Consider the following 57,671-nt stretch of genomic DNA (forward strand, 5'->3'; position numbering starts at 1 on the left):
ATTCTGTCTGCTGCGCGGAGAAAGGAACCATGGCCCTCGAGCTCGCAGAAGTCCAGTCGTTCGTCTCAGACCTCAACGCCGCCCGAGAGTTTTATGGTGACCTCCTGGGATTGCCCCTCAAACAATCGTCGGACCAGTGGCTGATTTTCGAGGTTTCGGGAATCGACCTGATTCTGATGGGCGGTGCAGCCCGGCACCCGGAACGCGGCGAGTACGGTCAGGAAGCGGCAACCGTGTTGGTGCTCAAAAGTGACGATATCGAGGCTGACTATGCCCGCCTATCGGCTCGCGGAGTGCGCTTCTTCTCGGAGGTCAAGACCGTACCGCAGGGCAAGTACGTCGGTCTCCAGGATCCCGACGGTAATCTGCTGGAGCTGATCCAGACCTGACGCCTGCTTCTTTCACCGCGAGATCGCCATGAGCACTCCCCTCCACCTCACAACGGAACGCCTCGAGATCCGCGACTTTCTGGAGTCCGACTTCGGCGCCACCCACGCTTGGGCATCCGATCCCGAGGTCACCAACTTTCTGAGCTGGGGCCCCAACAGCGAGAGCGAAACGCGCGCCTACCTGGACGCCGCTCGTGCCGATCGCCAGATTGACCCGCGCCGCGATTACCGGCTCGCCCTGGTCGACCGAGAGAGTCGAATCCCGCTCGGTCTCGGCGTGCTCCTGGCGCGCGAGCCGGAGCAGTGGGAGCTCGGCTACTGCCTGGCCCGCGAGGCCTGGGGCCGGGGCCTGGCAACGGAGGCCTCGCGAGCGCTTCTCGTCTTCGCCTTCGAAACTCTGCAAGCCCACCGCATCATCGGACGCGTCGATCCTCGCAACCCCGCCTCCGCCAAGGTTCTGACCAATCTCGGTTTCCGCCGCGAAGGACACTTCGTTCAAGACGTCAAGAAATATGGCGAGTGGCGCGACACGGTCATGTTCGGCCTGCTCGCCGAGGAATTTCAGCCAGGAGTCCATCCATGACCTCTCGCTTCTTCTCGCTCTTCATCACCCTGCTCGTCGCTTCGCTGACCGCCCAGCCAGGAATGGCGCAGAGCTCGTGGCTGACTCCCAACCAGCAGAGCCTGCTCTTCGAAGACCTCAACCGACGCATCTCGGAGCTCGATCTCGGTCCCGAGCACGAACCCGAGGCGATCCACCGCAAGTCTCGGCAGGCGGTCGAAGCGCTCGCCGATCGCCTCGACCGGTGGGGGCCCGAGGTCGTGGTCCAGCGAGCCCCGGCGATCGAGGTTCCACCGGTGATCGATCCTTTCCTCAGCGCCATGGCGCGCTATGGAGCCTGCACTTTCTATCTCGAGGTCTGGGCCCAGGAGCTCGATCGGCCCACCGGCGGCGAGGACGGGCGCCTCGCCACCACCTTCGCCTCCTTTGCGATGGCCATGACCAGCGGCTACCTGCGCCACCACTATCTCGAGAACGGTGGCGAAGAGGAGCTCCTGGAGGCCTATCTGGGGAGCGAGATCATGGGTCGCCTCGGCGGCGAGATCTCCCGCGGCGAGCTGCACCAGGCCGACACGGCACGACGCTGCCGGCCGGCCATCGAGGGATTGCTCGCGGATAGCTGATGGCTATCAGAGCGGATTGATCTCTTCGACGGTGCGCTCGTTTCGCACGTTGCCGGTGTTGAGCGTCGACGCCGGCTCGAACAGCAGGACATGGACCTCTTCTTCCGCCACCGGAAGGTGCTCGACACCGCGTGGAACGATGAACATCTCGCCCTCTTCGAGCCAAACGTCGCGATCCCGCAGCCGCATCAGCAACCTGCCCTCGAGCACCAGAAAGAGCTCGTCCTCGTCTTCGTGATGGTGCCAGACGAACTCGCCCTGGAGCTTGGCGAGTCGCACATGCTGTCCGTTGAGCTCGCCCACCAAACGCGGCTGCCAGTGTTGGTCGATCTGAGTAAGTTTTTGACGCAGGTTGATCTTGTCCATTTCCGCCTCCCGGTTGAGTTCTCCTGACATAACGCTCACGATGGGGAGAAATTCTCTCTCTCGTCGCAGCGATCGCCGTGACGCAAAAATCCCAGAGATTACGCTTTAGCCTTTAGGCGCTCGACGAGCGTTCCAAAGGTGAGACCGAGAAGGAGACGCGACCCTTTGAGGGTCAAAATCGGCAATGCCGCAGTGCGGAAGAGACGCGAAGAGCCCAGAAGAGTAGAATAGAGTGACCTTCGAGGTCCGCTTTGTCGTGTGCTCGGATGTGGACCATTCCTTCGCAGCCCGGCACCGGCTACGAAATCGCCATGAGTCACAGTCACCTGACCGTATTCTCCCTTCTCGAGAGTGAAGGAGGAACCGCCTCCCGCGAGGCGGCGGAGATCCGTGATCTGCGGCGCGACTGCGTCGAGTGTGATCGCGCCTACCGCCGCTTCGTGATGTTCGGAGACCGCCGTCGCTCCGGCGCGGCCGGTCGTCCCCGGTCGAAAGATCTGGCGATTCTCGAGAAGTGGGACCACCAAGCCGCACCGGCACTGGCGGAGAGCTTCCTGGCCGCACCGCCCCAGCAACGGCGCGAGCTGATCGATCGCGAAGCGGAGACCTATGCCACGCCGGCCGTCATCGTCGGCCTGCTGGCGCGGGCGCGGGAGCTCATGCGCCATGCCCCCCGCGAAGCTCTCGAGCTCCACAGCGAAGTCTGCCGCCTGGCTCATCGCGTGCCGGAAGCCCTCTACGGCCGCCTGCGGCCGAGCGAGTTGCAGAGCTTGGCCGAAGGCCATCGAGCCAACGCATTGCGGGTCACCGACGATCTGCAAGGTGCCGACGGCCTGTGGGAAAACCTGCGGGCCCACCTGCGGCACCTACCGGTCGAAGATGGCGGCATTCGCGGCGAGCTCGACAGTCTCGAGGCTTCGCTGCGCCAGGATCAGCGCCGTTTCGGCGAGGCGGCGGAGCTGCTGGCTTCGGCCGAGAGTCACTATCGCCGGCTCGACGACCGCCGCGGCCTCACCAAGGTGCTGATCAAGTGGGGCATCGTCAGTCAGTTGATGAAGGACCAAGAGCAGGCGCTACGGCACTTCAGCGAAGCGGCCCGCCTGCTGCACGACGCCGAAGACCCCCGGCTGCCGCTGATGGTGGTTCACAATCAGGCCCTGAGCCTGTGCGAGCTGCGGCGCTTTGCAGAAGCCCGCACTCTTGTCGAGCAAGCAACGGAGCTCTACGCCGCCTGCGACGACGAGGCCATCACCACGCCGCGCCTCTGGCTCGAGGCCACCGTCGCCCTCGGGTTGGGAGAAGACCATCGTGGGGAGAAGCTCCTGCTGACGGCCCGCGATGCCTTCCTCGAGCTCGGACAGACCTACTCGGCCGCTCTGGTGGGTCTCGATCTCGCCGAGATCTACCTCGCCCAGGGCCGCCACTTCTCGACCAAGCGACTCGCCGTGTCGCTGGCGCGCATCTTCGGCGACCAAGGGGTGCCGGCAGAGCTCGCGAAGGCCTTGCAGACGTTCCGTCGAGCCGCCTTCGACGAGACTCTCTCGCGGCAGCTGATCGCAGCCATGCGTCAGAGCATGCAGCTAGCGCGAGGAAACTCGCCGCTGCACTCGCCCAGCTCGGGCCACCCAGAGCCGTAGCGCAGTTTTCGGCGTATATACACCAAAATTCACGTCAACGCCGTCTCAAACGGCCGGGAGCCTGCTAAGCTGGGCGCCCTTGTTGACTGCTTATTTGGAGCCCACGGAGGATCCAGCCGCTGAGCGGCTCGGAGCCTTCCCGTGGTCGCTCTGGGAGGAACCGTGATGCGTCGACGGTTGATTGTCTTGTTCGTCGCTCTTTCGATCAGCGGGAGCCTCGCTCCCGTTGCCCTCGCCGCGCCCGATGGCGAGCCTTCCGACAACTGGTGGAGCTACTTTCTCGACTTCCGCATTCTGAGCTGGTTCGGCGCTGCCGAGGAGCCCGAAGAGCCGATGGCGACCGGCGACAAGGGAGACGAAGAAGGCGACGCCCACCGGCCTGGCGACGGCGACCGCGGGCCCGATCACGGCGACCGCGGACCGGCTCTCGACCCGGACGGCTAGGAGCTCCGCTCCTCCAGCGCCATCAGCTCGTCGAGGGTCGAGTCGATGGTTGGTAGCTGTCCCGCGAGGGCGGCGCGAAAGCCGGGGCGCGCGAACAGCAGCTCGTCCCCCGGGTAGGTCGGCACCACGTACACCGGGAAGCGCTCCAAGAGGCTGCGGTCGCTGACCTTGCGCCGCCTCTGAACCGCCCGGCGTTTGGCGTGACTGCGGTCGAGGTGCCCCAGAATCCAGGTTTGAGCCCGCAGCTGGGCGACGCTGCGCTCGTCCGTCAAGACCGGCCGACCGCCGGCGCGCAGGCGATGGCGCAGGGTGCGCAGGAGGGTTCGCGGCCGCAGCCACAAGGGTCTCGTCGGCGGACTCGGCCCAGCTTCCCCGGTATTGGCGATCAGCCCGGCATAGGGATCCTGAGTCAAGACCTCGCCCCCAGGATTGTTCTGCACCAGCAGGGTCTGGGTGCGCGACGTCAAGGTCAGCCAGACCGCCGACATCACCTGCTCCCACAGGCCGTCTTCGTAGTTTTTATAGGCGGTGAGGAAGGCGTTGCGCTCGAACAAGAAGCCGCGGTTGTAGAGCCCGAGCAGGTCGCTGGTGGCGCTCGAACGGTGGTGAACCACCGCATCGGCGACGTAGCGCACGCGCTCCCCGCCGGACCAAAGGCGCCAGCCGAGGTCGACATCCTCGAGGTAGGCGAAGTAGTCCTCGTCGAAGCCACCGGCGGCGAGAAAGGACTGCCGCCGAATCAACATGTTGCCGCCACAGGCGAAGAAGAGCTCCTCCCCGTCGGGTGGGTCCTCCTGCGGTCGCAGCCGGTCGAGGGGACGCCGAAAGCCCATCTGAAAGGCGTGACCATCGAAGGTCATGACGCCGCGGGCGAAGTCGAGCCGCTCCCCTGCCCAGTCGAGAATCCGTCCGGAGACGGCGGCGACGTCGGGCGGGCAGCGGCGCAAACCATCAACCAGCGCCGCCAGCCAGGACTCCTGCGGCCGGGTGTCGTTGTTGAGGAAGGCGATGGCATCGCCTTCGGCCTCTTCCACCAGGCGATTGTTGCCGGCACAGAAGCCCAGATTGAGGCGGCTCTCGACACAGCGCACCGCAGGATGGTTCTGCCGCAGCCACTCCACCGTGCCATCGGTCGAGCCGTTATCGAGCACCAAGACCTCCCACGGCAGCCCGGGGTCCCGCTGCCGGCTGAGGGCTTCGAGGCAGGGTCCGAGGTGATGGCGTCCGTTCCAGCTCAGGATGGCGACCGAGATCTTCTTCAGGCTCATCGCCGACTCCGGAGCCAGCGACGCAAGCGGAAGGAGAAGGGGTCCGGTGGCGCCACCGTCGCCGGCCGGAAAGCGAAGTCCGCCTTCGACTCGTCACGCCGCGGCCGCTGGCAGAAGGCCAACAGCGGCGCCAGGGCGACGGAGCTGCGATATCGCGACGTCAGCTCGCGAGCGCCGGCACGGTGGCGCTCTGCGTCGACGCCGCGCAGGGTTTCGTCGATGGCGACAGCCAGAGCCTTCGAGTCTTCCGCCGGAACCACCCGACCGGCGTCGTACTGAAGCAGCAGGCGGCCGACGGTGCCGCCATCGGTGGCGATCACCGGGCAGCCAGCCGCCAGCGCCTCGAGGTAGCGAGTGCGCAGCGACAAGCGAGTCTCGAGGCTGGGGCGATGGGGCGCCACCAGCAGATCGACATCGCGCAACAGGTCCCAGCGGCGGTCCGCCGACACCCAATCGAGCGGTCGCACCCGTCGCTGCCACCAATCGCGGCGGCGGCAGAAGGACTCGACCTCGGACCATAGCCGTTGGGGCGTCGACTCGGCATTGGGGTTGCGGATGAAATAGAGCGTCCAGTCGCCTTCGACCTGCTCGAGCGCCTGGAGCAGGGTCCACGGGTCATACCAGTCGTAGAGCCCACCGAAGAGGAGTCGCGCCCCCGACGCCTCGTCGTCGAGCACTGGCCGATGAGGCGGCAGCGATTCCGGCAGAGCAAAAGGCACCGGCGCGATCAGGGAGGTGAGATCCGGATCGCCTTCGAGACGGCGCGGATGGACCCGTCCCAGGGTGGTCAGGAAACCGAGGTAGAAGGTCTTCTGCTCCTCCGAGGAGCAGAGGAAGAAATCTCCCTGCGACATCTGCAACACCCAGGTCGCGTGGTCGTTGCGGTAGGGGTCGAGGCCGAGACTATCGACATAGTGGAGGTTCTCCACCAACCAGGGGTCGTAGAGGTCGATCGCCACCGGCAGCGCGGGACATTCGAGCAGCACGTCATTGGCGAGCTGACCCTGCGCCACGGCTCCTTGGCAGTCGGCCAACAGGCTCTGGAGAGCTCCGCGACGAAAGGTGCGATGCGGAACCTCGCCTCCGGCCGCCGCCTCCTCCCCTCCCTGCGCCGGCGACACCAGCACCGTCTCGACGGTGCCAGCGCTGAGGGCGCGAAGCTGCCGCGCCATCTCGCGGTAGCGAATGCCGATCCCCGCCATCCGGGGGCGGATCGGCTCGCTGCTGACCAGAGCGATTCGCGTCATCGCCCGGTCCAGCGCCTCCAGCGCAGGTGCCAGCGCCACGCCCGCGTGGCCTCCATTTCCTCGATGACGCCCTCGAGGCGCGCGATCTCGTCGTAGGTGCGACCGAGATGCTGGTTCTGATCTTCGACCACCGCCCGCAAGGCCGCCTCCTCTTCGTAGAGGCGCTGCAGGTCCGCCTGTAAACGCTGATGATCCTGCCGCAAGGGGCCGATCTCGCCGTTGAGGCGATGGTAGCGCTCCGCCGTGGCGGCGTGACGCCGGCGTTCTTCGACCGCATGTTGGCGGCTGGCGGAGGCTTCTTCGACCGCTTCGACGGTCTCACGCCGCAACCCCTCGACCACCGCCGCCAAGCGCTCCGCCGTCAGGTCGGCCTGGTGGGTCGCCAGGACCCGAGCCTTGACCGCCAGGAAATCGGACCGCTGACGCGGGCTTTCGCCCAGAGCATGGTGGTCGGCGCCACGGAAGTGCCGGTACTCGCAGGTCACCTGAGCGAGATGCCGGAAGGGGGTGTGGCGAGCCAGTCGAATCAGGAAGTCCCAGTCTTCGAAGATCGGCAGAGCGGCGTCGAAGAGGCCGACCTCGTCGAACAATCGGCGCTCGATGAGGAGGGTGTGGAACGGGATGTAGTTGTCGACCAGGAGGCGATCGGGATCGAAATCACGGCTGTAGGGCAAGCGCCGCTCGCGGCAGCTCCAACCGTCACCATCGAGCTCGTAGATGCCGACGGCGGCATCGCTGTAGGCCACGCGAACACCCGAGCCACCGACCATGCCGACGAGGGTGGCGAGATGCTCCGGAGCCAGCAGGTCATCGTCGTCGAGAAAGGCCACGTAATCGCCGGTGGCGGCGGTGATCCCGGCATTGGCCGCCTCCGCCCGGCCACGGTTCTCGGCCAGATCGACCCGCCGGATCGGAAAGGGAAACTCGGCGGCCGGCCGAGGCGTCTCGCCGCCATCGTTCACCAGCACCAGCTCGACCCGCCGATAGGAGCTGTCGGCAAGGCTGGCCAAGGCCTCCGCCAGCAGCTCGGGCCGGTCCTTGGTGCGCACGATCACCGACACCAGCGGGCCGTCGCGCACCGTCGACACGGCCGGCGCTCCGCCCAGGAATGAGACCAGCTGGGCGGGGCTGCGCGTGACGAAATCCTCGACCACCAGGCGGCGGTAGCCCTCCGCCGCCGCGACCGCCGACGGCAGGGTCAAGGTGCGGTACTGGCGCAGCCCGAGGGAGGCGCGCCAGTAGTCGCGGCGCTCCTGCTGGCTGGCGTAGAGCTCCATCAACTCGGCGAGCCGCGGCACCTCGGCGCTGACATCGATCAGGAGATCCGGGAAGGCCGGCCGGTTGATCTCGTAAACCAGGATCTGCAGGCTGCGGGTGCGCTCGAGCAAGAGCTCGTCGTCTTCGGACGACGAGCGCAGCGGCGCCAGCAGGCGATGGAGGGCGGCGAACACGGCCCGATGGTCGGCGCTCGCCTCGAGAGGGGAGGGCACCAGAAGGGCTTCGAAGGGCTGCTCCTCGAGGGCCTGCCGGATGCCTCGGGCGAGGTCGTCGAGGTGATCCTCGAGGCCGCCGTCGGGCAGGTCGAGGTGAACCAGCGGCTCGAGCGCGAGCTCGGCGGCCACCGCTTCCGCTTCCCGGCGCCGGCGCTCGCGATAGGCCTGCCGATCGGCGATCGCTTCCTCACCTCCGCCGCCGTCGCTCAGAAACAGCACTTGGACGCGGGCGCCGGCGGCGAGGCGCTGCAGCAACAGGCCGCCGCAGCCGAGCACTTCGTCATCGTAGTGAGGCGCCAGCACCAGCAAGCTGCCAGCGACCACCGAGCCGGCAGCGGAGGGCGGAGGCAAGGGCTGGCCCATCAGAGGTACCCCAGAGCACGTAGGCGCTGACGGGTTTCGTCGAGCTCCTCGGCATCGCCGTGAGCGCTCTCTTCGGACACCCACAGGGCCAGGGCGGCGCGTTCCGACCGCGGCCAACCTTTGGCCCGAAGGTCCTGCGCCGTCAGCCTGCCGCCTTCGTAGACCCGTCCATCACCGACCAGAATCTCGCCCTCCTCCAAGGTCACCTCGAGGGACTCGATGACCACCTCCTGAGCCTCCGGCAGGCGGACTCCCCGACTGCCGATCGGGCCCTCGGCGAGCTGCAACACAAGGCGACGACCGATCACCTGGAAGCGATCCTCGGGCCCCAGGAAGTAGCCTTCCCAGCCCGCCGTGGGCTCGCCGAGCTCGACCTCCAGGCGCAGTCGGCGGCCCTCCATTCTGGGCCCCGTCACCAACCACAAGCCGCCTTCGCCGGTCGCCAAGCGGCGATCCACCAAGGGCAGCAGAGGAGCCGCTCGCGGCGCCTCGGAGGGCAGCAGGTTGTGCGCTTCGGCGGGATCCGCCGTCAGGTCGTAGAGCTCGGTACGCTGCAGACGCTCGACGTCTGCTCGCCACAGGATATCCCGCAGCTCCTCGCCCGCGACAAACGGCCGATGGCGATCGAAGCGGACCAGCTTCTTGCCGTCGAGCACCACCGCCGCACGCCGCGGTCCGCTCGACAGATTCTCCGCAAAGGCTTCTCGCCGCGGCAGCGGCTCGCCGGCGACCACCACCGGCAACAGATCTTCGCCGGCCAATGCCGGGTCCGGCGTTCCGCCGGCGGCGGCGATCAGGGTCGGCGCCAAGTCCACCAGGCATACCGTCCCGGGGAGACGCCGGCCGGCCGCGATGCGGCCGTCCCAACGCAGGATCAGAGGCACCCGGATCTGCTCCTGATAAAGGGTCTGACCATGCTTCCAGCCACCGTGATCGTAGAGCTCTTCGCCGTGGTCGGAGGTCAGGACGATCAGCGTATTGCTCAACACCTCGGGATCGATCGAGGCCAGCAGCCGCCCGACGGCGCGGTCGACATAGGCGATCTCGCTGTCGTAGAGGGCGGTCAGGTGGGCGATGTCTTTCTCCGGATCGGTGAGGGGAATCTTGCCCGTATAGACCCCATGCACCCATTTTCCGGAGATGGTGCCGTCGTAGTCCGGATACCAGGGCGAACGCCCGTCCACCAGATCCGGGTTGTCATAAGGATCATGCGGATCCAGGTAGTGAACATAGAGGAAGAAGGGATGGCGCCGCTGATGGGCCTTCAGCCAGGGCAGCACCCGGCCCTCGACATCGTCGGCGTGGCGCAACATCGACTCGTTGGCCGGCGGCGCCGTGTAGAAGGTCTGGAAACCGCGCGCGAAGCCGTTGCCGCGATGCATCGTCGGGTTGGCGACGAAGCCGGCGGTCCGGTACCCGAGGTCGGCGAGCCGTTCGGGCACCGACAGGACATCCGACGGGATCCCGAAGCTGCTCATGCTGGATCCCAGGATGTCTCCCGGATAGCGACCGGTGAGGTACGAAGCCGCCGATGGCAGGGTCCAGGGCGCCTGCGAATAGGCGGTCTCGATCAGCGTGCCCTGGCTCGCCAGCAGGCGCTCGATATGGGGTGCCGTATCGCGCTCGTAGCCGTAGCTGGTGAGATGGTCGGCGCGCAGCGTGTCGATGACGATCCACAGGATGTTGGGCCGCTCGTCGGTCGCCGCCACGGCGCTGCCTTCGAGCACCAGCGGCGCCCAAGCCACCTCGGTCTCGCCGGCCGCAGCGATCACCTTGGCCACCGCCTCGATCTCGACTTCTTCGCCGGAGTAGCGGTCGAGATCGACGCTCAGGTCGAGCCAAGATGGCCCGTCCCGCTGACCGAGGTCGAGAATCTCGAGCTCTTCCCCCCGGCGCAAGGAGAGGCGCAGCTCGAAGCGCTCGAAGTCTTCCGCTGCCGTCTGCGCCCCCACCGACAGGCGACCGCCGGCCGGCACCCTACCGCGCCAGCGCCAACCACTGCCTCGCGACAGGATGGCTGGTCGGGCCTCGTTGTCGCGCGCCAAGAAGGCGAATCGCGGCGGCGAGGAGAACTCGAATCCGGTCGCTGTACAGTCCGGTGGGCAGGGGCCTTCCTCCAGAGGAAGCCGGAACCCCTCCGGCTCTCCCGAGCCGCACGCCATCCACAGCAGGGCCGCCAAGACCAGGCCGAGGCCGCGCCGCCAGCGCTCAAACGGCATCGTGGTCCCCCATTGAGAAATACAGACCGAAGTCGGAGAGAGCCCGGTCCACCGGACCCTGCCAGCACACCAAAGTCTCTTCCTTCGGCACCTTTCGCAAGCTCAAACGCTCCAAGACCCGCTGCTGCACCGCATCCGCCGACGGCCAGAATCGCCAGCGCTCGATCCCTGCCCGCCGCAGATCCCCGGCCACGGCCAGCAGCGCATCGTACCAATCGCCACCGGCCGGCAGCCACAGCTCGGCGGCCCAAGCTTCGGGGCCGACAAAGGCGAAGACCGCCAGGCCCATCAAGCTGCCGCTGCTGAGCCGGTAGAAGCGGTAGTAGCGACTCGGCCGGGCGTAGTAGCGCCAGTTGAGGAAAGTGCCCGATCGCACCACTCCGCCGAGGTCACAGGCGGTCCAGATCGCCTCCGCCTCGGGCGGGCACGTGTCCTGCGGCTCGGCCCCAGCCTGGCGCGGTGGCGCCGTCGGCAGCTCCCCCCACAGCGGCACCTTGGTGGCCACGGCGACATAGTCGAAGGCGCGTCGCCCGAGCTGGTAATGGCGGCGGTTGGGGAACCCGGTCACCCAGGGGAAGTCTCCGCTGTGGGGAAGCTCATCCAGGATGCCGCCGAGCAGGTCCAGCATGGGAGGGCGGAGGCCTTGCCCCTTACCGGTGCGGCCAGCGATGTCGACAACGCTCCACAGGAGCCCGGAGCCTCCCCGCCAATGGGCTGGAAAGGCCAACGCCCCGGCGTGGGCCAAGACTTCGCCGGCCTCGTCGACGGCCACCCGGCTGATCGCCGAGCCGGGGGTGCGGCGATACTTCCAGTCCCAAGACTCGGCGTCGAAGGGATGGCCGAAGCGATCACGAAACAGGGCATCGAGCCCGGCGAGCTCGGCCTCCCCGGTGTCCCGGAAGGAGATCATCGGGAACGCCTCCAGAGCACGGCGAGAGCTCCCAGTGCCAGCGCGCTGACGATCACTCCGGGCCACCAACCGGGCGGTCGATACTCGAGCTCGAGGCGACCGCTGCCAGCACCGACCTCGATCTGCAGCAAATAGTCGTCGCTGGCCGCCAGTTGCGCCGCCGTCGAACCGTGCGAGCGCAGCCGCCAACCGGGAGCCGCCGTTTCGGCGACCTCCAGCACCCGAGGCCGGGATGATTGCCAGGTGATCTCCCAATAGCCGGGAACCCGCTTCAAAACCTCGAGCGATTCCGCCGCGCCGCCATCGGCCCAGCGCACTATCGGTCGCGCCATCGGACGCTCGAAGACGCGAGCATCCGGACCGCCATAGGCCAGCACCCCCGCCGACGGCGGAGCGCGCTCCTCGGGCCCGGTCATCACCCAGCGCACCGCCAGGCGATCGAGAGCCGCCGCGGGCCAGCGGCGCACCGGCTCGAAGAAGGTCGGGCTGGCGGTGCCGAAAAGCTCCCGGTGGACCTCCTGAGCAGGCGCCAGCTTGAGGGTGTCGTCACCCCGCACGTCGTCGAGTCCATAGACCGTCGCGGCATTGGGACGCAGCACCGAGCCGGTGGCCACCAGCCGCCCTTCGCGCTCGCTGAGAAACTCGATGGCGCCGGTTCGCGGGTAGAAGCTGGCCTGCGACACCGCAGGTACCAAAGAGCGATGGGCGACGAGCAGATCGACCAGCACCAAGGCGGGGAGGATCAGCCACAGGAGTCGCCAGCGAGGGGATGGCCGCGCCGCCAGAGCGAGCAGCGCCAAGGCGGCCACCAGCGCCGCCGTGGCCCAGGCCTGGCCCACCAACAGCCCTTCCTGGCGCCAGCTCTCGGCGTGTAGAACCCAGGCGACGACGACCATGACGAGGGCTCCGAGGCTCCCCCAAAGCAGGCCCCGACGACCGAACCGGCCGGACTTCAGGCTTTCCCAGCCGGCCGCCAGCAGCAAGACCAACGCGAGATCGACGGCGAACAGCAGGCGGTGATGGAGGGCCTTGCCGATCAGCGGCACGATCGTCAGCAGGTGCCGCACACCGGGCAGGTGATAGGCCGCCAGCAGAGCGAAGACCAGGATCGCGGACACCGCCAGCCAACAGCGCTCGCGACGCCGGCCTTCGAAGCCGGCCGCCGCCAGCGGCAAGGCCAAGGCCCCGGCGTAAACGCCGGTCGCCAGGACGTTGTAGGGCCCCCACCAGGTGCCCGCTGCCGGGTCGCCGTAGAGGCCCGGCAGCACCAGCCGAAGAGGCTGCTGGAGGAGCCGACCGAGGGGCTCGGCAAAGCTCCCTCCGGCGGCCTGCCAGCGACTGCTCTCGAGCACCAAGGCGGCCAGCGGAACGAGCTGAATCGCCGCCAAGGCGCCGCCCAGGGACCAGCCGGCGAGCCAGTATCCCCAGAGTCGCCAAGTAGCCCCTCGCACCAACAGGTAGAGGGCGGAGATCAAGGCCGTGTGCAGAACCGTTTCGGGATGGCCGGCAAGACCCTGAAGGCCGGCGAGAAGAGCGAGCGGCAGCAGCCTCTTGCGCTCGCGGGACAAACCCTCGACGGCCCACAGGACCCAAGGCACCAGGGCGATGGCATTGCCCATCGGATACTGCCAGAACCCAATCGCCATGCCGGTGAGCGGAAAGGCGGCTCCCGCCAGCAGGGCCGCTCCGGGTCCCAGCCCGAGCCGGCGACCGAGGGCACGAGCCCCCAGGCCGGCGATCACCATGCGTAGCCAAGGCAGCAGCAGCCAGCCGAAGGACAGGGGCAGGGCCGCGAAAAGGAGATGGAGCGGGAACAAGGGAGCGCTCTGGCCATTGCTCCAGAACGGCGCGCCGGCATACTGGTGGGGATTCCAGAAGGGCAGACGCCCCTGGCGCAGCTCTTGGCGCGCGAAGACCATCCAGGGCTGAATCTGGTAGACGACGTCGCTCTGCACCGGGTGGCCGCCGACGGTGCTGACGACGCCCCGCCAGGGCGCCTCCTGGCCGGTGATGGCTGCCGGCGAGGGAATGCCGTCCGGGATCTCGAGAGCCGGCCAGAGGGCCGCCGTCGCGACCAAAGCGACCACCGCCCAGGCGCGCCACAGGGGCCGATTCCACCCCCACAGGAGCGGCACCAGTGCCAGCCCCACCAACACCGGCAGCATGGGATTGAAGCTCATGGCGCGCGGTGCCGAGATCTCCCCCGGTGGCGCCACCGCATGCGCAGGATGTCGCGCAGCATGCGGCTCGAATCGAGGATCGGGTGAACTCGGGAGTCGGCCGAGTTGGACCAGCGAACTCCCACTTCCACCACCTCGTGACCGGCCCTCAGGGCGAGCCAGACCAGCTCGACGTCGAAGGCGAAGCCATCGGTTTTGAGCTGCTCGAAGAGCTGCCGGGCGACGGCACCGTCGAGCAGCTTGAAGCCGCACTGGGTGTCGCGAAAACCGCGCACGCCAAAGAGGCGAATCAGACCGTTGAAGGTCTTTCCCATCAGCTCCCGATAGAGCGGCTGACGCTGTTCGATACGGGAGCCGGACACGGCCCGGCTGCCCATCGCCAGGGCGGCCCCGGCATCGACCGCCGGGATCAGTCGGGCGAGATCTTCGATCGGGGTCGACAGGTCGGCATCGCACAGCAGCACGCGATCGCCACGGCTCTCACCGACCCCGCGGCGCAAGGCGGCTCCCTTGCCGCGGTTCTCCGGCTGGCGCAGCACCCTCACGCCGTCTCCGGCGGCCTCGGCGACCGCCACGGTGGCGTCGCGACTGCCGTCATCGACCACCAGAATCTCCCAGGATCCGGAGCCCTCCTCGAGGTAGGAGGCAATGCGCTCGAGGGTGGGCCCCAAGCGCTCGGCTTCGTTGAAAGCCGGAATGACGACCGACAAGCTCAGCGACATCGCGGCATTCTATTGCGCTCCCGAGGGGGGATCGGAACGCCAGACGCCGGCGACCGCAGAACCCTCGTCCGGGACCGCCGAGACGACCAAGGACAGGGCCTCGGGACAGGCCTCGTGGAGCGCTCGAAGGCTTTCCAGAGGCACACCGTGAGAGCGCAGTCCTGCGGCCGGCATGCCGAGGGACGTGGGAGACGCCAGCCACCAGGCAGGCCCGAGATCTCGACGGCGCTCGCCGGGCAGCTCACCGGCCGCGAACGGTAGATCCTCCCCCCATTTGGGGGTTCGCAAGGCCAACCGACCGAGCCAGCCACGGGAACGAAAGTAGCGCCGGCGCGAGCGCGCGTAGCGCTCCGCCTGGCCGGAGGGTCGGGCGGCATGGCCCCAGGAGTGAACCACCCGAGCCCGCGGCTCGAGGGCCACTGTCAGCCCGAGACGGTGGGCTCGGTCGATCCAGTCGGTCTCCTCGAAGTAGAGGAAGTAGCTCTCGTCCCAGGGGCCGAGGCGTTCGGCGACCTCGCGACGGCAGGCGACCAGAGCTCCCGAAAGCTGCCGCACCGCGATCAGGCTCGACGCCTCCCAGACCCGGCGGCAGCGGTCGGTTTCCCGACGCATGGTGCGAAACCAAGCGCCCGGGCTGCGGCCGGCACGCTGTCGGCGGCGCTCCTCCCGCACCGTCCGCGGCTCCGCCGGTGGAAAGAGGAAACCGGCGAGCTCGAACTGCGGCCCAACGAGATCGGCCTCCCCGGTGGCCTTCACCAAGGCGGCGACGGATCCGGCTTCGAAGTGCAGATCCGGGTTGCCGAACAGGAGAATCTCGCCGGTGGCGTGAGATCGCCCGGCATTGAGACCGGCGGCATAGCCGGCGTTCGGTCGCACCTCGAGGTGCTCGGGCTCGAGGGCCTCGAGAGCGGCGGTCTCGGCGGCATCGTCCGAGTGATCGATGACGACCACCTCGGCGACATGACCGGCGGCTCGCGCCTCTTTGCGAAACGACTCGATCGCTGGGCCGATTACGGGCGAGGAATGAAATGCCACCACGATCCAGCTCAGCTTCACGACTCTCTCCCGGACCGCACCGCTTCGCGCTTCCAAGCCCCCGAGGCGACCCATCGCAGTGCCGATTCGGCATCGGCCGCGGCTTTCTCCTCGGCGAAGGCGTCGGCCACCGCCAAGCCGGCTCGACGCCCCTCGCGCCAGCGTTCAGGATCGTCGAGGAGCGCACCGGCGGCGGCGGCGAAGGCGAGGCCATCGCGCGGCGGCACGAGCGCCGCGGCACCGGCGGCGAAGCCACGAAAGCAAGCGATGTCGGAGGCCACGACGGGCACCCCCGAGGCCATCGCCTCGAGCACCGGAAGACCGAACCCCTCGGCTTCCCAAGAGGGGGCGAGCAAGAGATCACAGCTCCGTACCAAGTCGGGCACCTGCCGGGGCGGAATACCGATATGGGCTTCGTCAGCCGGCAGGAGCGCGGTTTCTTCCGCCGGCAGCGGCCATTGCGACAGCCGGACCAGGCGGCAAGGAACTCCCCTTTGGCGCAAATGCCGCACCGCATCGAGGGCGGTCGCGACTCCCTTCCAGTCGATCTCGAAGGGCGAGGCCACCAGGATCCGCGGCGGATCCGAGGGCTGCCCGGCTGGGCGTGGCGACCACTCCGGTTCGAGCGGTTGAAGCACCCGCCGGGCCGGCCGACGGAACTGTCGGCGCACCAACTCGGCCAGGTGCTCGGAGACCGTGATCGCCGGCACCGGGGTCTGGTAGGCAAGGCGAATGGCGTCGTGTTCGCTGCCGTTGTGGCTGTAGGAGGCCTCGTAGCCCTGACAGTAATGGACCACCTCGCCCTGGCTCTGGCAGGCCGGGGCGAGGGTCGTCCAATAGGTCGCGACGGTGACATCGGCAGGCGGCCGGGCCGCCGGATCGAGATCCGGCAGAGTCAGGAACTCGGCCTCCGGGGAATACCAATCGGGAGCCTTTCCGCGGCTGATCACGGTCACCCGATGGCCGCGTCGGACCAGCAGATCGGCCTGGCGCAAAACCACCTTGACGCCCCCGAAGAGGGGTGCGTCGTCAAGGAGATATTGGATCCTGAGGGGGGATGGGCTCAGCACGCCGAGGGAAGGGGCTCACGACCAAGACGGGAGAGCACCCAGCGTCGGATTCGCAACCTCATCGCTGCGCTTCCATCAGTCGCGGCACCGCTTGGCCGTCCAGGGACTCCCAGCCATGGTCGACCTCGATCAACCCGAAACGATACTCGCCGCCGACGACCCGAAATCCGGGTTTGAGGGTGCACTGATCGTAGATGTGGAGCCCCGCTTCATCGAGCAGGAAGACGTTGAGGACGAACTCGCCCTTGACCACCGGCATGCGGGGTAGCTGAAGCGCGACGCGATAGCGTTCGCGGCCACTGAATGGCGTCAGGCCGTCGTGATGGGTTCCGAAGACGCAGACTTCGACTCCGTCGGCACGATCGAGGCCGATCCCAAGGTGGAACTGGCGCTGTGTATCGTCCGTCTCCCAGGAGATCTCGACCGCCGCAGGGTCGCAATAACCGAGCGTCGGGACGCCGTCCTCGGAATCCTCCGTGACCACGCTCACCTCGGTCAGCCGCGCCGGCCCTGGCAAGGCAGCCTCCGGCACCTGGACCTGGGATCGGGCGGCCGATTTTGCCAGCAGGTAGTTCTCATACTCCCGGACGACATCGGCCACCGGCCCGAGGGCCGCCATCTCGCCATCGCGCAGCCAGAGGGCACGATTGCAGAAGGCGTTGACGTAGTACATGGCGTGGGAGCAGAAGAGCAGTGTGCCGCCGGATTCGACGAAGACCTGCAGGCGATCGATGCACTTCTTCTGGAAGTAGCCGTCGCCGACGGACAGGGCCTCGTCGATGATCAGGACCTCAGGATCGACCTGGGTCGCAATCGAGAAGCCCAGTCGCATGGCCATGCCCGTCGAGTAGGTCTTGACCGGCCGCTCGATGAAGTCACCGAGCTCGCTGAAGGCGATGATGTCGTCCATCTTGGCGTGCACCTCGGACTCCGAAAGGCCCAGGAGCGCGGCATTCAGGACGATGTTGTGGCGACCCGAAAAGTCGGGATGGAAGCCGGACCCGAGCTCGAGAATGGAGGCGCAACGACCGCGCACCGAAAAATCGCCAGCGGTCGGCTCGGTGATCCCGGAGAGAATCTTGAGGAGGGTGCTCTTGCCGGCACCGTTCTCGCCCACCAGGGCGAGGCCCTCGCCCCCGGCGAGCTCGAAGGTGACGTCCCGCAAAGCACGAAATTCTTCGTGCAGAGCGCGGCCCGTGAGGAGCTCCCGCAACCGCCGACCGGGGGACGCGAAGACCTTGTAGCTCTTGGTCAGTCCCTGGGCACGGACGGCGGGCTCTAGCATGGACGGTCGATCTCGCGACGATCGCCCTCGCGAAGAGGGCTGAGTGGCGACGGCTCGGTGAGAGCCGTCGCCATCAAGGGGCTCAGAAGGCCGAGGTATCGGCCTGACCGCAGAAGTTCCCCGGCTGGTTCTCGTAGACCTTCGTCTCCTGGGTCACGGTATCGGTGACCCGCACGAAGTAGTTGAGGTCCGAGAGGGCGCCGAAGAACACCCAGTACCCCTGGTCGATCGAGGTGGCGTCGATCATCTTCACGACCAGCTCGATGTTGTCGGCGTTGAAGAACCAGAAGTAACCGGTTTCGTCGGTTCCTACGACCGCGGTGCCTTCCCCTTCATCGCCTTCGACCCGCTGGTTGATCCAGTCGACCTCGACCGCGAAGCGGCCGTTGAGCAGGCAGAGGGTCTGGTCCGACTCGACGCAGGTACCGGAAGCGCCACCCGGAGCGGCGATCGAGCCGAGACCGCTATCGCTGAAGTCCGACAGGGCGCTCATCGGCTGCAGACGCAGACCCGAAGTGACGTTCCCGTCCGGCAGCGCCTCGGTGTCGGCCTGGCCGCAAATGGTCCCCGGCAGGTTGTGGTACTCCACCGACTCCTCGGTCTCCGTATCGGTCACCGTCAGCCAGTACTCGACATCGCTGAGGCCGCCATAGAAGACCCAGAAGGCGCCGGTCGAAGTGCGGCCATCGAGGATCTTGACGATCAGCTCGACGTTGCTCGGACCGAAGAACCAGAACATGCCGGTTTCATCGGACGGGAACGGGAACACCTTGCCGGTACCTTCGTTGTCGTCCCGCTGGTTCTTCCAGCGAACCTGGAGATCGAAACGACCGTCGAAGAGGCAGAGGGTCTCGTTGCCCGGCTGGCAGGCACCCGATGTTCCACCGACCGCCACCGTTTGGGTCACGACATCGGTGCAGAAGTTGAACGAGCAGGACGAATCGTCTCGCCCGACCTCGAGCTGCACCTGGTAGGCGCCGTTGTTCTGGAACGTGTGGGTCACCACCCGCCCATTGGCCGTGCTGCCGTCGCCGAAGTCCCAGAAATAGGAGTCCGGTCCACCGGTCGAAGAACCAGCGTTGAAAGTGACTTCCTGACCGGCGGCCGGTGCCGAGGGCGCGTAGCTGTAGCGCGCCACCAGGTCGCCGCCTCCGCCGGTGCTGGGCTCGCGGATCACCACCGTATGGGTGTCGCTCTCGTTGCCGCAGCCGGAGTTCTCGACCCGCACGGTCTTGGTTCCGGTGGTGGTCCACGAAATGGTGATGCGGTCGCTGGTACTGCTGCCACTGCCGCCACCGGTGTTCCAGCTGTAGCCGTTGGCGTTGGGCGTGCAGTCGACGGCGGAGGCCCGGAACTCGAGGCTGTCACCGGTTTCGCCAGTCGACGGCCCGGTGATGATCAGACGCGGGTTCTGCTGCTGGCCGGTGGTCACCTGGATATCCACCGCATGCTCGAAGGTGTCCGTCCGGCTACCGCGAGTCACCTGCAGCCGCGGCCGGTAGAAGCCGGTGGTGGTGTAGCGATGAGTGGTTACCGGCGTCGAGCTGGTCTGCTCGAAGGTGCCGTTGCCGTCCCAGTCGTAGCGGTACTGCTCGGGATCACCGTTGACGGTGGTCTGGAAGGTGATGTTGTCGGTGGTGAAGAAGAAACACTGACCGAAGGGACACACCGCCTTGAACTGAGTGATCTCCAGCGGACTGACGTCGGTGATCGGCACCGTCACCTCGGCGCTCTGCAGCGGCGTGGATTCGACGCAGTTGCGAATCTCGACGCTCACCGTGTAATTGCCTTCGGTGTCGTACTCGTGGGTCGGCCGAGGTCCGGTCACCGGATCGTCGTCCCAAACCGCCGGCGTGCCGTCGCCGAAGTTCCAGCGCCATTCGGCCGCCCCCTGGCTCAGGGCATTGAAGTCCACACTGCCGAAGTTGACATTGAAGCTCGGTGCACCTCCGGGCCCGGTGAAGGCCAACGGAGCCGGCTGCGTGATGGCGACGGGACCGCTGGTGGCGGTGTCGTCACCGGCCGAGTTGGTCACCAGCAGCTCGGCGCGATAGTTGCCGTTCGCAGGCTGGTCGGCGCCGGTGTCCCAAGTCGCCGTACGGCCGTCCGCGCTGATGGTCAGCGACGGATTGCTGATCGGCTCGTTGTTGGGATTCAGGATCGACCAGTCGAAGGTCAGCGGCGCGCGGCCGTCGACCCCATTGGCGGTGAAGGTCACCTGCTGGCAGACGGACGCGCTGCTGACGTTCGGCGTCACGCTGCCGATGACCGGTGCCGGGTCGAGAATGTTGACCGTGTCGGAGTTCTGATTCGCTCCGCCGCAGGACGAGTTCGACGCATTGACGGTCTTGACGCCGGTCGAGCCCCACTGCACCTGAATCGTGGAGCCGTTGCTCGAACCGATGATGTCGCCGCCGGTCGTCGTCCAGCTCCAGCCGGACGGCGAGGGAGTGCAGTTGGCCGCTGTCGCCGAGAAGCTGACGGTATCGCCGATGAAGCGATCTTCGGCGCCGCTTCGAACCACCGTAATGGTCGGCGAGACGTCCTGCAGGCGATGGATATCGAAGATCGACGAACCGGCGCGATAGAAGAACTCACCCGAGAACTTACCCATGCGCGGCTCGAAGTGGTTGGTCCCCTCCGGCGAGCAGGCGTAGTAGTAGCTCCAGTAGCCGAGAGTGGTTCCTTCCAGGGTCTGAGTCTGCTGGCCGGTATTGCCGTTGTTCGGGTTGCCGCCGAGGATCTCCCGCGGGTTGGAGGGCGACGAGACGTCGAACAGCCACTCGCTCTGCAGGTCGTCGATGACGTTGCCCTGCTTTCGGCCGAAGTAAACGTAAGGAGTGCCGTTGCTCTCCGAGTAGGTCACGGTCGCGACGGTCGAAGCGCTCAAACCCTCAAGGGGGAAGCTGAACAGCGGCGCACCGAGGGTGCAGGTACCGGTTCGGATGCAGCTCACGTCGTAGATCCGGCCGACGTCCGGGAAGCGGCTGGCGACGGCGAGGTAGAACTTCGAGCCGTCCTTCCAAAGAGCCACGCCGTGGGCTCGATCGTTGCCCAGGCCGTCCATCACGGGGCTCGGGTTCTGGGGGTTGGAGACGTTCCAGATCTCGAAGCCGCGGGCGGAGACCTCGATGCCGCCGCTGAAGACCACGAAGTGGCCCTGACTGTCGCTGCCGGCACCGTCGACGTGACGCTGCGGGTCGCTGCTCAGGGCGCGCTGGAAGACGCCGCTGCACAGCGGAGCCGGGAAGGCGGGATTGATCTTTTCGGAGCAGGCTTGAGTCGCGCCGACGGTCATTGCCTGGGTCAAGTCATAGCTGAACAGACCGCCTTCGAGAGACCAGGCCGCCATGAAGGCGTAGTCGCGGTTGTTGATGGTGGTGGCGTAGACCTCGGAGCCGCGCTTGGCATTGCCCCCGGTGGCGCCATCCTGGTAGGCAACCCGCACATTGGTCTTGTTGGTGGTGTCCCAGACCACGAAACCCATGCCTTCCCAGCCCACCATCGCGGCGACATCGTCGTTGCCCGGCGGGGCATCGACATCGTCGACGATGAAGTAGTTGTGGGGATTGCGGAAGAAAATCGGCAGGGTGCCGTTGCGGGTGACATCGACATTGGCCCGCTTGGTCGGCTGAGTGCGACTCGCAGTCGCGTCCCAAATCTGAAAACCGAGATTGAAGCCCGCAAAGATGTAGTTGTTCTCGACGTCGAGGGACTGCCAGATGGGCTTGGACGCCGAGTAGCCGCCATTGCGGTCGAAAAAGGTGGTGTCTCGCAGGTTGTTGCCAGCCGTCGGAGGACCGGTGGTGTCAGCCGGCCGCAGGCCACTCCACAGGCCGCTCGGGGGCAGCGTCGACGGCGAGTGATCGGGGTTCCAACCACAGCTCTGGGCTTGGGCCGTCGGCGCGAGAAGGGCGAGCAGCCCCCCCAGGGCGACCGCGAAGATGAGGGTGCGAAGGGTGCGGGAGTCCTTGGTCATTGGCAGCATCGAAATCACTCCTGTCGACTTCCTGGAGTAGCAGAGAAAGTAAGGACGCTCGATGGGGGAGCCGCAGGATGCGACGCCGAGAAGGCTGCGGAGGTGCAGGCGAGCGCGGGGAGCACGTGGGATCTCATCTCGGAGAACCCTCTCTGTTGCTGGCGGACGAAAGAAACCGCCAGGTGGCTCGGAGAATCCCTCCGGTCTGGCTCGGACACCGATTGCGACGGAACCAGGCCACAGGGATCGTCGAAAGCAAAACGCCTCGAGAAATAGAAAGGGTGGGCCCGGGAAACCCGAGCCCACCGTCCTTCAAACTACTGAACTCCGACTAGCTGTCACCACCGATGGGCAGCAGAATGTCGAGGTCCGAGCAAGCGCTCACGAGGGAGATGGCGTCGAAGCCGACGCTGTAACGACCCTCAGCGCTCATGATGGTGGTCACCCAAGCCTGAGCGATGCCACCGGTCGGGTCACCGGCCGCCAGCGTGTGGTTCAGGTTCAGGAAAAGCCAACCGTTGTTCGGCGTGGTGAAGTCCACGGCGCGACGCTGCGCGCAGTAGGGGCACACCAGAATCTCGTCCTCTTCCTCTCCCGGGGAGATCCGGGACTCAGGAACGATCTCCGGATTCTCCTCTTCGTCAAAGATGACAACCTGGGACTGACCCAGCGGAATCGGGCTCGGCAGGCTACCGCAAGCGAACGGCGAGCCGCTCACCTTGGGGTCACGCCAGCAGATGAGGTCGGTGCCACCGTCGAAGCCGCCACCGGTCAGGTAACGGGTGCCGAAGTGGGTCGACAGGGGCTCACGAGCGTCAGCCGCGGTGAACGCGACGTAACGGCCGTAGTAGGTGTAGTCGCCAGGGGCGAAGGCCTGCTGGTTGGCCTCGATGTGCACCAGGGTCTCACCCTGAGCGAAGTCGTTCGACGGGTCGACGTAGAAGTAGTCGCCCCACAGAACGTTGTCGAAGCCAGCGACGGTGTCGAAGTAACCCGGGGTGTTCGGGAAGTCGGTCGAGCACTCGCGAACGATGTCCACGGTGATGTAACCGCGGGCAATGTTGTCGCCCTGGTCGGTACCGGCGCAGAGACCGCCGAAGCGGGTCACGGACTGACCGGTGTGGGCCTCCTCCAGAAGCTGAATCAGCGACGGGGGAACGTTACCGATCGGGAAACCGCCGGCGCAGCTCGCGGGAACCGCGTGCGGGTCCGAGAAGTCGCCCCGGTTGCTCAGGGAGTCGGTCGGACCGGTCTGCGGCAGCGTGCCGTTGAAGATGTCACGGACGTTGAACGACTGGACATCGTACCCGGTGAGGTAGAGGTCGAAGTCGATCGTGGCGACCGACAGGTCGGTCCAGAGCGTGACGTGAGCGACGACCGGAGCGGCCGAAGCGTTGTTGACCGAGAACAGGGTGGTGATACCCGAGTCGCTGTCCAGATCGACCTCGAAGTAGGGCAGCAGCAGGGTCGCGCCCGGCACGTCATCGATCGTGCAGAGCTCGGCGACCGCCGAACCACCCAGAGCCAGGAGGCTGATCAGGGCAAGACTGAGAACAGTCTTTTTCATGAGAGACAATCTCCTCAAATCTACGTTACAGTTTGAAAAACCAACAAGTTACAGCTTTTGTCCCCCCAGGCGGAACCGGTCTTGCCGACGCTCGGCGAAGTTCCACCGGAGGCCTGGGTTCGTGTCTTGTTCTTGCGCCGAGAGAGCGACATCACCTCCTGTTAAAAGAGTGTATTCCTGCGTAACTCGTATACCACTGAGTTGCGTCCTGTTTTAAGCCGCGCCACCCCTGCCGAAGTCGGTCAAACCATAGAAATACAAACGCAGGGGCGATACGCCCAATGCACTATAGGGGGGCAACCCCTGGCTGTCAAGGCGTTTATCGCGGGCGAGGAAGTGCCCTGGAGAGGCACCGGGGCGACCGCCATCGCCCCGAAATGCCCTGTGGCCGCAGGGGCCAGATCAGTCGCTAGAGGGAGGGATCCCAGTCCCAGGCCCGCATCAGGCCGCGCGAGGGGCAGCGGTCAGGATCGGAGAATCCCGACGGCTCGCCGGCGAAGGCCTCGACGAACTCGTCCCGACCGTCGCCATCGAGGTCACGCAGCATGACCCGGTAGCCACGGCACTTGCCGGGTGCGTCGGCGATCTCGGGCGAGAGCTCTTCGACCATCTCCCCTCCCCCGGCACCGAGAAACACGCGGGTCTCGCCGTCGCGGGTGAGGGCCACCAGGTCGCGCTCGCCGTCACCGTCGAGGTCGCCGGCACCGAGGGCGAAGTAGGAGTTCTTGCTCTCGTCCGCCGTGATCGTGCGCCGCTGCCAACCGTCGCCCCCACGATTGAAGATCAGGTCGATACCGGTCCACCAACCGGAATCGACCTTGGTGAGATAGGAAAGGGCCAGATCCCGGCGGCCATCGCCATCGAAGTCATCGGTGGTGATCGAGCGGACATAGGAGCCGGGGCGAATCGAATCGACCTTCACCGCCTCCCAGGAGGCACCGGCAGCGCCTCCGAGGTTGACCACCTCGCGCACGCCATAGGTACTCGACGAGGTCACGAAGTCGGGCCGGCCATCGTCATCGAGATGCGCCACTTCGATGGCGTCGCCAAAGATCTGGTCCGACTCGAGCCCCTGATCGAGCCGCTGCCAGGTGCCGTCGCCACCATTGATGAAGATGGCGGTGCCGTAGGAGGCCGACTCCGCCAAGCCCATCTGACGGCCACGGTTGTCGCTCAGCGGACGCGGCCCTTCGCCGAAGGCCAGAATGTCCGGTAGCTGGTCGCCATTCCAATCGGTCGTGGTGACCGCCCGCGACGAGAAGCCGCTGGCGTCGTCTCCCCGGCCGGGGAACTGAATGTCGATGCCACGACTCCAGGGCACGAAGCCGCCCTTGCCATCACCGACCGTCGCCAGCACCCCCTGGATGTGGAGGCCGAAGACGACGTCCTGGATGCCGTCGCGATTGAAGTCGTCCACCGCCACATCGCCATAGGAATAAAGTCCCTGGGGAAACTTGGCCTCGCGCCAGGGCCGCCAGTTGCCGGCGCCATCACCCAGAAAGATGATCGGCCCCAGTCCACCCATTTTGCGCGGCGGTCCGTGGACCACGTCGAGGAAGCCATCGCCATCCATATCGGCGATATCGAAACCGTTGCGCCACTGGCCCTGGTCCGGGAGACCGGAACCGAAGCTCTTGAACCGCAGCCGGTCGTCGGACACCAGCTCGTGCTGGAAGGTCTCCCGCAGAGCCGCGAACCTCGCCTCGTCCTTGAGCTTGATGTTGAGGGGCGCCACCGGCTTGAAGACTCGCACGACGAGCTCCTGCTCGCGTTCTTCTTCGAGCTCGTAGAAGTCGTAGCCGTAGCGCACCTTGGTCTTGGCATCGTCGGCGTAGTACCAACGCTCGGCATCCTTGGGCAGAGACTTGAGGTAATACTCCCGCCCCGCCTCATCCTTCAGCCAGTTCTCATCGGGAGGCTGATTGACCTCACGCTCCATCGCCTTGCGTCGTTCGGTGCCGCCCTCGACACCGACGCCGAAGCGGCGAATCAACTCCTCTTCCTCGGTGGGCACCGTGGTCTCAGCGGAGGCGGACTCAGTGGCCGGCTCCGCAGCGGTCGGCTCGTCGCCCGCAGCTTCCGCCACGGTCTTCGGCGCTGGCGCCTGAGAGCAAGCGGACAGAAGGGCCAGAATGGCGCCCGTCAACAACAGTCGCCAGGGCGCTCGGGGGTTGTCAGGTCGCAGCATCATGGGCCCAAATCTCCTCTCGGGGCAGTCATTCTCAAAATATCAGCTCGACCCGACCCGACTTCTACGGAAGCCATCGAACATCGAACCCGAAACCCTTGAAGCAAGGGCCGCGCCAGCTTCCCCCGAAGGCACCGATCACGGGTCAGATCTCATCGACGAAGGCGCCCCTGAGACGGCGGAACACCCAACCGCCCAAGCCCAGGAGAAGCACGGCGAAGACGGTCAGACCGATCAACGGCGGCCACGGCGGCCAGCCCGGCGGCCCGAGCAAGGCATGCCGGTAGAGGCCCACCAAAGGGGTCAGGGGATTCAGGTGAAGGAACCCAACGAAGGAGTCCGGCACCAAATCCAGCGGGTAGACGATCGGCGTCAGATAGAACCAAGCATTGAACACCATGCCCAGAATCTGCTGGATATCCCGAAAGAACACGTGCAGAGCCGCCAACAGCAGCCCCAGGCCAAGGGCGATGGCGGTCTGCAGCGCCATCGCCGGAATCAGCAGCGGCAGGGTCACCCAGCTCAGGGCACCGGTGGCCGCCAAGATCACCAGAAAGACGCCGAGAGCGATCAGTTGGTGAAGCAGAGCCGCCACCACCACCGCCAGCACCAGGATCTGCGAGGGAAAACGTAGCTTCTTGACCAGGTCGGCGCTGTCGGTGATCGCCGTCGCCGAGCGCAGAACTCCCTCGTGGACCGCCAGCCACGGCAGCAGGCCGGCGAAGAGAAAGACGGCGAAGCTCTCGGTGCGCTCGCCCACCAGCGAGATCTTCATCACCGTGCTGAACACGAAGGTGAAGAGGATCAGGGTCCAGAGGGGCTGCAGCAGCGACCAGAGAAAGCCCAAGACGGAGCCCGCATAGCGCCCTTGAAAATCGCGCTTGACGAGCTCCTTGAGCAAGAACAGATCGCGGGCCATGATCGCTCCGGTGATCTCCCCGGAGAAGGCCGGAGAGGGGCGCGATTTTCTACCACGAAAGGCCAGTCCGGAGCGAGATTCTTCGAGTTGACAGGCCAAGCCGGTGCACCATAAACTGGCGCGTGTCACCAAAAAACCTATGCCGATTTGACATAGACCGAAATATCCAAAACTAGAGTCGATTCCAGAGCTTTCAGAGCCTATGCCTCCACTTCCCAAAACGCGCCAGGTCCAACTGGTGGGCCAGAAGATTCGACAGCTGCGCAAGGAGCGTCGGCTGACGCAGACCGAGCTGTCGTCGCGGATCGGCATTCAGCAGTCCGATCTGTCGCGCATGGAGAAGGGCGAGTACCGGGTCAGCCTGGACACCCTGTTTCGCATCCTCGCCGAGTTCAAGATGGGCATCGGCGAGTTCTTCGAAGACCTCAATCACGAGACCATCACACCTCGCGATGTCCAGTTGATCCGCCAGTTCCGGCAGCTCGACGACGACGCCCAGCGAGAGGTCGAAGAGTTCATCGCATTCAAGCGCGGCCAGCGAGACGATGCCGGCTACGCCCTGGAGGTCGATCCGTGACCGCCCTCGAGTCCGCCTACGAAGCCCTCCGCGAGCGTGGCCTGAAGGCCATCACGGCGGGAGATCACGAAGCCGCCCACGGCCACTTCGAGGCCGCCCTCGAGATGGCGCGGCAGATCGCCCGGCCGACACTGGTCGATCGCGCTTCCTGCAACCTCGCCGCGGTCGAGATCGAGCTGCGCCGCGGGGACGGCAAAGTTCCCCAGCTGCGCCAGATCCTGATGCGCAACGGCAATCCGCGCGGCGGCGATCCCGCCAACTGCTTCCTGGCGGCCTACAACATCGCCCGCCACTACGAGCTCAGCAAGGACTACCGCAAGGGCCTGTTCTATGCCCAGGTGGCCCGCGACCGCGCGCAAGCCATCGGCAATACCGAATGGCGCGCCTCGAGCTTCAACCAGATCGGCGACCTGCTGCTGGCGCGCAGCTACTCGCGGCGCGCCACGGCGGCCTACTCGAGCGCCCTCGAGCTGCTCGCTCCGGGCCCGAGCCTGCGCCGCGGCCAGATTCTCGACAATCTCGGCTACTGCCTGATCCTCGAGGGCGACACCCGCACCGGATTCCGTCATCTCTACGAGAGTGTTCGCCTGCTGCGCCGCCTGGGGGCGCGCACGGCTCTGGTGTCGGTCCACCTCGACCTCTGCTTCGCGCTGCTCGAGAACGATCGGCCGCGGCTGGCCCGGGGGCATGGCCAGCGGGCTCTCGCCTTGGCCGAGGATCTCGGCCTCGACGAGTCGATCAAGAACGCCCTCTACCTACTCGGCGAGGCCCACACCATGAATGGAGATCGCGGCGCCGGCCGGGACTGCTTCGAGCGCCTCGAGCAGTTCTATCCCGACGCTCAGTTCTGCGACCTCCTGGCGGCCGTCGATGTTCGCCGCATCATCAATCTGAAGGCCTAGAACGATGAAGCTGCGCACCCTCACCGCCCTCGCTCTGCTGCTCGCCAGCCCACTCCTGGCAAGCCCCAAGGACGCCGTCGTCGGCATCGACGGCGAAGTCTACGTCGCCCGCTCCGGCAACGCCTCGAACCTATTCCCGGGTCTCGCCGGCACCTCCGACGGCGAGTTCAACGCCCTGGCCGTCGACATCTCCTTCGCCGACGGCACCAGCCGCCGCATGGGCGTGCCCCACTCCGTGGGTCCCGAGTTCGAGCAGAATCCACAACTCTTCTTCGAAGACGCCAGCGGCACGGTGTTCTTGATCTGGGAGAGCTGGAAGAACTACATCCATCCCAGCCTCAAGCTGGTCGGCTTGAAGGATGGCGCATGGTCACCGGTGGTGACCATCCAGGGCAATCGCTTCAGCCCCAAGGGCGCTCCCAAGCTCCAGATCACCCGCGACGAGTACATGGTGCCGGCCGAGGACGGCGGCACTCGCCTGCAGCACCGCACCATCCTCCACCTCACCTGGTGGGAGGAGACCGGTGACGGCGACAAAGTGCTCTACGCTCCGGTCACTCTGATCGATGGCAGCTTCCCGTCGGACAGCCCCCCGACCATCGAGCTCAACGACTTCGACCCGGCGGCGGACGGCGAGGGGGCCGGACTGGCGGCGCGCTTGGCGCGCTACCCGAACCTGCAGCCGGGCCGCGACGAAGCCAGCCTGACGGCGATCTTCGCCAATCCGCGCAGCGACCGCGTGGTCAGCTTCGAGCTCGACGTCGTGCCCGGTGAGATCGTCGGCATCGGAGACGCCGCCCGCTCCCACATCATCGAGATCGGAGCTCACGGCGGCGGCGGAATCCAATCGATCAGCAGCGCCGCCCGCTCCCACATCATCGAGATCGGAGCCCGCCTCGACGTCGAGCCGCGCTTCGCCCGCTTCCTCGCCGACCAGACGCGCGACGAGATCCTCGCCCTCGGCGACGCCGGAGACAGCCTCGAGATCGAATCGCTGGCGGAAACGGCCCGCTCCCACATCATCGAGATCGGGGCTCGGATGTCACGCCCCGGCATGGAGCGCTCCAACTCCCTTCCGGCCACCTTCCTCGAGGTGTCCCTCGGCGAGGTGCCCCACGGCAATCACCTGATTCGCTTGCTGCCGATCGCCGACTGGGCAGCTCCCGAGCTCGAGGACGGCCTGGAGCCGGTGCTCTATGGGTCGGCCGATGGTGACGAGCTACTGATCGCGGCGGACGACGAGAACAGCGTCCGCTACATCGAAACCCGGCCCGAGGGTTGGAGCGGTCCCCGCAACCTGACCTTCGACGACACCATCGATCGCGCCCGCGCCCATTCGATTCTCGAAGAGCGCGCGCGCCATCGTTGACCGGCTCCGGGACCGCTCCGGCGATCGTCCCGGGTCTTTGAGAAGAAGCCATGGCGGTAGGCCCCGATTCGGGCCAGATCGAGCTTTTCGGTCGCACCCTTCGCCGGCTGCGCAAGGAGCGCGGTCTCCAGCCCGCCGAATTGGCAGCTCGAGTCGGCATCCAAACTGCCGATCTCGTGCGAATGGAAAAGGGAGGCTTCCGCATCGCTCTCGATACCCTGGCTTCGATCGCCCGCGAGCTCGGCGTGGGTTTGCCGGAGCTGGTTGCGGACGCCGAACGTGAACCGAGACGCGCACGACGGGAACGAAAGACGAAACGCCAAGGCGACGAACACGAGATCGAAGAATTCGTCGCTTTCCGACATTCGGTGAGCTGACCGGTCCGCAATCGCCCGACGACCTGCCTTCCAGACCGCCTCGAATCCCTCACGACGATTTTCACGGAACGCCACCGAGACACCCACGGAGCCCGCCCATGACGCAAAGCGATCCCATGAGTTGTTATCAGAATCTGCGGGAGGAGGCCGGCACCGCCCTCGAGGCTGGACGCCTCGAAGAGGCCCTCGAGCTCTATGAGGAGTCTTGGCAGGTCGCCCAAGAGCTGGGCGAGCGCGAGTTGGTCGATCGCTCCTTCTGCAACCGCAGCGCCGTCCTCATCTCCCTCGGCCGAGGCGACGAGGTGCTGCGCTCCCTGCGCGAGATCCTGAGCAGCTCTTCGAACACCGTCAATCGGCGTCTGGCGGCCTACAACGTGGCCCGCATCTACGAAATCCGCAAGGACCGCAAGAAGGCCCTGCTCTACGCCCGCATCGCCCGCGGCGAGCTGGTCAAGCTGGAGTCGCCGGAGCCCGAATGGCGCGCCTCGAGCCACAACCTGATGGGCAACCTGCTGATCGCCGAGAGCCGCTTCGAAGAAGCCGCCATGGAGTACGAGAACGCCCTCTCCGCCCAGGCCGACGCCCCGGAGCTGCGGCGCGCCATGATCTGGGGCAATCTCGGCTACTCGTACATCTCCTTGGGCCGCCACTTCGCCGGTTTCGACCTGCTCTTCCGCAGCCTGCGAGTGTTCCGGCGCACCGGCGCGGAGCGCGCCTTGATGGTCGCCCACCTCGACCTCTGCTTCGCTCACCTCGAGGTGTCGCGCTACCGCCACGCCTGGCGCCACGGCCATCGCGCCCTCGAGCTGGCCGAGAAGCTGGGCGACCTCGACGTGCTCAAGAACTCCCTTTACCTGCTTGGCGAGGCGGCCAATCTGCTCGGCCTCGAAGCCGACGCCCGGGATTGCTTTGATCGCCTGCAGCGCTACTTCCCGGACCTGCCCTTTCTCACCGAGTTCCTGTTCGCGATCGACGTCCGCAAGATGATCAACTTGAGGGCCTGATGACATGCGCCGGTTCTACTTCACGATTCTGCTTCTAGGCCTTGTCCTGTTCGCCGGCACCGCTGCCGCCGAACAGCCCACCAGCCGTGCCCTCGGCGCCGATGGCACGCTCTACCAAATCCTTCACGGCCGCTACGGTGACATTTTCCCCGGCGGCGAAATCGCTCCGCCCGAGAACCAGGTTCTCGCCCTGCGGGTGACCCAGCACGACGGCGTCGTGCGCACGGTGCTGGTTCCGGGATCGGCCGGCCCCCAGCTCGAAAACCATCCCCGCCTGGTGATCTCGGACAACGTCCACGTCCTGTGGGAGAGCCGAGGCGCTACCAACAAGCTGATTCTCGCCACCTTCGGCGGTCAGTCCTGGGGCGCCAACGTGCTGGTCTCGAACCTCCGCACGGTCGACCGCTCGACCTCTCGCCTGACGGTGACCCGAGATTCCTACGAGATTCTGCACGACGACGACACCCGCACGGTCCAAGAGCGCACCCTGCTGCACGTCGTGTGGTCCGAGACCCTGGTCAACCAAGGCACCCAGATTCACTACGCTCCGGTGGTCCTCGAGGAGGGTCTCTACCTCGGCGCCCACGCCATTTACCAGCCGGTGGACTATCTACCGGATGATCGCCCGGTCAGCGAGACCCCGGTGTCGAGCAAGCTCCTCCAGACGCCGACCGTACGACCGGGCACCAATGCCGGTACGGTGGTCGTGGCCTTCGTCGATCCGGTGTCCGGTCAGCTCACGTCGATGGACTTCCGCGTGCTGCCGGGCGAGCTCAGCCATCTCGCCGAAATCGTGCGCGAGACCATCGTCCAGGTCGGCGAGAGCCTCGACCTCAGCGATCCCACGAGCCTCTCGGTGCTGGTCGGCAGCACGCGTCACCAGCTCATCGATGTCGGCGCCCGTCTGCATCAGGACCTCCTCCAGGGACTGGCGGACCAGGTCGAAGCCTACGTCATGGCGCGAGGCTGTGGGCCGCAGTGCAACGTCGAAGGCCTCGCCCAGGGGGCGTACCGCCACATGCTCGAGGCGGCGGTCCAGTGGACCGAGCTGGATGTCGTGGCGGTGGCCGAAGGCACCCGCCATCAGCTGATCGATGTCGGTGCCCGCATCAACGCCGACATCGGCCCCATCTCGCTTCATCTGCGCGTCCGCCCGACAGCCCAGCGTCCGCTTCCGGAGGTCGGCTCGGAGAACCTCGCCATCTACCTGTCGAGCAGCGGCGAGCACTTCCTGATCGCATGGGAGAACGAAGGCAACGTCTTCTTCCGGGAGACCGTCGCCGAAGGCTGGAACCCGGTTTATCACCTCGGGGAAGACGGCGGTGTCGAGAGCGTTCGCGCTCTGCTCGAGAACCGCGTCGACAACCGCCAGTAGCTCAGTTTCCTCCGCCACCGGGGGTGCCTCGCGAGGCACCCCCGACAACGCGACGGCGGCGGCAAGCCCGCTCGGCGGAGCTGCACCCACGGCAACCACGGCACCCTCCGTTTTCCAGCGGTGCCCTACGTCGCAGAAGAGAGGTCTTTCAGGATGAGGGGCTCTCCCGCCGGGGCCGCCGGCAGGAGCGTCGCTCCGGCCGCTTCGAGGGCGGCCATCACCGCTCGACGCCGCTCCTCCGGCGCCAACACCGCCAGGCACCCTCCTCCGCCCGCCCCGCAGGCCTTGCCGCCCCAGGCGCCGGCGGCGCCGGCGGCCTCGAGCAAGGCTTCCAGAGTCGGCGTCGAAATGCCATCGGCAAGTCCGCGGCGCTGGGCCCACTCGGCACTCATCAGCTCGCCGACCCGGGGAAGGTCACCGGCTTCGAGGGCCGGCGCTAGCTCCTCGGCAACCCGCGAGATGGCGGCGAACCGCTCCACGACTTCTCGGTCACCCTCGAGCCGGCGGCGAATGATCTGCCAGTTGTTGCCGGCCGAGAAATGGCTCTGCCCGCTGTAGGCCACCACCAGACAGCGCCCCAAGGCCTCGAGATCGACGGCGAGCTTGCGAGCGCGATGACTGCCGGGACGGAAGGTGATCTCGAGGGCACCGCCGAGCAAGGCCGGGTAGTGATCTTGAATGCCGGTCGGAAGCTCCATCAAGGCCGCTTCGAGATCGCGGGCGATCGCCACCGTCTCGGCCGGCAGACGGCGGCGCCCGGCGCGCAGCCGATCGCCCGCCGTAATCAGCGCCACGGCCAGAGCCGAGCTCGCACCGAGCCCGCCGCCGCGCGGTGAGCCGCTCTCGATCTCGACCTCCGCCCCCGGCACCTCGAGGGCCTCGAAGACCAACCCGGCGAGGGCGGCCCCCGGCAGAGCCTTGAGCTCGGTCACCGAGTCGGCGATCGCTTCGTCGTCTCCCTGCCGCACCCGGAACCCCTCCGCCCGGGGGCGCAGCGTCACCGAGACGGCCACATCGATTGCCAAGTTGACGGTGCGGGAGCCTGGATGGAGGAGTCCCAGCGGCCAGAGATCGAGGGTGCCACCGGCGAGATCGACACGGCACCAGGCGCGCGCCGAAACCGGCGTCCCTGCAGATTCGGACATGTCGGGGATCAGCGTCCGGCGGTGGCCGTCGACACGGAGCGCGACGGCGGCGGCGCACTCTCGGCGGCCACCACCGTGTCCGGCAGCGGAGCCGAGCCCAGGCCCACTCCGCGCTCCAGGCTGTCGCGACAACGATCACGCCAGGCGTAGAACTGATCGAGCTCGGCCACCGCAATCGGCTGCGCCGGCACATTGCGCAGCGAGAGGGGATCGATCCAGCGACCGTTCTTCTGCACCCGGTAGTCGAGATGGGGTCCGGAGCTCAAACCCGTATTGCCCGAATAGGCGATCACCTCGCCCTGCTCGACGCGGCGGCCGGGAGCGACCCCCTTGGCGAAGCGCGACAGGTGCAGGTAGGCGGTCAAGTAGCGGTTGGCGTGGCGCACCTTGACCACCTTGCCACCACCCTTGTTCCAGCCGGCGAAGGTCACCACCCCGCTCGCCGTCGCCCGCACCGGCGTTCCCACCGGGGTGCCGTAATCGACACCGTAGTGCGGCCGGTACTTTTTCAGGACCGGATGGAAGCGCCGCAAATTGAAGCGCGAGGTGACCCGCGAGTAGCGCAGCGGCGAACGCAGGAACATCTTCTCGAGGGGACGTCCGTCGGGACCGTAATAGCCCCCGTCGCCGGAGCCGTAGCGAAAGGCCTCGAGGGTGCGGCCACCGTTCTGGTAGCTCAGCGCCAAGACGTTGCCCAGACCGTGGTAGCGACCGTCGAGGTAGACCTCTTCGAACAGCACCTCGAACTCGTCTCCCACCCGCAGATCACGGTTGAAGTCGAGATCCCACTGCAGCACTTCGGCCATCTTGAAGGACAGCTTGCCGACTCCACCGCTGGCCACGATGGCGCTCTCCAGGGCCCCCTCGAGCTCGCCCCGAATGGCGCGCGTTTCGACGCGCCGCTCGAACGGTGTCCAGGTGGTCGCCCATCCTTCCGAAGCCCGCGCCAGGTGCACCTTGCCGCTGTCGCCGATCCGCATCGTCAGGCGTTCCGGTCGCGAATCGGCCCCCAGGTAATAGGAGACCGCCTGTCCCGGGCGCAGGCGTCGCACGTCGAGGTACTCCTCGAGAGCGAGGATCGCTCCCGACGCCTCCGACGCCTCGAGCCCGGTGCTCTGCAGCAAACCGCCGAGGGTGTCTCCGGACTCCATCGTCACGCGCAACGGAATCGCCGAGCCATCGACCGCCGGCAAGGGCAGTGGATCGAGGCCGGCCAGGGCCTCGTCGAAGGGCAGCGGATTCGGCAGCGGAAAGGGCGACTGCGCAAACTCGGTGAGACGTCGCTGCGACAGCATCAGCACCAGGGCCACGGCGAGTAGAGCCAGAGGGAGAGCCCAGCGCAGGACGGAGATCTGAGGGCGACGCGTCATGAATCGATCGGTATCTACGAAAATCCCTTATTTGATCGACATTTTCGCCTGCATCGTAAGACAAAAGAAGCAGCGAGGCAACCGCTGTCCGGAACATCGGACACACCGGCCTTGGAACCAGGGGCTCCCGCGCGGCACCGGCGATCCCGGCCGCGAGGCAGCACGCAGCTCGCTCCTCTCCTGATCCAAGAGAGGAGCCGAGCGTCCGCGCGGACTGAATTCGCGCTGGTTTTCTTATTCGAGACTCAGACGATCAACCGAGCACGCGGGAGAGCTCGGCATTGGGATCGGCCGGCATCCGAACCTTGAGCAGCGGCTTGCGGCCATCGAGGACCACCAAGGCTGGCAAGTCCGGGCGCGAGTACTTCTTCGAGAAGGAGGCATCAGCATCGAGAAAAACCGGCACTTTCAGCCCCTTGCCGGCGAGAAACTGCCGCACCGTCGCCGGATCTTCCTGAAAGTTGACGGTGATCACGCGGGCCTTGCCGGCCCACTGGTCGGCGATGCCGTTGACCCGATCCACCACGTCCCGCCCGCGGGGCGACCACGAGGCCCAAAAGACGATGATGGTGCGCTTGCCGTCGAGGTCGGCCTCGCGCAGCGCTTCGCCACCGAGCCCCTCGAGGCGCAGCTCCTGCGCCGACAGCGGAAGGACACCGACCGCCAGCGCAAGGATCAGCAGGATTCCGACCCGTACGATGTTTCGGCTCATGGCAACCTCCCTTCAGTTCGTGATCGAGGAATCAGGGCCCCGGCCGCGTCATGGCGCGGCGATGCTCCATTCGCTCGAGAATGCGGTCCCGCAAGCTGCGGGGCGCGCAGCGACGCACGCAACGGCGTCGCACCGTCAGCAGAACCCGACGGGTGTACTGCACTTGCTCGGCGCAGGGGGCACAGTAGTCGATGTGCTCTTCGAAGGAGACCCGGAGATCGCCGTCCATCTCGTTGTCGAAAAAGAGGTAGATCATCTCGGCCACCCGTTGGCAACTCAGCCCTCGGCTCATCCCGCGACCTCCACGCGTCGAACCCCGTCGACCTCGTTCTTGTCCATCTCGACCTCGAGAAGCCTAAACCAAAGCGTCCCGAAGTGAAATTCCGAAGACGTCTCAGGAAGGCTTCTCGTCGCGGCTGCGCATCTTCGCCGGTTCGCCCTGGCGCAGATAGCCGTGCTCGCGAGCATACTTGAGCATGGCCGATTCGAGCAGTCGGCGCCCGCGGTAGAGGCGGCTCATCACCGTGCCCACTGGGACTTCGAGGATCTCGGCGATCTCCTTGTAGGCAAAGCCTTCGAGATCGGCGAGCAAGACCACCATGCGGTAGTCCGGCGGCAGGTCGTCGAGGGCGCGCTGGAGATCCTGATCGAGGACATTCTCGAGCAGCTCCTGCTCGGGGTCCTTGGTGCGCGGCGACAGATCTTCGTTGACCTGCGTCTCGAAGGACTCCTCGATGTCCGCAAAGTCGCTCTGCGGCGGCGCCTGCTGCTTCTTGCGGTAGTTGTTGATGAACGTGTTCTTCATGATCTTGAAGAGCCACGCCTTGAAGTTGGTGCCCTCTTCGAACTTGTCGTAGTACTTGTAGGCCTTGAGGTAGGTCTCCTGGACCAGATCCTCCGCGTCCTCGGCGTTGCGAGTCATGCGGTAGGCCGTATTGAAAAGCGCATCCACGAAGGGCATGGCCGCGACCTCGAAGTCCCAACCTCGCTGGTGCCTGATTGCGGCTTGATTCGTCATGGTGTCCCCCGCGTTCCTAGTAGCCAAGCTCATGCCCATTTCATACGCACATCCGATGCCAACGGATGAAGGGGCGTGATAATCGTTACAACGGCTGTGTTTCCTGGCCTCGACCGTCCCTCAGAGAGGACGGACCGACACAGCTATGTGCCGTCCTGACGGGGCGACATCCCCAAAGCGACACATTCACTCGTCAGTATCTCATTCGAATTTGAAATATTCCCTGGGAATTCTCTCCCCCCGGGGAAGACTCTCCCGGCCATCGCACCCCGATCTCGGCCCCCGATCCGTCCCGCCGTGAGATCCCGCCGGAACCGTCGGAGGTGTAAGATCTGGCGGCCCCTATGCCCACAGACCGAGAGCCCATCACCGCCGACTCGTTGTTGGCGATCGTCGACCGCATGGCCGATCGGCCGGTGGCGCTTTTCGCCGACCTGGTGGCGGATCGCTTCATCACCGGCTCGCCGAAGCGCATCAGCCGCGAGGCACCGGTCCTCATCCTGCGCCACGAGGGCGAGCATCTCGCCCCCGGCGGCGGTGCCAACGCCGCCGCCAACGTCGCCGCCCTCGGCGGTGTCCCCCGAGTGGTGGGAGTGGTGGGCGACGACGCCAACGGCCGAGATCTGCTGGAGGCCCTGCGCGAGGTCGGCATCGCCACCGATACGATTCACATCCAGCGGGATTACGCCACCCCCACCAAAACCCGGGTCCTGGGGGGAGATCCCCACGGCATCAAGCAGCAGATCGTGCGCTTCGACATCGAGCAGGACTTCGTGCCCGACGAGAGTGCCCGTGCCGCCCTCGACGCTCACCTCGCCACCGTCGCCGCCCAAGGACCGGCGGTCGCCGTGCTCAGCGACTACGGCTACGGCGCCGTCGACCCGCAGCGCACGCCGCGCTTGCGCCAAAGCCTGGGAAGCGACTGTCAGCTACTCTGCGACAGCCGCTTTCGCCTCGATCAGCACCGCGGTATCGACGGCGCCACCCCCAATGAAGAGGAAGCCTGCGCCCTGCTCGGCGACAGCCTCGGCGAAGATCGCCCGACGCTGGTCGCCAACGGACGCCGGCTGCGCGATGTGCTGGCCGCGCGCTGGCTCCTGATCACCCGCGGTTCCCGCGGCATGACCTTGTTCGAAGCCGAACGCGCCCTTCACCTGCCGGTCCACGGTACCGATCAAGTGGCCGACGTCACCGGCGCCGGCGACACCGTGATCGGCACCTTCGCCCTCGCCCTCGCCGCCGGCGCCACACCGGCACAAGGCGCCGTTCTCGCCAACTATGCCGGCGGCGTGGTGGTGATGAAGATGGGCACCGCCGTCGTTCACCCGGACGAGCTGCGCGAGGCGGTGAGCCAGAACTCGCAACTTCTCGAGGCCCTGCAATGGGACGCGTGATCGCCACCGAAGAGCTCGCCGGCGAGCTCGAAGGGCTGCGCCAGCGAGGCCGGCGAGTCGCCTTCGCCAACGGCCACTTCGACCTTCTGCACGTCGGTCACCTGCGCTACCTGCGCGACGCCCGCAGCCAGGGCGACGCCCTGGTGGTGGCGATCAACGACGACGCTTCCGTCGCCCGCCTCAAGGGAGCGGGACGGCCGATCGTTCCGGCAGCGGAAAGGGCCGAGCTTCTCGCCGCCCTCGAGCCAGTCGACTTCGTGGTGATCTTCGACGGCGACAGTCCGGCGCCACTGCTCGCCCGCCTGCGCCCGGACGTGCACTGCAAGGGGCCCGACTACGGCACCCCGGAACGGGTCCCGGAGTACGCCACGGTGAAGGCCTACGGGGGTGAGACCCGACTGGTGGGCGACCCCAAAGATCACGCCACCAGCGACCTCATCTCGAAGGTCCGCTCGCTGCCTTAAGCGAGCTCGAGCCAGGAATCGCCGGTGACCGCGCCGCCTCGCATTCTCATCATCCGGACCAGCGCCCTCGGCGACATCGTCCACTCCCTGCCCACCCTGATGGCCCTGCGCCGCGCCCAGCCGGCGGCCAAGATCGCCTGGGTGGTGGAAGCGCCGATGGCTCCCCTGATCGATCTTCCGGCCATCGACGAGCGCCTCGAGGTTCGCTTGCGCACCTGGCGACGCCGGCCCTGGCACAACCCCCAGCGACGAGCCTGGCGGGACTTCTACCAGCGCCTGCGGGCCTTTCGAGCCGACATCGCCCTCGAATTGATGGGCAACCACAAGGGCGGCGCCATCGCCCGGCTGTCGGGCGCGCCGCGCCGCATCGGGCTGGCCCGCAGCCATCGCCGCGAGCCCTCGAGCGCACTGTGGATCAACCATCCGGTGACGCCGGCGGGCGACCACGCCGTCGACCACGCCCTCGCTCCCCTCACCGCCCTCGGCATCGAGCCTCGACCGATCGACTTCGCCAGCCATGACCTGCTGCCGGGAGGCCAGACTGAAGGCGAGGATGTGCTGACCGCCGCGAACCTCGCCGATCAGCCCTTCCTCCTGCTTCACCCGGGCACCGGCTGGCCGAGCAAGGACTACCCGACGGAGCGCTGGGCCGAGGTCGTCAGCGCCCTGCACGACCGCGCCGGCCACCGCACCCTACTGTCCTCGGGACCCGGCGAAGAGCCCCTCGCCCAAGCCATCGCCGCGGCCGCCGGGCCGGCCGCCGTCGTCGCTCCTATGACCAGCCTGGCGGCCATGGCCTGGCTGCTGCGTCGTTGCCGCCTCGCCCTCGGCGGCGACACCGGGCCTCTCCACCTCGCCCATGCCCTCGGCACGCCGGTTCTGATGCTCTACGGCCCCACCGATCCCCGCCGTCACGGCCCCTACGGCCATCCTCGAGGCGCCCTCTGCCTCGAGCCAGAGGGTTCGTTCTCCTACCGTCGCGACCGAGATCCGGCCCAACGCCTCGAGCGACTGCCCCCGGCAACCGTCGTGGCGCGCGCCTTGGAGCTCCTCTCGGAGGCCCCCGAAGGGCCTCTTATTACTCCCGTTGCACTGCCTAAATCGACTGAAAACAAAGCACATTGACCGTCCAAACGCGGCGTTGCTAGACTGGACCGAGGGAATCTTTCTTCTGAGCCCGTGCGGGGCAGCGGGCTTCGGTACTAAGGGGACAAAGCATGGCTTCGAGCTCGAGAACGGCCTTCGACCGCTTTGGCGACTTCCTCGTCAAGACGGGAAAAGTCAGCGATGAGCAACTCCACGAAGCGCTCGCCGCCCAGAAGTCTCAAGGCGGCCGCCTGGGGAGCAACTTGGTCAAGCTCGGGTTCCTGAGCGAAGCCAACCTCATCGACCTGCTCAGCCAGCACTTCGGCGTCCCCTCCGTCGATCTCGCCCATCTCGAGATCGACGAGACCGTCCTCAAGATCATTCCGGCGGACATCGCCCGCAAATACACCATCCTGCCGGTCGCCAAAGCCGGTGCCACGGTGACCCTGGCGATGATCGACCCCACCAACGTCTTCGCCATGGACGACGTCAAGTTCATGACCGGCTACCGCGTCGAGCCGGTGGTGACGTCGGAGATCTCGCTGCGCGCCGCCATCGAAGAGCACTATGGCTCGACCCACGCCATCGAGCTCAAGAAGGTGATGGAGGACCTCACGGAGGAGGCCGAGGCCGACCTCGAGGTGCTCGACGAAGAGGAAGATCTCGACCTCGCCACCCTCGAAGAGGAGTCCGAGACGGCGCCGGTCGTCAAGCTGGTCAACATCATCCTGACGGACGCCATCAAGCGCGCCGCCTCGGACATCCATATCGAGCCCTACGAGAAGGACTACCGGGTGCGCTACCGCATCGACGGCGTCCTCTACGAAATGATGCACCCGCCGATCAAGCTCAAGGAGGCGATCACCAGCCGCGTCAAGATCATGGCCAAGCTGGACATCGCCGAGAAGCGCCTGCCGCAGGACGGCCGCATCAAGATCAAAACCAAGGTCGGCGGCCGGATCAAGGACCTCGACTTCCGCGTCTCGGTGCTGCCGACGATCTTCGGCGAGAAGATCGTCATGCGGCTGCTCGACAAAGACAAGCTGATGCTCGACATGACGAAGCTCGGCTTCGAGGCCGAGTCCCTTCGCGTCTTCGAGCAAGCGATCCTGCGTCCCTACGGCATGGTGCTGGTGACCGGTCCCACCGGTTCCGGTAAGACCAACACCCTGTACTCGGCCCTGCAGCGCATCAACACGCCGGAAACCAACATCATGACCGCCGAGGACCCGGTGGAGTTCAACCTGCCGGGCATCAACCAGGTCCAGATGAAGGAGCAGATCGGCCTCAACTTCGCCGCCGCCCTGCGCTCCTTCCTGCGCCAGGACCCGAACATCATCCTGGTCGGCGAGATCCGCGACTTCGAGACCGCCGAGGTCGCCATCAAGGCCGCCATGACCGGCCACCTCGTGCTCAGCACCCTGCACACCAACGACGCCCCGTCGTCGATCAACCGCCTCATGAACATGGGCATCGAGCCCTTCCTGGTCGCCACCTCAGTCCACCAGGTGGTCGCCCAGCGACTCGTCCGCCGGGTCTGCACCTACTGCAAAGAGCCCCTCGACCTGCCCAAGGCGGCACTCCTCGAGATCGGCTTCGCCGAGCACGACCTCGCCGGCATCAAGCTCTTCCGCGGCAAGGGCTGCGAGCGCTGCAGCAACACCGGCTTCAAGGGCCGCATCGGCCTCTACGAAGTGCTCAGCGTCGACGACGACATCCGCGAGATGATCCTCTCCGGCGCAACCTCCGTCGAGCTGCGCGAAAAGGCCATCGAAAACGGCATGATCTCCCTCCGCCAGAGCGGCCTGCGCAAGATCAAAGACGGCCTGACCACCGTCGAAGAAGTCGTTCGCGAGACGGTGCTGTAATTCCTAAGGGGGATTGTTCCAACCCCCCTCGGCCGCACGCACATGTCGTGCGGCCTTCACCCCCTGGCCGGGCGCCCCGAGACAACGCTCCGCGTTGCGCGGCCTCCATTCAGAGGCCACGGGGTGATTTCAGACCGCTCACTCTCCGAAACTGACCGATACCAGTCCAGCGGGTTGTTCCAGCCCCCCTCGGCCTGCGCGGCCCGACCGCACGCACATGTCGTCCGCTCTCACCCCCTGGCCGGGCGCCCCGAGACAACGCTCCGCGTTGCGCGGCCTCCATTCGGAGGCCACGGGGTGATTTCAGACCGCTCACTCTCCGAAACTGACCGATACCAGTCCAGAGGGTTGTTCCAACCCCCCTCGGCCTGCGCGGCCCGACCGAACGTACATGTCGTTCGCTCTCACCCCCTGGCTGGGCGCCCCGAGACGAGCCTTACGGCTCGCGCGGCCTCCCTCCGGAGGCCGCGAGCGTTTTCGGACCGATCACTCTCCGAAGACCTGCGGCTCCAGGGATCAGGGGTTGTTCCAACCCTCCTCGGCCTGCGCGGCCCGACCGCAAGCACAGGGCGTGCGGCCTCACCCCTGCCCGGGCGCCCCGAGACGAGCCTTACGGCTCGCGCGACCTCCCTCCGGAGGCCGTGGGCGTTTTCGGACCCATCACTCTCCGAAGACCTGCGGCTCCAGGGATCGGGGGTTGCTCGAATCCCCCTCAGCCTCCGTTCGGGAACCGAACCACCACCGGAGGGGCCGCGGTGGTGGCGGATCGGAAGCGAAGCCTGAGCCCGCGGGCAAAAGCCTTCACAGGCCGACCCTAGGCACGCGCAGGAAAAGCGGAGCCATCTGTCTGAGCCGAAGGCGAGTTGTGGCTCCGCCCGAAGCGGGCCGGCTCGCAGGCTGAGGAATCTCACGCGGGCGACCGGCGGAGCGAAGAGCCGCCGCCAACGCGGCTCCGGCCGTACTCACACCTCTTACCCACCACCACCCTAAACGCCCCGCCTCCACCCACTCCCGACCCAATCACCAACGGAGGGGCTGCGGGGGCGGCGGCGCGGAGCGAAGCCTGAGACCGCGGGCAGGAGATTCTATAGTCCGACCCTAGGCACGCGGAGGATAAGCGGAGCCATCTGTCTGAGCCGAAGGCGAGTTATGGCTCCGCCCGAAGCGGGCCAACTCGCAGGCTGAGGAATCTCACGCGGGCGACTCAGCGAAGCGGAGAGCCGCCGCCACCGCGGCCGCACTCACACCTCCCCACCAACACCCTAAACGCCCCGCACCCACTCCCGACCCCAACCTCCAACGGAGGGGCCGCGGTGGTGGCGGCACAGAGCGAAGCCTGAGCCCGCGAGCAAGAGCTTCCATAGTCCGACCATAGGCACGCGAAGGACAAGCGGAGCCATCTGTCTGAGCCGAAGGCGAGTTATGGACAGCCTGCTCTTGCTCGTCAACTCCGTCGCGAGCAGTCCAGAGTTGCTGTAGATCCAAGGACTGGGTTCTTGAAGCGCCGCAGGCGTACTTTCAGTACGTCGAGGACGCGGAGAGGGCACAGGACGCTGGAGATGCGGTGACTCTGGACCGCGCAGCAGGAGGCTGACGAACAAGGCAGGCTTACCCGTAGCGGGCCGACCCGCAGGCTGAGCACTACCACGCGGGCGACCTGGCGAAGCGAAGAGCCGCCGCCACCGCGGCCCCGGCCAAAGCCGAGGCGGGGCGTCACCCGTCCCCCAACTCCATCGCCATGACGTGGTACCCACCGTCGACGTATACCGTCTCCCCGGTGATACCGCTCGACATCGGCGACAGCAGGTACAGCCCGAGGTTGCCGACGTCTGCGTGGCTGACATTTTCGCCCAGCGGCGCCATCGCCCCGACGCGCTTGTACATCTTGATGAAGCCCGGAATGCTGCGCGCCGCGACGGTGCGCACCGGCCCCGCCGAGATCGCATTGACCCGCACCTTCTTCTGGCCGAGCTCATAGGCGAGGTAGCGCACGCTCGACTCGAGGGCGCTCTTGGCGACGCCCATGACGTTGTACTTCGGCACCACCCGCTCCGCCGCCAGGTAGCTCAGGGTGATCAAGCCGCCGCCCTCGTTGAGCAGCGGCTCCGCCTCGCGCGCCACCGACACCAGCGAGTAGGACGAGATCTCCAGGGCGGTGATCCAGTCATCACGGGTGGTCTCGATGTAGCGACCGTCCATCGCCGGACGCGGCGCAAAGGCGATGGCGTGGACGACGTAATCCAGCGTGCCCCAGGCCTCGCCGAGATCCGCGAAAAGGCCCCGCAGCTCCTCCTCGTTGGTGACGTCGCACTGGTAGAGACGGCGGCCCGGCATGTCGGCGGTGAGCTTCTCGAGCTCGCCCTGGAGGCGCTCCCCCTGGTAGCTGAATGCGAGCTCCGCACCGGCTTCGTGAAGACGCGAGGCAATCGCCCAGGCGAGGCTGCGAGCATTCGCCACACCCATCACCAGGGCACGCTTGCCTTTGAGATCGATCGTAATCATGGTGCGCCGCATCTTACGCCGACCGCGGCCGCGGGCAAAGGCCAGCCCCTCGGAAACGCCAGCCTCACTGCACGCTGAAGTGCACCGAGATCTCCATCTCCACGGACACCGGCTTGCCGCGCAGCGTCGCCGGCTCGTACTCCCATCGGGCGACCGCTTCGGCGGCGGCCTCGCCGAGGCCGAAGGGCAGATCCTTGAGGATGCGAACGTCGGTGACGCGGCCCTGCTTGTCGAGCACCGCCCGTAGGATCACCACCCCCTGGATTCGCGCCTTGCGGGCGATCTCGGAGTAACGCGGCGAGGGCGCGAACCGCTGCGCCGGACGCCGGATCTCGCCCCCGACCCGGAGAATCCCCGCCGGCTCGACCGGCGGCGGCGCCGATGGAATGTCGAAGATGATGTCCGACTCGGGCAGGTCGAGCTGCGGTTCGATCTCGACCACCTGGCGCAGCGGCTCCGGATCGTGGGGATTGGGATCCGGGACGAAGACCTTCTTGACCCGTTTCTTGGGAATCTCTCGCACCGCTTCGACCACCGGCGGTTTGAAGCGCACCGGCTGCACCACGAAGACCTTGGGCTTCTCCTCTTCCGCCGAATCCGTCGCCGCCGCCTGGGGAATCGGGGCGAAGAGCAGCAGGGCGTGGAGCGCCGCGGCACCGACCAGCGCCCAACGCAAACGCGGATCACCGTCCTCGGCGATCCAGTAGTCCGGGGCATGATCCGACGTCGCGGACCGAGTCTTCTCTTCCATTCGAGCACCTCCTCCGATCTTCGGCCTCGTAGGCCGAATCGATGACGAAGTGAGGGCTCCGCGCGGGCCACTCGTCCCGGACTCCCGCGCACGCCGCCGGAAGGTCCGGTCCCTGCTCACCGAAGGTCTCGGCGAAAAGGGAGTCTTGCTAACTGATTGGATCGCGCTGGCGGGAAAGGAGTTCCCGCGAGCTCACGAGCTGGCTTGTCGAGCGTAGGTGGTGACCATCGCCACCATCCCCATCAGCCCCATCGACTTGCCCATCGAGAGCTCGCGTCCGAAGATCTCGTAGACGACATCCCGCGGCACCGCCGCCACCTGGTCGAGCGGGGCACCGGAGAGGGACTCGCCGAGCAGTACCGCCATCGCCATCGCCGAGATTCCCTGGGGGTTCTCGACGGCGAAGTGGAAATCGAGGGTACCGTCGGTTCGCGGCAGCGCCCAGACAAAGGCTTCCGACTCGCAGGCCGGCACCCGATGCTCCTCGCCAAAGGGGCGCTGAGCGATTTCCGCCGAGACCTCCCGAAAGCGCTCCGCCGTATCGATGAGGAGCTGGATGCGGTCCGCCCGATCGGGCATCAGGGCGAGCAGCTCGAGATTTTCTCGCAGGCGCTCGGGCAACATCAGCCGCGCTCGATGGGAACGCCCACCAGATTGCCCCACTCGGTCCAGCTGCCGTCGTAGTTGCGCACCTTGTCGTAGCCCAGCAGGTGGGTGAGCACGAACCAGGTGTGGCTGCTGCGCTCCCCGATGCGGCAGTAAACGACGACATCGTCGTCGGACTCGAGGCCGGCTTCGCCTTCGTAGATCTCGCGCAGCGCCTCGGCGGTCAGAAAGGTGCCGTCGGCGGGATCGATGGCGCGCCCCCAGGGCACGTTGGCGGCGCCGGGAATGTGGCCACCACGCAGGGCACCCTCGTTGGGATAGGCCTCCATGTGGAGACGTTCGCCGGTGTACTCCTCCGGGCTGCGCACGTCGATCAGGGGCCGCCGGCCGCTGACGTGGTCGAGCACCTCGCCGCGGAAGGCTCGCACCACCGAGTCGTCGCGCTGCGACGCCTGGTAGGTGGACTCGGCGTAGGTCGGCACCTCGCGAGTCACCGCCCGCCCCTCGTTCTTCCACTTCAGGCTGCCGCCGTCCATCACCCGCGCGTTCTGGTGACCAAAGAGTTGGAAGACCCAGAAGGCATAGGTTGCCCACCAGTTGTTCTTGTCGCCGTAGAACACCACCGTGGTGTCGGCCTCGATGCCGAGGCGCCGCATCAGGCGCTCGAAACCTTCGCGCCCGAGGTAATCGCGGCGCACCGGATCGTTGAGGTCGCGGGTCCAGTCGACCTCCACCGCGCCGGGAATGTGACCGGCGGGGTAGAGCAGCGGATCCTCGTTCGACTCGACGATACGAACCTTGGGATCGTTCAGGTGTCGTTCGACCCACTCCGTCGACACCAGAACATCAGGATGGGCGTAGCCGCGGCTGGTGATATCGCTCATGGTCTGTAGAGCTCCTCGCTGGGAAACCGATCTTCGAGGACCGGTGGGACGGATGATTGGAGGCCGCCTTCGCGGAGAGATTACGGCCAGACCGGCAGCGCGGATCCTACCAAGGACTGGTCGATCACGGGATAGAATCGGCCTCCCCGGGCAGCGTCTCCGCTGCCGGCCCTTTTCGACAGAACTCGAGGTTCGAACAACCATGAAGATGCTCCTCACCTGCCGTCTTGCTGGGCTCTTGCTGGCAATTCTCTGGCTGGTCGCGACGCCTGCCGGCGCCCAGGGACCACGTGACTTTCTGTTCTGGGCTGACATCGAACCCGGCGTCATCGTCCAGGGCCGCCTGCCCACCACCGGAACTCTCTACTGGGCCCAAACCGAGGAAGCCGCCAGCGGCGGCGGCATTTACTCGGCGGGCACCGACGGTAGTGGCCCGGCGACCGTCGTGCCGAGCCGCGAGAAGCCCCATGATCTCGCCCTCGACCCGGTCAATGGCCACCTCTACTGGACCGAGGGCATCAGCGGCGGCAGCTCGCCGACGGCGGCCATCCGCCGCGCCGATCTCGACGGCTCCAACCTCACCGATATCCTGACCGGTCAGAGCGGCGGCATCCGGGGCCTCGACCTCGATGTCGCCGGCGGCAAGCTCTACTGGACCGACCGCGCCAACGAGACCATCTCGCGGGCCGATCTCGACGGCTCGAACCCGGAGATCATCCTCTCGAGCCTCGACCAGCCCCACGACCTCGCCATCGACGCCGGCAACGGCTGGATCTACTGGACCGAGGGTGTCGGGTCCGACGACGACCCCAACGGGAAGATCCGCCGCGCTGATCTCGACGGCTCGAATCCCCAGGACGTTTTCACCAATCTGCAGGACTCTCTGCGGGACTTGATCTCCACTCAGGTGACCTATATCTTCGCGGACAGTTTCGAAAACGGCGATACCTCTCGCTGGAGCACGACCGTCGGCCTGCCCTGACGCTCAAAGAGGTTGACTCGGCGGCGCCGTATCGGCGCCGCCAACTCGCCCACCGCCCATCTCGACTCAAACGCTCTGGAGACCCAACCGATGAGCTACCAACATATCCGCCTTCCCGAAAGCGGCACTAAAATCTCCGTTCAAGACGGCCAGCTGGTGGTCCCGGACGATCCCATCGTCGGCTTCGTCGAGGGCGACGGCATTGGCGCCGACATCACCAAAGCGGCTCACCGGGTTTGGAACGCCGCCGTCGAGCAGGCATACGACGGCCAGCGCCGTATCCACTGGGCCGAGCTCTACTTCGGGGAGAAGGCTGCCGACCTCTACGGTGGGGACTACTATCCGGAAGAGGGCCGCGCCGCCCTGCAGGATCTGGTGGTGTCGATCAAGGGACCCTTGACCACCCCGGTCGGGGGTGGATTCCGCTCCCTCAACGTTTCCCTGCGCCAGGACCTCGACCTCTACGCCTGCGTCCGACCGGTGCGCTGGTTTGAGGGCGTGCCGTCGCCGCTGAGCAATCCGGCGGACGTCGACGTGGTGATCTTCCGTGAGAACACCGAAGACGTTTACGCCGGTATCGAGTACGAGTCCGGCTCGCCCGAGAACGAGAAACTGGCCCGCTTCCTGCGCGAGGAGATGGGGGCCAGCTTCTTCGAGGGCGCCGGCCTGGGGGTCAAGCCGATCAGCTCCTTCGGCACCAAGCGCCTGGTGCGCAAGGCCATCCAGTACGCCATCGACCGTAACCTCAAGAGCGTCACCCTGGTGCACAAGGGCAACATCATGAAGTTCACCGAGGGCGCCTTCCGCGCCTGGGGCTACGAGGTCGCCCGCGAGGAGTTCGGGAACGTGACCATCACCGAAGATCAGGTCTGGGACGACTTCGGCGGCGAGGCACCGGCCGGCAAGATCGTGATCAAGGATCGCATCGCCGACATCATGTTCCAGCACCTGCAGCTACGCCCGGCAGAGTTCGACGTCCTCGCCACCAGCAACCTCAATGGCGACTATCTGTCGGACGCTGTCGCCGCCGAAGTGGGCGGCGTCGGCATCGCGCCCGGTGCCAACATCGGCGATCACGTGGCGCTCTTCGAAGCCACCCACGGCTCGGCCCCGAAGTACACCAACAAGGACATGGCCAACCCCGGCTCGCTGCTCTTCTCGGGCGTCATGATGCTCGAGTACATGGGCTGGCAGGAGGCCGCCGACATGATCAAGGGCGCCTATCCACGGGTGGTCGGCCGCAAGGTGGTGACCTACGACTTCGCGCGCCAGATGGAGGGCGCCACCAAGGTCCCGACCTCGGGCTTCGCCGATGCCCTGGTGCAGGAGATCGAGAGCTCCGGCAAGGCCCTCATCGACGCCGAGCGGAATCGCGGCCAGTGAGCCATCCGAATCTCGAGCTGAGCTGGCACGGCAACTTCGGCGAGGCCCTCGCAGGGTCCGCCGAGGTCTGCCTGGTCTATTTCTGGGCCCCGGGTTGACTGGGCTGTGCGCGCATGGGTGCCGTGACGTACCCAGACGACCGAGTCGCCGCGCTCCTGACGGAGCGCTTCAACCTCTACAAGCTCGACCTCAGCACGCCCCATGAGGACTTCCGCGCCGCCAGCGGTGGCGCACCGGTGCCGTGGGCCCCGACCTTCCGCTTCTGCGACCGCCGAGGCCGGGAGGTTCGGCGGCTCGTCGGTTGGCTGCCGCCGGAAGGCTTCCTCGCCGAGCTCCACCTGACCCTCGGCCTGCAGGACATCGCCCGCGGTCGTTTCGCCGACGCCGAGGCCGCGATGGGACGCATCGCCGACCGGTGGCCGGAGGCCGCCGCGGCCCCGGAAGCTCTCTACTGGGCCGGCATGGCAGCCTTTCAGGACGGCCAGCGAGACATGCATCGCCTCCATCAGGGCTGGCAGGCGCTGCGCCAGCGCTACCCGGACAGCACCTGGGCCGAGCGCGCCTCGGTGATCGACGACTGGAAGGGCGCGCAGGCTCACTGACCCAGCCGGCCCTGCAGGCGGGCCGGCCGCCCTCCATCTCGACCTCAGACGTCCGCAGCCCCGGAGCTCCTGGGCTCGGCTGCGCCATCGCCTCGATTCCGAACCCTCTCCGCCGCCACTGAAGGGCTCTCCGGAGGCGCCTCGCCCTGCGCCTCTCAAAGCCATGCTGGAGTCCCCATTTCAGCATCGCCGGACCACCCGCAGAACACTAAGATGATTTATATCAACACTTTGCGACCACAGACAGAAAACCGCCAGAGTGTCCTCGGGAGCGCGCAAAGTTAGCCAAGGTTGAGCAAGGAAAATCTCCTGCCGGAGCTTCGTAGCCTGCCCGTCCGTAGAGCGTGAAATCCGCTTGCCATCAGGACGCTACGAGGAACCGAAACTCATGAGCCGAACCGCGCCCCGCTACCATTCCAGAACTTACCGCGCTACCGTCAGCGGCCTCGCCCTGTTGCTGGCAGCTCTCCCCTTCCAAACACTGACCCCCACCGCCATCGCTCAGCCTTCGCCCACGGCTGGGCTCGAGTCGATCGCCGAAGACGGCCTGCCCCGGGGAGCCGTCGACTCTCCCCCGCCGAGCGCCCTCGGCGGCATCGTCTTCTCCACCTATCCGGGCATCTCGCCATCCCCGGCCTTCGCGACCTCCGTCGTCGAAACCACCGATTTGCCGTTTCCCGAGCAGCCTTCGGTGATCGAGGCCGACGACTTCACCGTCGGCGGTCACGGCTGGCGCATCGACACGGTCGAGGTGCGCGGCGTCTACATCGATTTTCTCGGCAACAGCGGACCGGCGGCCTCGGTCAACGTCTACTTCCTGCCCGACGGCGGCGCCGGCTTTCCCGCCACCACCGACGTCGTCGGCGGCGCCGTCAAGGCCTACCCGGCGCGCAGCTACACCGACGTCGACGACGGCGACTTCCGCGTCGTCCTGGTGGACGACGACGGCAATCCCGACCCTTTAGTCCTGACCCCCGGCACCTACTGGCTGGCGGTCCAGCCGGTGATGGCCCTGCTCTCGAACGGTCTCTGGGGCTGGACCGAGAGCTCCGCCGCTCCCGATACCGGCACCACCATCGGCGCGGAGAGCGTCTGGATGCAGAGCGTCGGCCTGATCCAGAGCACCGACACGGTCGTGCGCTGTGACCAGGGCAGCTGGAGGCGACGGGTGACGGACTGCCTGATCACCCGGCCGGGCGATGCCGGCCCCTTCGAGCGCGACGCAGCGTTCCGCTTCATCGGTGAGGCCTTGTCTCCGGGAGCTGAGCTGTCGGCCACGGCGGTCCAAACCTCAGAAGCGGGCGTCACGGCCAGCTTCACGGTGGCCCTGGAAGCTCCCCCCAACGCCCCGGTCGCGATCCCCGTCGGAGCCGCGCCGGCGGGCGAAGGAACCGTCTCGACGACCTCCTTTAGCTTCGACGCCGGCAATTGGGACCAGCCCCAGACGGTCACCGTCACACCGGTGGACGATGGAATCCCCGAGGCCTCGATGGCCTACAGCATCGCCCTCGGGCCCGCTTCGAGCCCGGGCGATCCCGGCTATGACGGCTTGATCCTGCCGGCGGTAGCGGTCGAGAACCTCGACGACGATTCGGCCGGCATCGCTGCCAACCCCCTCAACGACCTCGCCATCGCCGAGAGCGGCACCACCGAAACCCTCGCTCTGTCGTTGATCGCACCGCTGGCGCCCGGTGAAACGGTGACCGTGCCCCTTTCCGTCAGCCCCGCCGGGATCGCCAGCGTGCCAGCCTCGGTCGTCTTCACCGAGGCCGACGGCACCAACCCCCGGAATGTCACGGTCACGCCGATCGATGATCTGGTCTTCGACCAGGACTCCCCCTTCACCGTGGTGACCGGCGACCCGACGAGCAACAACCCGATCTACGACGCCCTCGGCGCCACCGACTTGCCGGACATCTCCGGCCTACGCGAGGAGAACGATGTGGTGGGTGCCGTCGTCACCCCGGACGCCACGCCTCTGACCACCGACGAGTCCGGCACCACGGCGAGCTTCTCCGTCGTTCTGACCTCGGAGCCGCTGGCCGCGGTGAACATCGAGCTGTTCTCGAGCGACGTCACCGAGGGGACTCTATCCACTGCGGTGTTGAGCTTCGACGCCGGCAACTGGGACATGCCCCAGACGGTCACCGTCACCGGCCAGGCCGACGACTTCGACGACAACGACCTCGACTACACCATCAGCCTGCTACCGGACGCCGACAGCGCCGATCCGTTCTACGCCGTCTTCGATCCCAACGATGTCGCCGCCGTCAACCTCGACGACGACACCGCCGGCTTCACCATCGTTCCCCTCGACGTGGTGGTGGCGGAGAACGGCGCCGAGAGCCTCGTCGCCATTCGCCTGACCGCTCAGGCCGCCTTCGACGCCGTGCCGGTCACCCTTCCGCTCACCGTCGACGACGCCAGCGAAGCGGAGATTTCCGTCGACGGCGGGCCCTTCGCCGACAACGCCACCCTCGAGTGGCAGCAGGACGAATGGCAGGACGACCGTCTGGTCACCATCCGCGGCGTCGACGACGAGCTTCTCGATGGCGACATTTTCTTCCGGGTCGAAACCGGTGATCCGGTGGGAGGTGACCTGTCCTTCGCCGCCCTCACCGCCGAAGATGTCCTCGACATCCAGGGCCTCAACGTCGACGACGAAACCGTCGTCGAGGTGCCGACCCTCGGCAACCTCGGCCTGGCTCTGGTCTCTCTCTTGCTCGCCCTGAGTGCCTTCGGGGTGCTTCGCCGCCGAAGCTAGCCTCCCAGGAGAGCCGGCTCTTTCAAATCCCGTCTCCCTTCGGAGGCGGGATTTTTGATTTTCAGGCGAGCTCCAAGGCTCTCCAGCAGGCACCTCGAGGACTGCGCAACCCGAGGAAGGCAGGTGTCCTTCAGCAGCAGGTCACCGCAAAAGACTTCGCAAGACTGACCAAGACTCAACAATGAGGTTCATCAGCCGATGACCCCCTAGCCTGGGCCCGTCGCCGTTCCCCCGCCCTCTGGCGGAGGACCCACGATCCAATCTTGGAGGTCATCTCTATGAGACTCAGCAGCGCCTTATCCAGAACCATCCAGTGCTCGGTCGCCGTTCTGCTCGTCAGTTCGGCATGGGCCGAAACGGCAGTGAAGTACCCCCACCCATTGTCGCACCATGACACCGGCCGAATCGGTGGCACCGACGAGCCACCACCAGACGACGAGATTCGTCGAAATGCGCATGCAGTCTTCGGTTTCGAGCTTTCAGGACCCCAGTTCGAGAAGACCAAGCATTGGAAGACCAGTGAATTTCAGTGGTGGACCAACGGCGCTCGAGAAGACCAAGCCCAGAACGCAGTGGCCGAGATCTACCGAGTCACTGGGCTGCACGATCACGAAGGTGAGCTACGCACGACGCTGCGAGATTCCATCGACCTGTTCGGCGTCGAAGTGAGAGAACAAAGTGTCGGCGGCACAGGCTCCACCAGCCAGCTCTTGACAGTAACCGTCGACCCCAAAAAGCGGCCTGATCTCGCTTCCTACCGAGATCTTCTCTTCAAAGTCCTCGAGCGCTTCGCCAAGTCCTCGAAAGACGGGGAGCCCAATCAAGTGATGTTCTATCAGTTATTCCCATAACTCGAAGGTGCCAGTTTCTCGCGCTACGGGACGCCTTTGACCATCGACCGATTCCTCGCCGATGTCCGCAATCTGATCGACAGCTACGAGATGCACCTCGATCTCGAAGGGGAGCCCAATCAAGTGATGTTCTATCAGTTATTCCCACAACTCGAAGGTGCCAGTTTCTCGCGCTACGGGACGCCTTTGACCATCGACCGATTCCTCGCCGATGTCCGCAATCTGATCGACAGCTACGAGATGCACCTCGATCTCGAAAGGGAGTCACAGCTCATGCCGTTGGTGCGCTCTCACGCTCAGAGCCGCGGCGCCACACTCACCCTCGCGGCCTTCGAGACCATGGAAATTACCGGTGAATCTGCAAACAAGGACGCCCTCAACACGGCCCTCGACGAATTCCTCGCCCTGCAGGACACTCGAGACTTTCCTGGGTCGGCCCAGCCCTCAGAAGTCCTGGCGCGTTCGGTGATCGAGGGTTTCATGCCCCAGGCCGTTCGCACTTTCTACCTCCCAACCCGCTCCAAGAGGCAAGCCACCGCAACGGAGCTACGGCAAGCCTTCGCCAACAGTGACCCCAGCGGAGGTGTGCAGTGAAGAGAGTCCTCTGCTGCCTTGCCTTCGCCATCGCCTTCACCAGCCACCTCGCAGAGGCAGCCTACATCGACATTACAATTCTCAAATATGAGGCGACCCCTGAAAGAAAACTGACCGACGACTTCGGCGACCTCTCGACCTTTTTCGAATTCACGGCCGAGCTCAAGGGATTTTCGTTCAATGTCTCGACCGATTGGCGAGAGGGGACCCGTCCCAATACCCTCATCAACTTGGACCTCGAGAGCTACCAGACAGTGACCTGGGGGACCCCCGAAAGGCGAAGTCCTTTCAGCCAGCATCCGGGACTGGTCCACAACGACCTCGTTTACGCCGGGGTAAATCCAGAACCCCGATTCATCGGCTACTACGGCGCCCGATCGGTTTGGTCCCCGTTCACCTTTCCGGATCGCACCTACGAGGCCAAAGCCGAACCCAGATATCGAGCCTACTGGCTCGTCGCAGGATCGATTTCGTTCGATATCGGAGACAATCTCACCGTCTCGATCGACTCCAACTCGACCTTGCCGGGCTCCCAAGATGCCCCGGGCGTTTCTCCGATTGAGGGATCCTCCCGTCCCTGGAGTCCGATCTGCAAGGACTCACTGCGCATCTTCGACCTTCAAGACGGCAAGTGTGTTTGCAAGTCGGGAAATCCTGCCGATCGTCCCGACTGCCGCCCAGGAGCCGGCTGTATTCAGCCCGAGCGCATGACCAAGATCGACGGCAACTGCGCCTGCCTTCCCGACTTCCCGGTGCCGATCCTGTTGGGCAATCAGCTCGTCGGCTGCATGACCAATGGAGAAGCCTCGGATGCAGCCCAGGGCGGTCCCAACTTCCGCGACCGGGCCCTCCAGGCGACCGCCAGGCACTGGCTCAATCCCGGGTGGATCGTCTTCTACGATTGCGACGAAGCAAACGCTCACACCTCCGGCTCGGTGCCGAACTCCCAAGGATCGGGAAAACCAAAGTTCATTTGCCAGATGGTGGTGATTCCGCTCTTCCTCAATGGCGGCTCTGCCACCGGGAGTTCGCTACCTCCGGAGCGCTGGGCCTGCTTCGATGCCGACAACCTCGACGGTTGGGTCCGTTGCGAGAACGACAGCCATCCGGGTCTACCGCTCGATCTTTCCTACGCGAACTTTCGTGCCCAACTTCCGGAGTGCAACACGAGCAACGCGCCCGAGTGGTGCCGGCGCATCAACCCGGGAAGGCGTCCGGTCTGGGACGAGGACCCGACCCGGCCGGCGGATCTCCGAGTGCCGGTGGCGGCCTACCTGCCCTCGGCACCGGTTGCCAGCGACCAGCTCGAGCTTCAGGTGACTCTTCACAACGAGGGATCGACGGTGGCGCCTAGCCATCACTATCGAGTCACTCTGCGCAAGCCCGACGGCAGCACCGAGTCGCGCGATCGCTATGCCGGGACCCTCGGCCCTGGGCGCAGCCGATTCTTGACCATTCGAGGCGAGGAGCTCGGCTACCCGGAGCTCGAAGACGGCCTCCACAGGGTGACCTTCGAGATCGACTCCCAGAACGAAGTCGCCGAAGGGGACGAAAGCAACAACCTGATGACCTTGAGTTTCGAGGTCGGCGAGGGACAGGCGACTTCGGAGGCGGATCTGCGCATTACGCGCCTCCGGTCCAGTGATGCCAACCCCGCCTCGGGCCATCCATTGGAAGTCGAGATGACCATCACCAACGTCGGTGGAACGACCGCTAGCCCGTCGAGGGCCACGGTCGCAGTGCTGACTCCGACGGACTCCGCTCACGCCGAGACCTTCGATCTGCCGGCACTGCCGCCCATGGCCTCGGAATCCCTGCGCTTCGTCACCGGCGAAGTCGTCGATGGCGGGGAGCATGACATTCTCGCCATTGCGGACAGCGACAACGACGTCGCCGAAAGCGACGAAGGCAACAACCTGGCCGAGCGCACCGTCATCGTGCACGACAGCCAGCTCGACTGCCTGCCCTGCACCTCCGGCGCGATCCACGAAGTCGGTACCGAACAGTGTCAGCCCAGTAGCAATGGCGCTCCCTCGCCGGGCCTACACCACGTCTGTCGCGGGGTGCGCTCCGATGGCACGACCTGCGCCAACGATCCCAACAACCCCAATGGCTGGGAGTTCATCGGGCCGCAGTGTCCGCCGGAAGAGGACTTGCCAGACGGCTGGCACCCCAACGCCTGCGGCGAGCCGGACGTCTGCCGCGGCACCGCGACCGACTGAGTCGCCAATCCCTCTCCCGGTGCCTTCGAGCGCCGGCAGAGGGACTCACGAACCATCACTGTTGGGCCGCGTCCCGGATTCGACTTCCCGATACAGCTTCCAGCGGGCGCGGTCCTCAGACCAGGTAGAGGGACAGCGTGTAGCCCAAATAAACCAACAGCAGGAAAGCGCCCTCCGGGCGCGACAGCCGACGGCGGGTGAGCAAGAAGGGCAACAGGATGAGCGAGAGGAACATCATCACCAGGAAGGGGGTGCGGATCTCTCCGATATCCACCGGAATCGGCAACGCGATGGCCGCCAGGCCGAGAATCGCCAACACGTTGAAAATGTTCGAGCCGACGATGTTGCCGAGAATGATGTCGCCCTCGCGTCGCCGAGCCGCCACCAGAGCCGCCGCCAACTCCGGCAGGCTGGTTCCCAAGGCCACGGCGGTAATGCCGATGACCGTCTCCGAGATGCCGAATCCGCGAGCCAAGGAGACCGCCCCCTCGACCAGGGCATAGGCACCGCCCACCAACAGCCCGATCCCCACCAAAACCGAGATCGCCGCCTTCCAGATGGTGCCGGTCTCGTCCCCGAACTCGTTGCGAAACTCCTCCTCGACCACTGGCTTCTCACCCTTGCGCAGCAGCATCCAGAGGTAGAAGACGAGTAGCGCCACCAGCATCAGGCCGTCGATGGCGCCATAGCTACCGTCGAGGGCCAACGGCATCATCAATGCCGAGGTCAAAATCATGAAGGGCAGCTCACGGCGGATAAAGCGCGCCATGGCGAGGAGTGGATAGAACAGCGCCGCCGAGCCCAGAATGAGCCCGAGGTTGGCGATGTTCGATCCCAGAACATTGCCGATCGCCACCTGTGGGGCCCCTTTGTAGGCCGCCACCAGCGTCGCGGCGAGCTCCGGGCTCGAAGTGCCGAAAGCGACCACCGTCAAGCCCACCACCAAAGGGCTCATGCCGAGAATTCGGGCGAGGGACGAGGAGCCGTTGACCAGCAGGTCACCGCCGAAGTAGAGCAGCGCTGCACCACCGATGATCCAGATGAGATCGATCACGATTCTTGGCCTCCTCGAAAAGTGGACGGCTCGCGAGCCGCGCCGGAGCCTACCAGCATCTCTGGTCGCGACGACGGCGTCGCCGCCTGGTAGACTGGCGATCCACGGGAGGTTCGCCTTGAGCTCCACTTCCACACCAAAATTCACCCGTTTCGCCTGGTTCGTGCTGGGCTACAACCTGCTGGTCATCATGTGGGGCGCCTTCGTGCGCGCCACCGGCTCCGGTGCCGGCTGCGGCAATCACTGGCCGCTGTGCAATGGCGAGGTGGTGCCGCGGCCGGAAAGCGTCGAGACGATGATCGAGTTCAGCCACCGCCTGACCAGCGGCCTCGACGGCTTCCTCGTGCTCGGCCTGCTGATCGCGGCCTTCCGCACCTATCCGAAGCGTCACCGGGTGCGGCTGGCGGCGGTGGTGAGCATGGTGTTCTTGATCAGCGAGGCCCTGCTCGGCGCCGGCCTGGTGCGCTTCGGGCTGGTGGCCGACAACGACTCCATCGAGCGCGCCTACGTGATGGCCGCCCACCTCCTCAATACCTTCTTCCTGGTCGCCGCCCTGACCCTCACGGCGGCCTGGTCGGGAGGGCTTTCGCGGCCTCGCCGGCCGCTCCACCGGCAGACCGCTTGGCTCGCCCTGGGCGGCATCCTGCTGCTTCTGCTGGTCAGCGTCAGCGGTGCCATTGCCGCCCTCGGCGACACCCTCTTCCCGGCCGAGAGTCTGCGCGAGGGCATCGCCCAGGATCTTTCACCGACCGCCCACATCCTGGTGCGACTGCGCGTGTTCCATCCGATCATCGCGATCGGCGCCACCCTCCTGCTAGGCGCCTTGGCGCTCAAGATCCAACGCCTTCAGCCGACCGCCGCGGTCACCTGGAACTGCCGCTTCTTCCTCACCATGTTCGGAATTCAGCTCGGCATCGGCTTCGTCAACCTGGCCCTGGCCGCACCGGTCTGGCTGCAGCTAGTTCACCTGCTGGCGGCGGATCTCGTCTGGATCGGCTGGATCCTGCTCGCCGCCTCCGCCCTCGCCGCCGAGCTGCCGGCAACGGCGGCCGCTCCTGCGACTTCCCGTGAGCCTCTGGCCGGCGTCCCTGCCCGTTGACGAGATCCTCGCCGCCGGAAGTCGCGAGACCCCGGCGGCCGAGATTCTCGGCCAATCGCGGCAAGGCCGCCCGATCCTCGCCCACCGCTTCGACAGCGCAGCGCCGGGCGCCTCCACCATCAGCCTGATCGCCGGCTGCCACGCCGACGAGCCGGTCGGACCGGAGCTGCTGCGCCGGCTGGCGCGCTGGCTGGCGACGGCAGCAGCGGCCCCCTGGCGACGGCCGCTCCACTGGCGGCTGGTACCCCAC

The 57,671-nt window shown here is 66.2% G+C and carries 48 protein-coding genes (1 of these 48 running past the window's edge); 23 read left to right on the forward strand and 25 right to left on the reverse strand.

The annotated features are described in order from the left end of the window. The 3 genes from AAF604_01195 to AAF604_01205 all read left to right on the forward strand — a co-directional run. The coding region (locus AAF604_01195) for a VOC family protein (protein ID MEM7048236.1) at positions 1 to 389 on the forward strand (389 nt) is incomplete at its 5' end. A 28-nt stretch (positions 390 to 417) separates the two neighbouring features. Further along, on the forward strand, positions 418 to 972 hold the full coding sequence (locus AAF604_01200) for a GNAT family N-acetyltransferase (GenBank protein MEM7048237.1): 555 nt from the start codon (positions 418 to 420) through the stop codon (positions 970 to 972). Then, entirely contained in the window at positions 969 to 1,574 is a 606-nt protein-coding gene (locus AAF604_01205; GenBank protein MEM7048238.1) for a hypothetical protein, read from the forward strand. Before AAF604_01200 ends, AAF604_01205 begins: the two co-directional genes overlap by 4 nt. Before the next feature lie 6 nt (positions 1,575 to 1,580). On the opposite strand, the gene AAF604_01210 is transcribed toward AAF604_01205, so the two are convergent. After that, positions 1,581 to 1,940, reverse strand: coding sequence for a cupin domain-containing protein (locus AAF604_01210; GenBank protein ID MEM7048239.1), 360 nt, complete (start codon positions 1,938 to 1,940; stop codon positions 1,581 to 1,583). A gap of 311 nt (positions 1,941 to 2,251) precedes the next feature. Here AAF604_01210 and AAF604_01215 point away from each other — a divergent pair, with 311 nt between their 5' ends. Further along, positions 2,252 to 3,577: a hypothetical protein gene (locus tag AAF604_01215; GenBank protein MEM7048240.1), complete on the forward strand. Its 1,326-nt coding sequence runs from the start codon at positions 2,252 to 2,254 to the stop codon at positions 3,575 to 3,577. A 162-nt stretch (positions 3,578 to 3,739) separates the two neighbouring features. Further along, a complete protein-coding gene (locus tag AAF604_01220) occupies positions 3,740 to 4,021 on the forward strand; it encodes a hypothetical protein (protein ID MEM7048241.1) in 282 nt (93 codons plus the stop codon). On the opposite strand, the gene AAF604_01225 is transcribed toward AAF604_01220, so the two are convergent. From AAF604_01225 to AAF604_01290, 14 genes are all read right to left on the reverse strand, one after another. Next, positions 4,018 to 5,289, reverse strand: coding sequence for a glycosyltransferase family 2 protein (locus AAF604_01225; GenBank protein MEM7048242.1), 1,272 nt, complete (start codon positions 5,287 to 5,289; stop codon positions 4,018 to 4,020). The two genes, AAF604_01220 and AAF604_01225, sit on opposite strands and share 4 nt — an antisense overlap. Further along, on the reverse strand, positions 5,286 to 6,536 hold the full coding sequence (locus AAF604_01230) for a glycosyltransferase (protein ID MEM7048243.1): 1,251 nt from the start codon (positions 6,534 to 6,536) through the stop codon (positions 5,286 to 5,288). Before AAF604_01230 ends, AAF604_01225 begins: the two co-directional genes overlap by 4 nt. Continuing rightward, the gene (locus AAF604_01235) at positions 6,533 to 8,392 is read right to left on the reverse strand and encodes a glycosyltransferase (GenBank protein ID MEM7048244.1); all 1,860 of its coding nucleotides are present in this window, start codon (positions 8,390 to 8,392) and stop codon (positions 6,533 to 6,535) included. The genes AAF604_01230 and AAF604_01235 overlap by 4 nt, the downstream gene beginning before the upstream one ends. Next, on the reverse strand, positions 8,392 to 10,611 hold the full coding sequence (locus AAF604_01240; GenBank protein ID MEM7048245.1) for a sulfatase: 2,220 nt from the start codon (positions 10,609 to 10,611) through the stop codon (positions 8,392 to 8,394). Before AAF604_01240 ends, AAF604_01235 begins: the two co-directional genes overlap by 1 nt. Then, positions 10,601 to 11,521: a hypothetical protein gene (locus AAF604_01245; protein MEM7048246.1), complete on the reverse strand. Its 921-nt coding sequence runs from the start codon at positions 11,519 to 11,521 to the stop codon at positions 10,601 to 10,603. Before AAF604_01245 ends, AAF604_01240 begins: the two co-directional genes overlap by 11 nt. Then, the gene (locus tag AAF604_01250) at positions 11,518 to 13,701 is read right to left on the reverse strand and encodes a hypothetical protein (GenBank protein MEM7048247.1); all 2,184 of its coding nucleotides are present in this window, start codon (positions 13,699 to 13,701) and stop codon (positions 11,518 to 11,520) included. The genes AAF604_01245 and AAF604_01250 overlap by 4 nt, the downstream gene beginning before the upstream one ends. Then, the gene (locus tag AAF604_01255; protein MEM7048248.1) at positions 13,698 to 14,423 is read right to left on the reverse strand and encodes a dolichyl-phosphate beta-glucosyltransferase; all 726 of its coding nucleotides are present in this window, start codon (positions 14,421 to 14,423) and stop codon (positions 13,698 to 13,700) included. Before AAF604_01255 ends, AAF604_01250 begins: the two co-directional genes overlap by 4 nt. Before the next feature lie 9 nt (positions 14,424 to 14,432). Further along, the gene (locus tag AAF604_01260; GenBank protein MEM7048249.1) at positions 14,433 to 15,479 is read right to left on the reverse strand and encodes a glycosyltransferase; all 1,047 of its coding nucleotides are present in this window, start codon (positions 15,477 to 15,479) and stop codon (positions 14,433 to 14,435) included. Next, positions 15,476 to 16,459 (reverse strand): glycosyltransferase family 4 protein, encoded by a 984-nt coding sequence (locus AAF604_01265; GenBank protein ID MEM7048250.1) that lies wholly within the window; start codon positions 16,457 to 16,459, stop codon positions 15,476 to 15,478. The genes AAF604_01260 and AAF604_01265 overlap by 4 nt, the downstream gene beginning before the upstream one ends. A 127-nt stretch (positions 16,460 to 16,586) precedes the next feature. After that, complete coding sequence (locus AAF604_01270; GenBank protein MEM7048251.1) at positions 16,587 to 17,813, reverse strand: ABC transporter ATP-binding protein; 1,227 nt, start codon at positions 17,811 to 17,813, stop codon at positions 16,587 to 16,589. Positions 17,814 to 17,895: 82 nt separating this feature from the next. Next, entirely contained in the window at positions 17,896 to 21,801 is a 3,906-nt protein-coding gene (locus AAF604_01275; GenBank protein ID MEM7048252.1) for a PKD domain-containing protein, read from the reverse strand. Between the two features lie 322 nt (positions 21,802 to 22,123). Then, positions 22,124 to 23,359 carry a hypothetical protein gene (locus tag AAF604_01280; GenBank protein MEM7048253.1) on the reverse strand — a complete coding sequence of 412 codons (1,236 nt, stop codon included), beginning with the start codon at positions 23,357 to 23,359 and terminating at the stop codon, positions 22,124 to 22,126. A 409-nt stretch (positions 23,360 to 23,768) separates the two neighbouring features. After that, positions 23,769 to 25,550: a VCBS repeat-containing protein gene (locus AAF604_01285; GenBank protein ID MEM7048254.1), complete on the reverse strand. Its 1,782-nt coding sequence runs from the start codon at positions 25,548 to 25,550 to the stop codon at positions 23,769 to 23,771. Positions 25,551 to 25,692: 142 nt separating this feature from the next. Then, a complete protein-coding gene (locus AAF604_01290) occupies positions 25,693 to 26,466 on the reverse strand; it encodes an ABC transporter permease (GenBank protein ID MEM7048255.1) in 774 nt (257 codons plus the stop codon). Between the two features lie 202 nt (positions 26,467 to 26,668). On the opposite strand from AAF604_01290, the gene AAF604_01295 reads away from it, so the two are divergent. The 5 genes from AAF604_01295 (at position 26,669) to AAF604_01315 (ending at position 32,070) form a co-directional block, all read left to right on the forward strand. After that, the gene (locus AAF604_01295) at positions 26,669 to 27,043 is read left to right on the forward strand and encodes a helix-turn-helix transcriptional regulator (protein MEM7048256.1); all 375 of its coding nucleotides are present in this window, start codon (positions 26,669 to 26,671) and stop codon (positions 27,041 to 27,043) included. Next, positions 27,040 to 27,945 (forward strand): hypothetical protein, encoded by a 906-nt coding sequence (locus AAF604_01300; protein MEM7048257.1) that lies wholly within the window; start codon positions 27,040 to 27,042, stop codon positions 27,943 to 27,945. The genes AAF604_01295 and AAF604_01300 overlap by 4 nt, the downstream gene beginning before the upstream one ends. 4 nt (positions 27,946 to 27,949) lie before the next feature. After that, the gene (locus AAF604_01305; GenBank protein ID MEM7048258.1) at positions 27,950 to 29,314 is read left to right on the forward strand and encodes a hypothetical protein; all 1,365 of its coding nucleotides are present in this window, start codon (positions 27,950 to 27,952) and stop codon (positions 29,312 to 29,314) included. Positions 29,315 to 29,807: 493 nt separating this feature from the next. Then, positions 29,808 to 30,695, forward strand: coding sequence for a hypothetical protein (locus tag AAF604_01310; GenBank protein MEM7048259.1), 888 nt, complete (start codon positions 29,808 to 29,810; stop codon positions 30,693 to 30,695). A 4-nt stretch (positions 30,696 to 30,699) separates the two neighbouring features. Further along, a complete protein-coding gene (locus AAF604_01315) occupies positions 30,700 to 32,070 on the forward strand; it encodes a hypothetical protein (GenBank protein MEM7048260.1) in 1,371 nt (456 codons plus the stop codon). A 125-nt stretch (positions 32,071 to 32,195) separates the two neighbouring features. On the opposite strand, the gene AAF604_01320 is transcribed toward AAF604_01315, so the two are convergent. The 5 genes from AAF604_01320 to AAF604_01340 form a co-directional block, all read right to left on the reverse strand. Then, positions 32,196 to 33,215: a hypothetical protein gene (locus tag AAF604_01320; protein MEM7048261.1), complete on the reverse strand. Its 1,020-nt coding sequence runs from the start codon at positions 33,213 to 33,215 to the stop codon at positions 32,196 to 32,198. An 8-nt stretch (positions 33,216 to 33,223) separates the two neighbouring features. Continuing rightward, positions 33,224 to 34,585, reverse strand: a complete 1,362-nt coding sequence (locus tag AAF604_01325) for a peptidoglycan DD-metalloendopeptidase family protein (GenBank protein ID MEM7048262.1) — start codon at positions 34,583 to 34,585, stop codon at positions 33,224 to 33,226. 253 nt (positions 34,586 to 34,838) lie between these two features. After that, positions 34,839 to 35,297 (reverse strand): TlpA disulfide reductase family protein, encoded by a 459-nt coding sequence (locus AAF604_01330; GenBank protein ID MEM7048263.1) that lies wholly within the window; start codon positions 35,295 to 35,297, stop codon positions 34,839 to 34,841. Positions 35,298 to 35,328: 31 nt separating this feature from the next. Next, positions 35,329 to 35,589 (reverse strand): zf-HC2 domain-containing protein, encoded by a 261-nt coding sequence (locus AAF604_01335; GenBank protein MEM7048264.1) that lies wholly within the window; start codon positions 35,587 to 35,589, stop codon positions 35,329 to 35,331. Positions 35,590 to 35,691: 102 nt separating this feature from the next. Further along, positions 35,692 to 36,315, reverse strand: a complete 624-nt coding sequence (locus tag AAF604_01340) for a sigma-70 family RNA polymerase sigma factor (protein MEM7048265.1) — start codon at positions 36,313 to 36,315, stop codon at positions 35,692 to 35,694. Positions 36,316 to 36,659: 344 nt separating this feature from the next. On the opposite strand from AAF604_01340, the gene AAF604_01345 reads away from it, so the two are divergent. The 4 genes from AAF604_01345 (at position 36,660) to pilB (ending at position 41,127) form a co-directional block, all read left to right on the forward strand. Then, positions 36,660 to 37,709, forward strand: coding sequence for a PfkB family carbohydrate kinase (locus tag AAF604_01345; GenBank protein MEM7048266.1), 1,050 nt, complete (start codon positions 36,660 to 36,662; stop codon positions 37,707 to 37,709). Then, the gene (locus AAF604_01350) at positions 37,697 to 38,173 is read left to right on the forward strand and encodes an adenylyltransferase/cytidyltransferase family protein (protein ID MEM7048267.1); all 477 of its coding nucleotides are present in this window, start codon (positions 37,697 to 37,699) and stop codon (positions 38,171 to 38,173) included. The genes AAF604_01345 and AAF604_01350 overlap by 13 nt, the downstream gene beginning before the upstream one ends. A 24-nt stretch (positions 38,174 to 38,197) precedes the next feature. Next, a complete protein-coding gene (locus tag AAF604_01355) occupies positions 38,198 to 39,298 on the forward strand; it encodes a glycosyltransferase family 9 protein (GenBank protein MEM7048268.1) in 1,101 nt (366 codons plus the stop codon). Positions 39,299 to 39,390: 92 nt separating this feature from the next. Then, positions 39,391 to 41,127: a type IV-A pilus assembly ATPase PilB gene (gene pilB / locus AAF604_01360; GenBank protein ID MEM7048269.1), complete on the forward strand. Its 1,737-nt coding sequence runs from the start codon at positions 39,391 to 39,393 to the stop codon at positions 41,125 to 41,127. Between the two features lie 1,713 nt (positions 41,128 to 42,840). Here pilB and AAF604_01365 read toward each other — a convergent pair. From AAF604_01365 to AAF604_01380, 4 genes are all read right to left on the reverse strand, one after another. Beyond that, on the reverse strand, positions 42,841 to 43,629 hold the full coding sequence (locus AAF604_01365; GenBank protein ID MEM7048270.1) for an enoyl-ACP reductase: 789 nt from the start codon (positions 43,627 to 43,629) through the stop codon (positions 42,841 to 42,843). A gap of 64 nt (positions 43,630 to 43,693) precedes the next feature. After that, positions 43,694 to 44,380, reverse strand: coding sequence for a TonB family protein (locus AAF604_01370; protein MEM7048271.1), 687 nt, complete (start codon positions 44,378 to 44,380; stop codon positions 43,694 to 43,696). A gap of 192 nt (positions 44,381 to 44,572) precedes the next feature. Further along, positions 44,573 to 45,004 carry a SufE family protein gene (locus AAF604_01375; protein ID MEM7048272.1) on the reverse strand — a complete coding sequence of 144 codons (432 nt, stop codon included), beginning with the start codon at positions 45,002 to 45,004 and terminating at the stop codon, positions 44,573 to 44,575. After that, entirely contained in the window at positions 45,004 to 45,870 is an 867-nt protein-coding gene (locus AAF604_01380; protein ID MEM7048273.1) for a sulfurtransferase, read from the reverse strand. The genes AAF604_01375 and AAF604_01380 overlap by 1 nt, the downstream gene beginning before the upstream one ends. Before the next feature lie 202 nt (positions 45,871 to 46,072). Between AAF604_01380 and AAF604_01385 the strand changes: the two genes are divergently transcribed. The 7 genes from AAF604_01385 (at position 46,073) to AAF604_01415 (ending at position 55,268) form a co-directional block, all read left to right on the forward strand. Then, positions 46,073 to 46,852, forward strand: coding sequence for a hypothetical protein (locus AAF604_01385; GenBank protein MEM7048274.1), 780 nt, complete (start codon positions 46,073 to 46,075; stop codon positions 46,850 to 46,852). A 90-nt stretch (positions 46,853 to 46,942) separates the two neighbouring features. Then, positions 46,943 to 48,235 carry an isocitrate dehydrogenase (NADP(+)) gene (gene icd / locus AAF604_01390; protein ID MEM7048275.1) on the forward strand — a complete coding sequence of 431 codons (1,293 nt, stop codon included), beginning with the start codon at positions 46,943 to 46,945 and terminating at the stop codon, positions 48,233 to 48,235. Positions 48,236 to 48,348: 113 nt separating this feature from the next. Further along, entirely contained in the window at positions 48,349 to 48,837 is a 489-nt protein-coding gene (locus tag AAF604_01395; GenBank protein ID MEM7048276.1) for a hypothetical protein, read from the forward strand. Between the two features lie 388 nt (positions 48,838 to 49,225). Then, positions 49,226 to 51,601: an IPTL-CTERM sorting domain-containing protein gene (locus tag AAF604_01400; GenBank protein ID MEM7048277.1), complete on the forward strand. Its 2,376-nt coding sequence runs from the start codon at positions 49,226 to 49,228 to the stop codon at positions 51,599 to 51,601. A 278-nt stretch (positions 51,602 to 51,879) separates the two neighbouring features. Beyond that, positions 51,880 to 52,452, forward strand: coding sequence for a hypothetical protein (locus tag AAF604_01405; GenBank protein MEM7048278.1), 573 nt, complete (start codon positions 51,880 to 51,882; stop codon positions 52,450 to 52,452). Positions 52,453 to 52,488: 36 nt separating this feature from the next. Further along, on the forward strand, positions 52,489 to 53,046 hold the full coding sequence (locus tag AAF604_01410) for a hypothetical protein (GenBank protein MEM7048279.1): 558 nt from the start codon (positions 52,489 to 52,491) through the stop codon (positions 53,044 to 53,046). Next, positions 53,043 to 55,268, forward strand: a complete 2,226-nt coding sequence (locus tag AAF604_01415) for a CARDB domain-containing protein (protein MEM7048280.1) — start codon at positions 53,043 to 53,045, stop codon at positions 55,266 to 55,268. Before AAF604_01410 ends, AAF604_01415 begins: the two co-directional genes overlap by 4 nt. Positions 55,269 to 55,383: 115 nt before the next feature. Here AAF604_01415 and AAF604_01420 read toward each other — a convergent pair whose 3' ends face one another. Then, positions 55,384 to 56,322 carry a calcium/sodium antiporter gene (locus AAF604_01420; GenBank protein ID MEM7048281.1) on the reverse strand — a complete coding sequence of 313 codons (939 nt, stop codon included), beginning with the start codon at positions 56,320 to 56,322 and terminating at the stop codon, positions 55,384 to 55,386. Between the two features lie 118 nt (positions 56,323 to 56,440). On the opposite strand from AAF604_01420, the gene AAF604_01425 reads away from it, so the two are divergent. Further along, positions 56,441 to 57,421 carry a COX15/CtaA family protein gene (locus AAF604_01425; protein ID MEM7048282.1) on the forward strand — a complete coding sequence of 327 codons (981 nt, stop codon included), beginning with the start codon at positions 56,441 to 56,443 and terminating at the stop codon, positions 57,419 to 57,421. Further along, on the forward strand, positions 57,390 to 57,671 hold the 5' portion of the coding sequence (locus AAF604_01430) for a M14 family zinc carboxypeptidase (protein MEM7048283.1). Its footprint extends 840 nt past the window's final position; 282 of the gene's 1,122 nt are visible here — the first part of the coding sequence; it begins with the start codon at positions 57,390 to 57,392; its stop codon lies off the right edge, out of view. The genes AAF604_01425 and AAF604_01430 overlap by 32 nt, the downstream gene beginning before the upstream one ends.

Source organism: Acidobacteriota bacterium (genome assembly GCA_039028635.1).
Lineage (GTDB): Bacteria > Acidobacteriota > Thermoanaerobaculia > Multivoradales > JBCCEF01 > JBCCEF01.

Bases quoted from the DNA above. Each gene is read 5' to 3' on its own strand.
- AAF604_01200 (MEM7048237.1), top strand. From the start codon at position 418: ATGAGCACTCCCCTCCACCTCACAACGGAACGCCTCGAGATCCGCGAC.
- AAF604_01205 (MEM7048238.1), top strand. From the start codon at position 969: ATGACCTCTCGCTTCTTCTCGCTCTTCATCACCCTGCTCGTCGCTTCG.
- AAF604_01210 (MEM7048239.1), bottom strand. From the start codon at position 1,940: ATGGACAAGATCAACCTGCGTCAAAAACTTACTCAGATCGACCAACAC.
- AAF604_01215 (MEM7048240.1), top strand. From the start codon at position 2,252: ATGAGTCACAGTCACCTGACCGTATTCTCCCTTCTCGAGAGTGAAGGA.
- AAF604_01225 (MEM7048242.1), bottom strand. From the start codon at position 5,289: ATGAGCCTGAAGAAGATCTCGGTCGCCATCCTGAGCTGGAACGGACGC.
- AAF604_01230 (MEM7048243.1), bottom strand. From the start codon at position 6,536: ATGACGCGAATCGCTCTGGTCAGCAGCGAGCCGATCCGCCCCCGGATG.
- AAF604_01235 (MEM7048244.1), bottom strand. From the start codon at position 8,392: ATGGGCCAGCCCTTGCCTCCGCCCTCCGCTGCCGGCTCGGTGGTCGCT.
- AAF604_01240 (MEM7048245.1), bottom strand. From the start codon at position 10,611: ATGCCGTTTGAGCGCTGGCGGCGCGGCCTCGGCCTGGTCTTGGCGGCC.
- AAF604_01245 (MEM7048246.1), bottom strand. From the start codon at position 11,521: ATGATCTCCTTCCGGGACACCGGGGAGGCCGAGCTCGCCGGGCTCGAT.
- AAF604_01250 (MEM7048247.1), bottom strand. From the start codon at position 13,701: ATGAGCTTCAATCCCATGCTGCCGGTGTTGGTGGGGCTGGCACTGGTG.
- AAF604_01255 (MEM7048248.1), bottom strand. From the start codon at position 14,423: ATGTCGCTGAGCTTGTCGGTCGTCATTCCGGCTTTCAACGAAGCCGAG.
- AAF604_01270 (MEM7048251.1), bottom strand. From the start codon at position 17,813: ATGCTAGAGCCCGCCGTCCGTGCCCAGGGACTGACCAAGAGCTACAAG.
- AAF604_01275 (MEM7048252.1), bottom strand. From the start codon at position 21,801: ATGCTGCCAATGACCAAGGACTCCCGCACCCTTCGCACCCTCATCTTC.
- AAF604_01280 (MEM7048253.1), bottom strand. From the start codon at position 23,359: ATGAAAAAGACTGTTCTCAGTCTTGCCCTGATCAGCCTCCTGGCTCTG.
- AAF604_01285 (MEM7048254.1), bottom strand. From the start codon at position 25,550: ATGATGCTGCGACCTGACAACCCCCGAGCGCCCTGGCGACTGTTGTTG.
- AAF604_01290 (MEM7048255.1), bottom strand. From the start codon at position 26,466: ATGGCCCGCGATCTGTTCTTGCTCAAGGAGCTCGTCAAGCGCGATTTT.
- AAF604_01295 (MEM7048256.1), top strand. From the start codon at position 26,669: ATGCCTCCACTTCCCAAAACGCGCCAGGTCCAACTGGTGGGCCAGAAG.
- AAF604_01305 (MEM7048258.1), top strand. From the start codon at position 27,950: ATGAAGCTGCGCACCCTCACCGCCCTCGCTCTGCTGCTCGCCAGCCCA.
- AAF604_01310 (MEM7048259.1), top strand. From the start codon at position 29,808: ATGAGTTGTTATCAGAATCTGCGGGAGGAGGCCGGCACCGCCCTCGAG.
- AAF604_01315 (MEM7048260.1), top strand. From the start codon at position 30,700: ATGCGCCGGTTCTACTTCACGATTCTGCTTCTAGGCCTTGTCCTGTTC.
- AAF604_01320 (MEM7048261.1), bottom strand. From the start codon at position 33,215: ATGTCCGAATCTGCAGGGACGCCGGTTTCGGCGCGCGCCTGGTGCCGT.
- AAF604_01325 (MEM7048262.1), bottom strand. From the start codon at position 34,585: ATGACGCGTCGCCCTCAGATCTCCGTCCTGCGCTGGGCTCTCCCTCTG.
- AAF604_01330 (MEM7048263.1), bottom strand. From the start codon at position 35,297: ATGAGCCGAAACATCGTACGGGTCGGAATCCTGCTGATCCTTGCGCTG.
- AAF604_01335 (MEM7048264.1), bottom strand. From the start codon at position 35,589: ATGAGCCGAGGGCTGAGTTGCCAACGGGTGGCCGAGATGATCTACCTC.
- AAF604_01340 (MEM7048265.1), bottom strand. From the start codon at position 36,315: ATGACGAATCAAGCCGCAATCAGGCACCAGCGAGGTTGGGACTTCGAG.
- AAF604_01345 (MEM7048266.1), top strand. From the start codon at position 36,660: ATGCCCACAGACCGAGAGCCCATCACCGCCGACTCGTTGTTGGCGATC.
- AAF604_01350 (MEM7048267.1), top strand. From the start codon at position 37,697: ATGGGACGCGTGATCGCCACCGAAGAGCTCGCCGGCGAGCTCGAAGGG.
- pilB (MEM7048269.1), top strand. From the start codon at position 39,391: ATGGCTTCGAGCTCGAGAACGGCCTTCGACCGCTTTGGCGACTTCCTC.
- AAF604_01365 (MEM7048270.1), bottom strand. From the start codon at position 43,629: ATGATTACGATCGATCTCAAAGGCAAGCGTGCCCTGGTGATGGGTGTG.
- AAF604_01370 (MEM7048271.1), bottom strand. From the start codon at position 44,380: ATGGAAGAGAAGACTCGGTCCGCGACGTCGGATCATGCCCCGGACTAC.
- AAF604_01375 (MEM7048272.1), bottom strand. From the start codon at position 45,004: ATGTTGCCCGAGCGCCTGCGAGAAAATCTCGAGCTGCTCGCCCTGATG.
- AAF604_01380 (MEM7048273.1), bottom strand. From the start codon at position 45,870: ATGAGCGATATCACCAGCCGCGGCTACGCCCATCCTGATGTTCTGGTG.
- AAF604_01385 (MEM7048274.1), top strand. From the start codon at position 46,073: ATGAAGATGCTCCTCACCTGCCGTCTTGCTGGGCTCTTGCTGGCAATT.
- icd (MEM7048275.1), top strand. From the start codon at position 46,943: ATGAGCTACCAACATATCCGCCTTCCCGAAAGCGGCACTAAAATCTCC.
- AAF604_01395 (MEM7048276.1), top strand. From the start codon at position 48,349: ATGGGTGCCGTGACGTACCCAGACGACCGAGTCGCCGCGCTCCTGACG.
- AAF604_01400 (MEM7048277.1), top strand. From the start codon at position 49,226: ATGAGCCGAACCGCGCCCCGCTACCATTCCAGAACTTACCGCGCTACC.
- AAF604_01405 (MEM7048278.1), top strand. From the start codon at position 51,880: ATGAGACTCAGCAGCGCCTTATCCAGAACCATCCAGTGCTCGGTCGCC.